Source organism: Saccharopolyspora sp. NPDC002376 (assembly GCF_053593195.1).
Genome location: NZ_JBSFBZ010000004.1, coordinates 56599 through 114269, shown reverse-complemented (window position 1 = coordinate 114269; position 57671 = coordinate 56599). Strand labels below are relative to the sequence as shown.

At 68.9% G+C, this 57671-nt stretch carries 52 protein-coding genes, 3 tRNA genes and 1 pseudogene (2 of these 56 only partly in view); 18 read left to right on the top strand and 38 right to left on the bottom strand.

Features of this window, described 5'->3' with window-relative positions; all coding sequences use genetic code 11:
* The 3 genes in view from kdpB to kdpF are tightly spaced (each overlapping or abutting the next) and all read right to left on the bottom strand, a layout consistent with a single transcriptional unit that may run on beyond the window.
* A protein-coding gene (kdpB, locus tag ACWCO2_RS04750; protein WP_450126347.1) for a potassium-transporting ATPase subunit KdpB crosses the window boundary here: on the bottom strand, positions 1-1701 show its 5' portion. Its footprint begins 369 nt before the window's first position; the window shows 1701 of its 2070 coding nt (coding positions 1-1701); its start codon is at positions 1699-1701; its stop codon lies off the left edge, out of view.
* A complete protein-coding gene (gene kdpA / locus ACWCO2_RS04745) occupies positions 1698-3359 on the bottom strand; it encodes a potassium-transporting ATPase subunit KdpA (protein ID WP_450126346.1) in 1662 nt (553 codons plus the stop codon). Before kdpA ends, kdpB begins: the two co-directional genes overlap by 4 nt.
* Positions 3359-3454, bottom strand: coding sequence for a K(+)-transporting ATPase subunit F (gene kdpF, locus ACWCO2_RS04740; protein ID WP_093146669.1), 96 nt, complete (start codon positions 3452-3454; stop codon positions 3359-3361). Before kdpF ends, kdpA begins: the two co-directional genes overlap by 1 nt.
* Positions 3455-3849: 395 nt before the next feature.
* On the opposite strand from kdpF, the gene asnB reads away from it, so the two are divergent.
* Positions 3850-5679: an asparagine synthase (glutamine-hydrolyzing) gene (asnB, locus tag ACWCO2_RS04735; protein WP_450126345.1), complete on the top strand. Its 1830-nt coding sequence runs from the start codon at positions 3850-3852 to the stop codon at positions 5677-5679.
* Positions 5680-5741: 62 nt separating this feature from the next.
* Here asnB and ACWCO2_RS04730 read toward each other — a convergent pair whose 3' ends face one another.
* From ACWCO2_RS04730 to rsmD, 9 genes are all read right to left on the bottom strand, one after another.
* Positions 5742-6248, bottom strand: a complete 507-nt coding sequence (locus ACWCO2_RS04730; RefSeq protein ID WP_450126344.1) for a glycosyltransferase — start codon at positions 6246-6248, stop codon at positions 5742-5744.
* A 216-nt stretch (positions 6249-6464) separates the two neighbouring features.
* Positions 6465-7352, bottom strand: coding sequence for a bifunctional DNA-formamidopyrimidine glycosylase/DNA-(apurinic or apyrimidinic site) lyase (gene mutM, locus ACWCO2_RS04725; RefSeq protein ID WP_450126343.1), 888 nt, complete (start codon positions 7350-7352; stop codon positions 6465-6467).
* A 100-nt stretch (positions 7353-7452) separates the two neighbouring features.
* Positions 7453-8196, bottom strand: coding sequence for a ribonuclease III (gene rnc, locus ACWCO2_RS04720; RefSeq protein WP_450126342.1), 744 nt, complete (start codon positions 8194-8196; stop codon positions 7453-7455).
* A 14-nt stretch (positions 8197-8210) separates the two neighbouring features.
* Positions 8211-8393: a 50S ribosomal protein L32 gene (rpmF, locus tag ACWCO2_RS04715; protein ID WP_270952592.1), complete on the bottom strand. Its 183-nt coding sequence runs from the start codon at positions 8391-8393 to the stop codon at positions 8211-8213.
* A gap of 2 nt (positions 8394-8395) precedes the next feature.
* Positions 8396-8968, bottom strand: coding sequence for a YceD family protein (locus tag ACWCO2_RS04710; protein ID WP_450126341.1), 573 nt, complete (start codon positions 8966-8968; stop codon positions 8396-8398).
* A 155-nt stretch (positions 8969-9123) separates the two neighbouring features.
* Positions 9124-9858 carry a DivIVA domain-containing protein gene (locus ACWCO2_RS04705; protein ID WP_450126340.1) on the bottom strand — a complete coding sequence of 245 codons (735 nt, stop codon included), beginning with the start codon at positions 9856-9858 and terminating at the stop codon, positions 9124-9126.
* 226 nt (positions 9859-10084) lie between these two features.
* Positions 10085-10507: a ribonuclease domain-containing protein gene (locus ACWCO2_RS04700; protein WP_450126339.1), complete on the bottom strand. Its 423-nt coding sequence runs from the start codon at positions 10505-10507 to the stop codon at positions 10085-10087.
* Positions 10508-10652: 145 nt separating this feature from the next.
* Positions 10653-11135, bottom strand: coding sequence for a pantetheine-phosphate adenylyltransferase (gene coaD / locus ACWCO2_RS04695; protein WP_450126338.1), 483 nt, complete (start codon positions 11133-11135; stop codon positions 10653-10655).
* 115 nt (positions 11136-11250) lie between these two features.
* Positions 11251-11811, bottom strand: coding sequence for a 16S rRNA (guanine(966)-N(2))-methyltransferase RsmD (gene rsmD, locus ACWCO2_RS04690; protein WP_450126337.1), 561 nt, complete (start codon positions 11809-11811; stop codon positions 11251-11253).
* Positions 11812-11980: 169 nt separating this feature from the next.
* On the opposite strand from rsmD, the gene ACWCO2_RS04685 reads away from it, so the two are divergent.
* From ACWCO2_RS04685 to ACWCO2_RS04675, 3 genes are all read left to right on the top strand, one after another.
* Positions 11981-14035, top strand: coding sequence for a HelD family protein (locus ACWCO2_RS04685; protein WP_450126336.1), 2055 nt, complete (start codon positions 11981-11983; stop codon positions 14033-14035).
* 160 nt (positions 14036-14195) lie between these two features.
* Entirely contained in the window at positions 14196-14435 is a 240-nt protein-coding gene (locus ACWCO2_RS04680; protein WP_450126335.1) for a DUF6364 family protein, read from the top strand.
* Positions 14432-14854 (top strand): PIN domain-containing protein, encoded by a 423-nt coding sequence (locus tag ACWCO2_RS04675; RefSeq protein WP_450126334.1) that lies wholly within the window; start codon positions 14432-14434, stop codon positions 14852-14854. Before ACWCO2_RS04680 ends, ACWCO2_RS04675 begins: the two co-directional genes overlap by 4 nt.
* A gap of 106 nt (positions 14855-14960) precedes the next feature.
* Here the strand turns inward: ACWCO2_RS04675 and ACWCO2_RS04670 are convergent, their stop codons facing one another.
* Entirely contained in the window at positions 14961-18338 is a 3378-nt protein-coding gene (locus tag ACWCO2_RS04670) for a pyruvate carboxylase (protein ID WP_450126333.1), read from the bottom strand.
* A gap of 257 nt (positions 18339-18595) precedes the next feature.
* Between ACWCO2_RS04670 and ACWCO2_RS04665 the strand changes: the two genes are divergently transcribed.
* The gene (locus tag ACWCO2_RS04665) at positions 18596-19303 is read left to right on the top strand and encodes a DUF3800 domain-containing protein (RefSeq protein WP_450126332.1); all 708 of its coding nucleotides are present in this window, start codon (positions 18596-18598) and stop codon (positions 19301-19303) included.
* Positions 19304-19400: 97 nt separating this feature from the next.
* Here the strand turns inward: ACWCO2_RS04665 and recG are convergent, their stop codons facing one another.
* The 5 genes from recG to ACWCO2_RS04640 all read right to left on the bottom strand — a co-directional run bounded on the left by recG (position 19401) and on the right by ACWCO2_RS04640 (position 25418).
* Complete coding sequence (gene recG, locus ACWCO2_RS04660) at positions 19401-21638, bottom strand: ATP-dependent DNA helicase RecG (protein WP_450126331.1); 2238 nt, start codon at positions 21636-21638, stop codon at positions 19401-19403.
* A gap of 273 nt (positions 21639-21911) precedes the next feature.
* The gene (locus ACWCO2_RS04655; protein WP_450126330.1) at positions 21912-22394 is read right to left on the bottom strand and encodes a hypothetical protein; all 483 of its coding nucleotides are present in this window, start codon (positions 22392-22394) and stop codon (positions 21912-21914) included.
* A 59-nt stretch (positions 22395-22453) separates the two neighbouring features.
* Entirely contained in the window at positions 22454-23407 is a 954-nt protein-coding gene (locus ACWCO2_RS04650) for a DUF1648 domain-containing protein (protein ID WP_450126329.1), read from the bottom strand.
* Positions 23404-23763 carry a GntR family transcriptional regulator gene (locus tag ACWCO2_RS04645; protein ID WP_450126328.1) on the bottom strand — a complete coding sequence of 120 codons (360 nt, stop codon included), beginning with the start codon at positions 23761-23763 and terminating at the stop codon, positions 23404-23406. Before ACWCO2_RS04645 ends, ACWCO2_RS04650 begins: the two co-directional genes overlap by 4 nt.
* A gap of 95 nt (positions 23764-23858) precedes the next feature.
* A complete protein-coding gene (locus tag ACWCO2_RS04640; protein ID WP_450126327.1) occupies positions 23859-25418 on the bottom strand; it encodes a DAK2 domain-containing protein in 1560 nt (519 codons plus the stop codon).
* Between the two features lie 249 nt (positions 25419-25667).
* Between ACWCO2_RS04640 and rpmB the strand changes: the two genes are divergently transcribed.
* Positions 25668-25859 carry a 50S ribosomal protein L28 gene (rpmB, locus tag ACWCO2_RS04635; RefSeq protein ID WP_270952571.1) on the top strand — a complete coding sequence of 64 codons (192 nt, stop codon included), beginning with the start codon at positions 25668-25670 and terminating at the stop codon, positions 25857-25859.
* A gap of 64 nt (positions 25860-25923) precedes the next feature.
* Here the strand turns inward: rpmB and ACWCO2_RS04630 are convergent, their stop codons facing one another.
* Both ACWCO2_RS04630 and ACWCO2_RS04625 read right to left on the bottom strand, forming a co-directional pair.
* A complete protein-coding gene (locus tag ACWCO2_RS04630) occupies positions 25924-26508 on the bottom strand; it encodes an Rv1733c family protein (protein ID WP_450126326.1) in 585 nt (194 codons plus the stop codon).
* Between the two features lie 98 nt (positions 26509-26606).
* On the bottom strand, positions 26607-27281 hold the full coding sequence (locus tag ACWCO2_RS04625; RefSeq protein ID WP_450126325.1) for a uracil-DNA glycosylase: 675 nt from the start codon (positions 27279-27281) through the stop codon (positions 26607-26609).
* A gap of 373 nt (positions 27282-27654) precedes the next feature.
* Here ACWCO2_RS04625 and ACWCO2_RS04620 point away from each other — a divergent pair, with 373 nt between their 5' ends.
* Positions 27655-28989 (top strand): MFS transporter, encoded by a 1335-nt coding sequence (locus ACWCO2_RS04620; protein ID WP_450126324.1) that lies wholly within the window; start codon positions 27655-27657, stop codon positions 28987-28989.
* Positions 28990-29046: 57 nt separating this feature from the next.
* Here ACWCO2_RS04620 and ACWCO2_RS04615 read toward each other — a convergent pair whose 3' ends face one another.
* Positions 29047-30036: a thiamine-phosphate kinase gene (locus ACWCO2_RS04615; protein ID WP_450126451.1), complete on the bottom strand. Its 990-nt coding sequence runs from the start codon at positions 30034-30036 to the stop codon at positions 29047-29049.
* A 73-nt stretch (positions 30037-30109) separates the two neighbouring features.
* On the opposite strand from ACWCO2_RS04615, the gene ACWCO2_RS04610 reads away from it, so the two are divergent.
* The 3 genes from ACWCO2_RS04610 to ACWCO2_RS04600 all read left to right on the top strand — a co-directional run bounded on the left by ACWCO2_RS04610 (position 30110) and on the right by ACWCO2_RS04600 (position 31418).
* Positions 30110-30343, top strand: a complete 234-nt coding sequence (locus ACWCO2_RS04610; RefSeq protein ID WP_450126323.1) for an Lrp/AsnC family transcriptional regulator — start codon at positions 30110-30112, stop codon at positions 30341-30343.
* 155 nt (positions 30344-30498) lie between these two features.
* On the top strand, positions 30499-31032 hold the full coding sequence (locus tag ACWCO2_RS04605; RefSeq protein ID WP_450126322.1) for a DUF3515 domain-containing protein: 534 nt from the start codon (positions 30499-30501) through the stop codon (positions 31030-31032).
* A gap of 182 nt (positions 31033-31214) precedes the next feature.
* Positions 31215-31418 carry a hypothetical protein gene (locus tag ACWCO2_RS04600; RefSeq protein WP_450126321.1) on the top strand — a complete coding sequence of 68 codons (204 nt, stop codon included), beginning with the start codon at positions 31215-31217 and terminating at the stop codon, positions 31416-31418.
* Positions 31419-31514: 96 nt separating this feature from the next.
* Here the strand turns inward: ACWCO2_RS04600 and ACWCO2_RS04595 are convergent, their stop codons facing one another.
* Together ACWCO2_RS04595 and pdxR are read right to left on the bottom strand one after the other, a co-directional pair.
* Positions 31515-32606, bottom strand: coding sequence for a D-alanine--D-alanine ligase family protein (locus ACWCO2_RS04595; protein WP_450126320.1), 1092 nt, complete (start codon positions 32604-32606; stop codon positions 31515-31517).
* A 254-nt stretch (positions 32607-32860) separates the two neighbouring features.
* Positions 32861-34267 (bottom strand): MocR-like pyridoxine biosynthesis transcription factor PdxR, encoded by a 1407-nt coding sequence (pdxR, locus tag ACWCO2_RS04590; RefSeq protein ID WP_450126319.1) that lies wholly within the window; start codon positions 34265-34267, stop codon positions 32861-32863.
* A gap of 45 nt (positions 34268-34312) precedes the next feature.
* Here pdxR and ACWCO2_RS04585 point away from each other — a divergent pair, with 45 nt between their 5' ends.
* The 3 genes and pseudogenes from ACWCO2_RS04585 to ACWCO2_RS04575 form a co-directional block, all read left to right on the top strand.
* Positions 34313-34981 carry a pyridoxamine 5'-phosphate oxidase family protein gene (locus ACWCO2_RS04585; protein ID WP_450126318.1) on the top strand — a complete coding sequence of 223 codons (669 nt, stop codon included), beginning with the start codon at positions 34313-34315 and terminating at the stop codon, positions 34979-34981.
* The gene (locus ACWCO2_RS04580; protein WP_450126317.1) at positions 34978-35400 is read left to right on the top strand and encodes a GNAT family N-acetyltransferase; all 423 of its coding nucleotides are present in this window, start codon (positions 34978-34980) and stop codon (positions 35398-35400) included. Before ACWCO2_RS04585 ends, ACWCO2_RS04580 begins: the two co-directional genes overlap by 4 nt.
* 67 nt (positions 35401-35467) lie before the next feature.
* A pseudogene (locus tag ACWCO2_RS04575) lies at positions 35468-36028 on the top strand (FMN-binding negative transcriptional regulator); the annotation flags it as partial.
* A gap of 28 nt (positions 36029-36056) precedes the next feature.
* On the opposite strand, the gene ACWCO2_RS04570 reads toward ACWCO2_RS04575, so the two are convergent.
* The 4 genes from ACWCO2_RS04570 to ACWCO2_RS04555 all read right to left on the bottom strand — a co-directional run bounded on the left by ACWCO2_RS04570 (position 36057) and on the right by ACWCO2_RS04555 (position 39845).
* Positions 36057-36539, bottom strand: a complete 483-nt coding sequence (locus tag ACWCO2_RS04570; protein WP_450126316.1) for a cysteine dioxygenase — start codon at positions 36537-36539, stop codon at positions 36057-36059.
* Between the two features lie 291 nt (positions 36540-36830).
* Positions 36831-37940, bottom strand: coding sequence for a cystathionine gamma-lyase (locus ACWCO2_RS04565; protein ID WP_450126315.1), 1110 nt, complete (start codon positions 37938-37940; stop codon positions 36831-36833).
* A 134-nt stretch (positions 37941-38074) separates the two neighbouring features.
* Positions 38075-39085: an NAD(P)H-dependent glycerol-3-phosphate dehydrogenase gene (locus tag ACWCO2_RS04560; RefSeq protein WP_450126314.1), complete on the bottom strand. Its 1011-nt coding sequence runs from the start codon at positions 39083-39085 to the stop codon at positions 38075-38077.
* Entirely contained in the window at positions 39069-39845 is a 777-nt protein-coding gene (locus ACWCO2_RS04555) for a lysophospholipid acyltransferase family protein (RefSeq protein WP_450126313.1), read from the bottom strand. Before ACWCO2_RS04555 ends, ACWCO2_RS04560 begins: the two co-directional genes overlap by 17 nt.
* Positions 39846-40014: 169 nt before the next feature.
* Between ACWCO2_RS04555 and cofC the strand changes: the two genes are divergently transcribed.
* The 3 genes from cofC (at position 40015) to ACWCO2_RS04540 (ending at position 44017) form a co-directional block, all read left to right on the top strand.
* Positions 40015-40623 (top strand): 2-phospho-L-lactate guanylyltransferase, encoded by a 609-nt coding sequence (gene cofC, locus ACWCO2_RS04550; RefSeq protein ID WP_450126450.1) that lies wholly within the window; start codon positions 40015-40017, stop codon positions 40621-40623.
* Positions 40624-40746: 123 nt separating this feature from the next.
* Positions 40747-42996: an RNA degradosome polyphosphate kinase gene (locus ACWCO2_RS04545; RefSeq protein ID WP_450126312.1), complete on the top strand. Its 2250-nt coding sequence runs from the start codon at positions 40747-40749 to the stop codon at positions 42994-42996.
* A 16-nt stretch (positions 42997-43012) separates the two neighbouring features.
* On the top strand, positions 43013-44017 hold the full coding sequence (locus ACWCO2_RS04540; RefSeq protein WP_450126311.1) for an NUDIX hydrolase: 1005 nt from the start codon (positions 43013-43015) through the stop codon (positions 44015-44017).
* Between the two features lie 573 nt (positions 44018-44590).
* Here ACWCO2_RS04540 and ACWCO2_RS04535 read toward each other — a convergent pair.
* The 3 genes from ACWCO2_RS04535 to leuC all read right to left on the bottom strand — a co-directional run bounded on the left by ACWCO2_RS04535 (position 44591) and on the right by leuC (position 47845).
* Positions 44591-45379: an HU family DNA-binding protein gene (locus ACWCO2_RS04535; RefSeq protein ID WP_450126310.1), complete on the bottom strand. Its 789-nt coding sequence runs from the start codon at positions 45377-45379 to the stop codon at positions 44591-44593.
* 233 nt (positions 45380-45612) lie between these two features.
* Complete coding sequence (gene leuD / locus ACWCO2_RS04530) at positions 45613-46215, bottom strand: 3-isopropylmalate dehydratase small subunit (RefSeq protein ID WP_450126309.1); 603 nt, start codon at positions 46213-46215, stop codon at positions 45613-45615.
* A gap of 226 nt (positions 46216-46441) precedes the next feature.
* Positions 46442-47845, bottom strand: coding sequence for a 3-isopropylmalate dehydratase large subunit (gene leuC, locus ACWCO2_RS04525; RefSeq protein WP_450126308.1), 1404 nt, complete (start codon positions 47843-47845; stop codon positions 46442-46444).
* An 88-nt stretch (positions 47846-47933) separates the two neighbouring features.
* Here leuC and ACWCO2_RS04520 point away from each other — a divergent pair, with 88 nt between their 5' ends.
* Positions 47934-48635 carry an IclR family transcriptional regulator gene (locus ACWCO2_RS04520; RefSeq protein WP_450126307.1) on the top strand — a complete coding sequence of 234 codons (702 nt, stop codon included), beginning with the start codon at positions 47934-47936 and terminating at the stop codon, positions 48633-48635.
* Between the two features lie 129 nt (positions 48636-48764).
* Here ACWCO2_RS04520 and ACWCO2_RS04515 read toward each other — a convergent pair.
* The 5 genes from ACWCO2_RS04515 to gltX form a co-directional block, all read right to left on the bottom strand.
* Positions 48765-48837, bottom strand: a tRNA-Glu gene (locus ACWCO2_RS04515).
* A 702-nt stretch (positions 48838-49539) separates the two neighbouring features.
* Positions 49540-49612: transfer RNA gene (locus ACWCO2_RS04510), tRNA-Glu, on the bottom strand.
* A 48-nt stretch (positions 49613-49660) separates the two neighbouring features.
* A tRNA-Gln gene (locus ACWCO2_RS04505) sits at positions 49661-49732 on the bottom strand.
* A 166-nt stretch (positions 49733-49898) separates the two neighbouring features.
* On the bottom strand, positions 49899-50645 hold the full coding sequence (locus ACWCO2_RS04500; protein ID WP_450126306.1) for an HAD family hydrolase: 747 nt from the start codon (positions 50643-50645) through the stop codon (positions 49899-49901).
* A gap of 196 nt (positions 50646-50841) precedes the next feature.
* Positions 50842-52338: a glutamate--tRNA ligase gene (gltX, locus tag ACWCO2_RS04495; protein ID WP_450126305.1), complete on the bottom strand. Its 1497-nt coding sequence runs from the start codon at positions 52336-52338 to the stop codon at positions 50842-50844.
* A 105-nt stretch (positions 52339-52443) separates the two neighbouring features.
* Between gltX and ACWCO2_RS04490 the strand changes: the two genes are divergently transcribed.
* Complete coding sequence (locus ACWCO2_RS04490; protein WP_450126304.1) at positions 52444-53673, top strand: FAD-dependent oxidoreductase; 1230 nt, start codon at positions 52444-52446, stop codon at positions 53671-53673.
* Positions 53674-53747: 74 nt separating this feature from the next.
* Here ACWCO2_RS04490 and ACWCO2_RS04485 read toward each other — a convergent pair whose 3' ends face one another.
* The 3 genes from ACWCO2_RS04485 to ACWCO2_RS04475 form a co-directional block, all read right to left on the bottom strand.
* The gene (locus ACWCO2_RS04485) at positions 53748-54530 is read right to left on the bottom strand and encodes a fumarylacetoacetate hydrolase family protein (RefSeq protein WP_450126303.1); all 783 of its coding nucleotides are present in this window, start codon (positions 54528-54530) and stop codon (positions 53748-53750) included.
* Positions 54531-54940: 410 nt separating this feature from the next.
* Positions 54941-56572, bottom strand: coding sequence for a citramalate synthase (cimA, locus tag ACWCO2_RS04480; protein ID WP_450126302.1), 1632 nt, complete (start codon positions 56570-56572; stop codon positions 54941-54943).
* A 260-nt stretch (positions 56573-56832) separates the two neighbouring features.
* Positions 56833-57671: the 3' portion of a 3-isopropylmalate dehydrogenase gene (locus ACWCO2_RS04475; protein ID WP_450126301.1), read on the bottom strand. It continues 205 nt past the right edge of the window; the window shows 839 of its 1044 coding nt (coding positions 206-1044); the start codon falls outside the window, past its right edge — the gene reads right to left on this strand; its stop codon occupies positions 56833-56835.

Here is a 57671-nt window from a genome sequence, read left to right as displayed (position 1 = left end):
GATCTCGATCAGCTTGGTCGGGTCGGAGTCCAGGTCGACCATGTTCCCGGCTTCCTTCGCCGCCGCCGTGCCGGTGTTCATCGCCACCCCGACATCGGCCTGCGCGAGCGCGGGTGCGTCGTTGGTGCCGTCACCGGTCATCGCGACCAGCCGCCCGTCCTCCTGCTCCGCCTTGATCAGCGCCATCTTGTCCTCGGGCTTGGCCTCCGCGAGATAGTCGTCGACGCCGGCTTCGGCGGCGATGGCCTTGGCGGTGAGCTCGTTGTCACCGGTCACCATCACGGTGCGGATCCCCATCGCGCGCAGCTCGGCGAACCGGTCCGCCATGCCGGGCTTGACCACATCGGACAGTCGGATCACCCCCACCACTCGGGTAGTTCCGCCGCTGCGCTCGGCAACCACCAGCGGAGTCCCGCCCTGCGACGCGATTTCGTCGGTCAGCGCTACCACTTCATCCGGAACACCCTCGGCCCAGGACCGAATCGCGCTGGTCGCACCCTTGCGGATCTCGCGGCCGTCGATGTCGATCCCGCTCATCCGGGTCTGCGCCGAGAACTCGACCTCCTCGGCCAACAGCTCTGCGCCGCTCGCCTGCTCCGGCAACGAGAACTGCTCGGCGCAGAACACCACGATGCTGGTGCCCTCGGGAGTCTTGTCGGCCAGGCTCGACAACCGCGCCACGTCGGCCAGTTCGCGCAGCGTCACGCCACCGACCGGGAGGAGTTCGGTGCACCGCCGGTTGCCGAAGGTGATCGTCCCGGTCTTGTCCAGCAGCAACGTGTCCACGTCCCCGGCCGCCTCCACCGCACGACCGGACTTGGCGAGCACGTTGCGCTGCACCAACCGGTCCATGCCCGCGATGCCGATCGCCGACAGCAGAGCGCCGATGGTGGTCGGGATCAGGCACACCAGCAGCGCGGTCAGCGTGATCACCGACAGCAGCGAACCGGAGTAACCGGCCATCGGCTGCAGCGCCACGACCGCGAGCAGGAAGATGATCGTCAACGTGGACAGCAGGATCGTCAGCGCGATCTCGTTCGGCGTCTTCTGCCGCTGCGCGCCTTCGACCAGCGCGATCATCCGGTCCACGAAGGTCTCGCCGGGTTTGGTGGTGATCCGCACGACGATCCGGTCCGACAGCACGGTGGTGCCGGCCGTCACGGCCGAGCGGTCGCCGCCGGATTCCCGGATGACCGGGGCGGATTCGCCGGTGATCGCCGATTCGTCGACGGTCGCGATGCCTCGCACCACGTCACCGTCACCGGGGATGGCCTCCCCCGCCTCGACCACCACTTCATCACCGATGCGCAGCGCAGTTCCGGGCACGCGCTCCTCTGCGCCGTCGACCAGCCGCCGTGCGACGGCCTCGGTCTTGGTGCGCCGCAACGATTCCGCCTGCGCCCGGCCGCGCCCTTCGGCAACGGCTTCGGCGAGGTTGGCGAACAGCACGGTGAACCACAGCCACGCGGCCACCGAGATGCCGAACACGTTGGGCTCGAGCACGGCGAGCACGGTGGTTAGCACCGAACCCACCCACACCACGAACATGACCGGGTTGGCCAGCTGGTGCTTCGGGTTCAGCTTGCGCAGCGCTTCCGGCAACGACGTCCACAGCTGCTGCGGGCTGAACGCTCCCGCCGCGAGCTTGCGCGGACCGGTTTCCTCTTGTGCGGTACGAGGTTCCGCCAAGGTCGTGGTCATGCGAGGGCCTCCGCGATCGGTCCGAGGGCGAGCGCGGGCAGGAAGGTCAGCGCCGCGACGAGGACAACGGTTCCGCCGAGCAGTCCGGCGAACAGCGGGCCGGTGGTGGGCAACGTGCCCGCCGTGGTCGGAACGCGCTGCTGCGCGGCCACCGAACCGGCCAGCATCAGCACCGCGAGGATCGGCACGAACCGGCCGAACAACATCGCCAACCCGAGCGCGACCTGGAAGAAGTCGCTGGTGGCGGTGAGTCCGGCGAAGGCGCTGCCGTTGTTGTTGCCGGTGGAGGCGAAGGCGTAGAGGACCTCCGAGAGCCCGTGCGCCCCGGTGTTGGTCATGGCGTCTGGAGTAGACGGAAGCGCCAGCGCGGTGCCGGTGCCGAGCAGCACCATCGTCGGCATGGCCAGGATCGAGATCGCCGCCGCGGTGACCTCCCGCCGCCCGAGCTTCTTGCCCAGGTACTCCGGGGTGCGCCCGACCATCAACCCGGCCAGGAACACCGCGATCACGGCCAGCACCAGGATCCCGTACAGCCCGGATCCGACACCGCCCGGCGCGACCTCGCCGAGCAGCATGTTCAGCATCGGAACCAGCCCGCCAAGACCGGTGAAGCTGTCGTGCGCGGCGTTGACCGCACCGGTGGAGGTACCGGTGGTGGCGACCGCGAACAATCCGGACAGGAACAGCCCGAACCGCTCCTCCTTGCCCTCCAGCGCGCCACCGGCGGCCAGCGTGGCCGGGCCGTTCGGGTGGCTCTCGGCCCACCAGACGAGGGCGGTCATCAGCGCCATGATCGAGACCATCACCGAGAGCAGCACGCGGCCCTGGCGGTGGTCCCCGACCATGGTGCCGAAAGTGCGGGTCAAGGCCAGCGGGATCACCAGCAGCAGGAAGATCTCCAGCAGGTTGCTGACGCCACTGGGGTTGGAGAACGGGTGCGCCGAGTTGGCGTTGAGCACCCCGCCGCCGTTGGTGCCGAGCTCCTTGATGACCTCCTGGCTGGCGATCGGCGCGGTGGCGATGGTGTGCGCCTGCCCGTCCAGCCCCACCACGTGGATCCCGGCCTCCAAGCTCATCGCCCCGCCGAGCGCGATCAGCAGCACGGCCGCGACCGCCGCGATCGGCAGCAGGACGCGGGTGCAGCCGCGGGTGATGTCCACCCAGATGTTGCCGATGCGCCCGGTGCCCGCTGCGGCGAAGCCGCGCACCAGCGCGATCGCCACCGCCATGCCTACCGCAGCCGACACGAAGTTCTGCACGGTCAGCCCAGCCATCTGCACCGCGTGCCCGAGCGTCTGCTCCGGCACGTAGGACTGCCAGTTGGTGTTGGTCACGAAGCTGACCGCGGTGTTGAACGCCACCGCGGGATCCACCGCGCCGCGCCCCAAGCTCAACGGCAGCCACGGCTGCAACCGCTGCAACAGGTACAGCAGCGCGACGGACATCGCGGAGAAGCCGAGAACGCCTGCGGCGTAAGTGGTCCAGCGCTGCTGGGCGTCGGGCTCGACGCGCACCAGGCGGTACACCGCCCGCTCCACGCGCCAGTGCTTCTCGCTGGTGTAGACGTGCGCCAGGTAGTCACCGAGAGGTCGGTAGACCACCCCGATGGCGAGGACCAGGAGGCCGACCTGCACCAGGCCGACCGTCAACGTACTCATCAGAACTTCTCCGGCCGAACGAGAGCGACGAACAGATAACCGATCAACAGCAGCGCCAACACGCCCCCGGCGACGTTGGCCAGCAACGCGCTCACAACCGCTCCAAACCGCGCAATGTCAGGACGAGCACGAGAAACCCGCCGATCAGCACCAGGGCGAAGGCCAGATCAGCCACCGCTGCGCACTCCCTCACTCGGATCCGGGTCGCCGGGGTTGGCGACCGCCCAGATCAAGCGAAGCCCTCCCCGCTGATCAGGTGAAGGCCTCCAGACGGCACCTTGACGCGGTGGATCAACGCGTTGACGCGTTCTTGACATCCCGGTTTCAGCCCTTCCGACCGGTGTGCACGGATCGTGAGTGGGTCACTTCACTCAGCCAGTTGGTTTCATCAATGCAACGATCTCGTTAGCCTGAGAAAAGAGTTCCGGCGCGTGTCTGGGAACTCCTGAACTGCCCGCACGAAATCCGAACACCGAGAGGAGAACGGGCCATGTGCGGAATCTCCGGCTGGATCGACTTCCAGCGAGACCTCACCCGCGAACAACCCGCGATCGACGCCATGTGCGACACCATGTCCTGCCGAGGCCCCGACGCCCGCGGCACCTGGGTGGCCCCGCACGCCGCGCTCGGCCACCGCCGACTGGCCATCATCGACCTGCCCGGCGGCGCGCAGCCGATGACCTCCCCCGACGGCGACGTGGTGATCGTCTACAGCGGCGAGGCTTACAACTTCACCGAACTGCGCGACGAACTGCGCCGCCGCGGCCACCGCTTCACCACCGACAGCGACACCGAGGTCGTCCTGCACGGCTACCTGGAGTGGGGCGCGAAGGTCGCCGAGCACCTCAACGGAATGTTCGCCTTCGCCGTCTGGGACAGCCGCACCGAGCAGCTGCTGCTGATCCGCGACCGGATGGGCATCAAGCCGCTGTACTACTACCCGACCGAGCAAGGCGTGTTGTTCGGCTCCGAGCCCAAGGCGATCCTGGCCAACCCGCTGGCCGAGAAGGTCGTCGACGCCGACGGGCTGCGCGAGCTGTTCACGCCGGTCAAGACCCCGCGGCAGGCCGTGTGGGCGGGCATGAGCGAGGTCGAGCCGGGCACCGTCCTCACCGTCGACCGCAATGGCCTGCGCGAGCACACCTACTGGCAGCTGAGCGCCGTCGAGCACACCGACGACCAGCAGGCCACCGTGCAGCACGTGCGGGAACTGCTGGACGACATCGTCGCGCGGCAGCTGATCTCCGACGTGCCGCGCTGCGTGCTGCTCTCCGGCGGCCTGGACTCCAGCGCCATCACCGCGTTGGCCGGCCTCGAACTGAGCCGCAGCGGCGAGCAGGTGCGCAGCTTCGCGGTCGATTTCCTCGGCCAGGCCGAGAACTTCGTGCCCGACGACCTGCGCGCCACCCCGGACACGCCCTACGTGCACGACGTGGCCCAGCACGTGGGCTCGCAGCACCAAGACATCGTGCTCGCCCCCGACGCCCTGGCCGCCCCGGCGGCGCGCCGGGCCACCGTGCAGGCCCGCGACCTGCCAATGGGCATGGGCGACATGGACCAGTCGCTGTACCTGCTGTTCAAGGCCATCCGCGAGCACTCCACGGTGGCGCTATCCGGCGAGTCCGCGGACGAGGTGTTCGGCGGCTACCAGTGGTTCCACGACCCCAAGGTGCGCGAGGCCGACACGTTCCCGTGGCTGGCAGCGGTGCGCGCCCACCACGACGGCCAGTCGCAGGTGCTGGACCCGCAAGTGCAGGACGTGCTGAGCCTGGAGTCCTACGTGGCCGACCGGTACCGCGAATCGCTCGCGGTGGTGCCGACGTTGGACGGGGAGAGCGCCTTCGAACGGCGGATGCGGGAGATCAGCTACCTGCACCTGACCCGGTTCGTGCGGATCCTGCTGGACCGCAAGGACCGGATGAGCATGGCGGTCGGCCTGGAGGTCCGGGTGCCGTTCTGCGACCACCGCCTGGTGGAGTACGTGTTCAACGCCCCGTGGTCGCTGAAGAACTTCGACGGCCGGGAGAAGAGCCTGCTGCGCCACGCCACCGCGGACGCGCTGCCGAAGTCGGTGGTGGAGCGGGTGAAGAGCCCGTATCCGTCCACACAGGACCCGAAGTACGCGGCGGCCCTGCAGGGCCAGGTGTCGGACCTGGTCGCGGCGGGCAGCGAAGCCCTGTCCCTGCTGAACGGCGAGCTGCTGCGCGACGCCCTCGCCCAGGACCCGGCCAACATCGACACCCCGACCCGCTACACCTTCGAAAGGGCCCTCGACCTGGCCACCTGGTTCGACATCCACAACCCGACGATCAAGCTCTGACCCCGTCCGGGTGGTTCCACATTTCCCTAAAATTGGGCAGGTCCTGCGGAGGGCTCCCAATTTTAGGGAAATGTGGGAAGCTCCCCGCTCAGGACAGGGGTAGTAGGAGGCGTAAAGTGCTGCCGCCTGCCGGATTCGTGCGGAGTTCCACGCGGCCGTTGTGGGCTTCCTCCAACGCCGCCATGATCGCCAGGCCAAGCCCTGTACCACCCGTCGCGGGTGGCCGTCGTCAGGTTCGTCAGCACCTGCCGCAGCCGCGGACCATCTCCCTTGTAACCCCACGCGGTGCGCAACGCCAACCCGCGGCCCTTGCGGTCCAGGTGCAGCACCCGAACCCGGTCCATTGCACCGGCCAGCTCGTGCGCGACGCTCAGCGTCGCGTCGCTGCTGGCGTTGTCGACGATCGTGATGATCCAGGAGAACGGGAAGCCCGCGGTCAGGTGCTTGCTGAGCACCTCCAGGCACCCCGGCAGTGAATGTTCCTCGTTGTAGACCGGGATCACGACGTCGACCGTCGCAGTCCGGCGCGATGCCCGGCTCCCGACATCGAGCTGCTGCACGGCGCTCATCTCCCACCACCTCTCTTCCGGCTTCAGAACCCATCAAGCCGGACAGAGGTGCGAGCACCCTCGACAAACCCCGGGAACTACCTGGGAACCCAGGAGCACCGGTCCCGCTGGTCCAGATCACAGTTTCAATTGAAACTGTGATCCGTCGTGCCTGGGTTTTACAGTTTCAATTGAAACTGTGGAATCCCCGCACGGAACCGCACGGAACCGGGGCGCTCAGACGTGGGCGTTCCTCGGCTTGGGTTGGCACACCGGGCAGGTGTAGGAGGAACGGTTCATGAAGGCATCGCGGCGGATCGACGCGCCGCAGCGCGGGCACGGGCGGTCGAGCTGGCCGTACACCGCCAGCGACCGGTCGAAGTAGCCGGACTCGCCGTTGACGTTGACGTACAGGGCGTCGAACGAGGTGCCACCGGCGTTCAACGCGTCCTGCATGACCTCGGTGACGCCGTCGACGAGCTCGCGGATCTTGGGCCGGGTCAGCGTCGCCGTGGGCCGCGCCCAGTGCAGCTTCGCGCGCCACAACGCCTCGTCCGCGTAGATGTTGCCGATGCCGGACACCAGGCTCTGGTCGAGCAGCGCCCGCTTGATCCCGGTGCGCCGCGCCCGCAACCGCTCCACCAGCCTGTCCAGGTCGAAGGTCGGCTCCAGCGGATCGGGCGCGATGTGCTCGACCGGTTCGGGCACCGCAACGCCGTCCACCTCGACCAGATCCGCGAGATGCACGCCGCCGAACGTGCGCTGGTCGACGAATCGCAGCTCCGAGCCACCGTCGGCGAACCGGAACCGCACGCGCAGGTGCTTCTCGTCCGGGACGTCGGCGGGCTGCACCAGCAGCTGACCGCTCATCCCCAGGTGCACCACCAGCGCCTCACCAGCGGCCGACTGCGCATCTCCGTCGCCGAGCTCCAGCCACAGGTACTTGCCGCGCCGCCGAGCCGCGCTCAGGACCCGACCGGCCAGGCGCCCGGCGAGATCTTCCGGACCCGGCACGTGGCGGCGCACCGCCCGCGGATGCAGGACCTCAACACTGGACACCGTCCGGCCGATCGCGTGTTCGGAGACACCACGCCGGACGACCTCGACCTCAGGCAACTCGGGCACGAAAACATCTTCGACCACGCCCACCGGACAAAAACAGGCGGCCCCGCAGAAAGCGGGGCCGCAGAGCCTGTCTTCAATCTTCGAAACGAGCTTCAGGAGCTCAGGCGGAGTTCTCCGTGCCTTCGTCCTCCGGCTCGGAGAGCTGGCGCCAGGCTGCCTCCGCGGCCTTCTGCTCAGCTTCCTTCTTGGTGCGGCCGTCGCCGCGACCGTAGGTCTGCCCGCCGACGGCGACGTAGGCGCTGAACTCCTTGCGGTGGTCCGGCCCCTGCTCCTCGACCCGGTACTCGGGCACGCCCAGGCTGGCCGACGCGGTCAGCTCCTGCAGGCTGGTCTTCCAGTCCAGGCCGGCTCCGCGCTGCGGCGCCTCGGCCAGCAGCGGCTCGAAAAGCCGGTGGACCACGTCGCGCGCGACGTCGATGCCCTTCGCCAGGTACACCGCGCCGAGCACGGCCTCGAGGCCGTCCGCGAGGATGCTCGCCTTGTCACGGCCCCCCGTGAGCTCCTCGCCCCTGCCCAGGAGCAAGTACTCGCCCAGACCGCCCTCACCGAGACCGCGTGCGACACCGGCCAGCGCGTGCATGTTGACGACACTGGCGCGCAGCTTCGCGAGCTGCCCCTCCGCGAGATCCGGGTGATCGTTGTACAGGCGATCGGTGATCACCAGTCCGAGGACCGCATCCCCCAGGAACTCGAGCCGCTCGTTCGGCGGCAGGCCACCGTTCTCGTACGCGTACGAGCGGTGGGTGAGAGCAAGGGTGAGCAGCTCGACGTCGAGCTCGACGTCGAGCGCTGCCAACAGCGAAGCCCGGTCGATGTTCCGGACCCGCGGCTGCTTTCCCCCCACTTCGCGACCGCCGATCAGGCGGGCTGGACGACCTGGCGGCCGTCGTACTGACCACAGGCCGGGCAGACCACGTGCGGCAGCTTCTGCTCGCGGCAGGCGCCGTTGGAGCACTGCACCAGCGTCGGCGCCGAGGTCTTCCACTGCGACCGGCGGTGACGGGTGTTGGCCCGGGACATCTTGCGCTTCGGGACGGCCACGACTAGTTCTCCTCCTCGGTCCCGCCAAACCGCTCTTGCAGCGCGGCCCAGCGAGGGTCAATGGTCTCATGCGTGTGATCGGGGGCGAGTTCGGCCCACTTCACGCCGCACCCGGAGCACAGCCCCTGGCAGTCCGGCGAGCACAACGGTGCCGAGGGCAGCGACAGCAGCATCGCGTCCCGCACCACCGGTTCGAGGTTGATCAGGTCGTCCACGACCCGCTCCACCTCGTCGTCATCGCTGGTGGCGTCCGTGGCGCTGTCCGGGTAGGCGAACAGCTCCCGCACCTCGACCTCGACCTCGTCGGAGATCGGATCCAGGCACCGGACGCACTCACCGGCCAGGTGGGCCACGGCGGTACCCGACACCAGCACGCCCTCGACCACCGACTCGGCCAGCAGGTCGAGTTCGACCGGCTCGCCCTCGGGCACCTTGATCATGTCCAGCCCGAACCCGGTCGGCGCCGGGGCGTTGCGCGTGTAGGCGCGGCTGCTACCAGCGCGATGGCCGATCTCCCGGGTGTCGAGCACCCACGGGCCGACCTGCGCGGCTCGCGCATTGTGGTTCTGAGACATCACAAAGTTTCGGTGGTAATTCGATCGGGCAGTTTCGCGGCATCGGCGAACGACGCGAGCACCGATCCCATCGGCGACCGGGACGCCGTCCAAAGCCAGCTTTCCAAGGGTACGCGACCCTTCCCCAGCGGCGACACCAGGCCCCGCAGCGGGGATCAGTTCGCGGTGGCTCCGTTGCCCGGGCCCCACTCCTCGTAGTCGAACGGGGCGCCGACCGGGCTGCGCAGCTGCTGGCGCCCCTTGCCGACCGTGCGGAGGGTTCGGCCGAGGAGGTCTTCGAAGTCGGCGAGGCGGGAGTCCACGTAGGCATCGCACTCGGTGCGCAGGCGCTCGCCGTCCTCGTTGGCCTCTTCGACGATGCGCTTGGCCTCGTAGTTGGCCGCCTGCACCACCTCGGTGTCAGCGACCATGCGAGCCTGCTCGGCCTTGCCCTCGTGCACCGACTGCTCGTAGGCGGCTCGACCGGCCTGCACCATCCGGTCGGCCTCCGACTGCGCCCTGCTGACGTAGTCCTCGTACTCGCGGCGGCCGGCGGTGACCGCCTGCTCGGCCTGGCCGCGCGCGTCGGCGAGCATCCCGTCGGCCTGCTCGCGCGCGTCGGCGAGCAGCTGCTCGGCTTCGGCCCGGGCGGCGGCGATGGTGCGCTCGGCTTCACCGCGGGCGTCGGTGACCGACTTGTCGGCCTTCGCCTCGGCGGTGGAGACCACCTCGTCGCGGTGGTCGAGCACGTCCTGGGCGTCGTCCAGTTCCTGCGGGATCGCGTCCCGGACGTCGTCGAGCAGCTCCAGCACATCGCCGCGGGGCACCACGCACCCCGAGGTCATGGGAACGCCGCGCGCCTCTTCCACGATCGTGACCAGCTCGTCGAGGGCCTCGAACACCCGGTACACCTTGATCTCCCTGCCGTCGTAGCCGCCGCAGCGGCAAGCATCTCAGAACTCCCCGGAACCGATGATCACGGGCCGCTCCGCTCCCAGTCTGCCCGCGCCGAGCACCGGGGCGCGGGAAATCCGACGTCCGCGTGTCAAGACCAGGCCCACCAGCCACCCGAACCAGTGAACGCGGAACGCCTCCCCAAGAGGCCCGGGGAGGCGTTCCGCGTGGATCAGGCGATTCTCAGGCGTCGACGTTGGTCAGTTTGAAGCTGTCGTAGTGGTCTTCGGTGTAGAAGTACTCGCCCTTCTCACCGACGACGAAGCGGCGGGCGCCTCGGTCGTCGCTGCCGGGGGTCACCACGGTGTACTCGTGGTAGTAGCCGCTCGCGCAGTCGGGCAGGATGCCCTCCCGGTTGCTGAACACCGTGCCGTCCTGCGGGTACGGGTACGGGCCGCCCTTCTTGATCAGGTCCACCGTGTCGGTGGCCTCGGGCGGCAGCTGGGACAGGTTGACCTTCTCGAACTGCGAGGTGTCACCGCACGGGGCGGCCTGCACGGCCACCACCGGCGCGGAGACCGCACTCGTCTGGACGCCGACCAGACCCGCCACGGCGAGCAGGCCGACCATCAGCAGCTGCGCTGTCTTCGACGTGATCCGCATCATGGTCGGCAACGCTAGATGGCGACCATGATCACCTGCTGAAACTGACGTGAAACCGAAGTAGCCGCACTTCCATCGTGCGACGCCGGCTAACCCCGACGGCCTAAAGAGCTGGCTTCAACTCGACTTGCGTGGAGCCGCAAGCACCTCAGCCTCGTTCGGCCAAGCGTTCGCGCAGGCGCTGCTCAATCTTCGGCGGCACCAGGTTGGAGACGTCGCCGCCGTAGGTGGCGACCTCCTTGACCAGGGAGCTGGCCAGGAAGCTGTACTGCGGGTTGGTGGACATGAACATCGTCTCGACCCCGGACAGCTGCTGGTTCATCTGCGCCATCTGCAGCTCGTAGTCGAAGTCGCTGACCGCACGCAAGCCCTTGACGATCGCACCGATGCCGTTGGCCTTGCAGTAGTCCACGAGCAGGCCGTGCCAGGCGTCGATGCGCACGTTCGGCCACGGCTCGGTGACCTCGCGCAGCATCTCGAGCCGTTCCTCGACGGTGAACAGGCTCTTCTTGCTCTTGTTGATGAGCACGGCGACGACGACCTCGTCGAACAGCTTGGACGCTCGCTCGATGATGTCCAAATGACCGTTGGTGACTGGGTCATAAGAGCCTGGACACACGGCACGTCTCATGGGCGAGGACGGTAGCAGCCACCAGCAGAACCGCTCACGACGAAGTGTCACGCCCCACAGGCACGAGAACGTGGCTTATTTGCGTGGCGGTGCCCCGAATCCTGGAGCGGAGGGGTCACTGGTCTTCGTGCTCTGCCCAGTAGACGGCGGTGTCTCCGTAGCGCTTGCTGCGCAACGGGTGCAGGTTCGGGGGCCAGTCTGGTTCTCCGCTGCGGAGGGCTCGTTCGACGATCACCAGGCTGCCCGGCGCCGCCCAGCCGTTGTCGACCAGCGCGGTGAGGACCTGCTGCAGCTTCTCCTGCGGCAGGTCGTAGGGCGGGTCGGCGAGGACCACGTCGAAGGGTTGATCGGTCGGGCTGCTCAAAAGCGTTTCGGCCTTGGCCTGCGCCACGTGGACGTCGCGGAAGCCCAGCGAGGTGGCGTTGCGGCGCAGCATCGCCGCGGCGCGGCGGTCGTGCTCGACGAAGGTGGCGTGCGCGGCTCCGCGCGAGAGGGCTTCCAGGCCGAGGGCACCCGAGCCGCCGTAGAGGTCGAGCACTCGCGCGCCGGAGAGTTCCATCGCCGATTCCAGCGCGCTGAACAGGGCTTCCCGCACGCGCTCCGAGGTGGGTCTGGTGCCTTTCGGGGGCACATCGATGCGCCGCCCGCCCACGCTTCCGGCCACGATCCGAGTCACCCGTCCATCGTGGCGCACAGTCCCCGGCGCACCGTCCAGCGGGGCTCATTTGCGGTCATTTTACGCCGAGGCCCGAGGCTTCCCCGCTGCCGGGAGCAAGCAACGTGACAGTGCCCCGGGCGTAGGCTATTTGGTCTGCCCACCGCGCCAGACGGGGAGAAAGACACAGGTGTCCGAAGCGTCCATCAAGCAGGCCGAGATCGCGGTCGAGCAGCAGCACGTCGACCGGGTCTACACCCGTCTCGACGAGCTGCGCACCGAAGCCGAGGCGATGCGTGACAAGAGCTACGAGTACGGCCGGGAGGCGACGCCCGAGGCTCTCAACGAGCGCGACGTGATGCTGCACCACGCCAACCGGACGCTGCAGGCGCTCAACGCCGAGTCCGAGGGCCTGGTGTTCGGCCGCCTGGACTTCGCCAGCGGCGACGCGGTGCACATCGGCCGGTTGGGCATCCGCGACCCGCAGTTCGAGAACCTGCTGGTGGACTGGCGCGCCCCGCTGGCGTCGGCCTTCTACCAGGCGACCCCGGAGCACCCGCAGGACGTGGTGCGCCGCCGGGTGATCCGCTCCTCCCGCGAGCAGGTCGTGGACGTCTCCGACGACCTGCTGGACCCGGAGCGCGCGCCGGAGGACATGCGGGTGATCGGTGATGGCGCGCTGATGGCCGCGCTGACCCGCTCCCGCGGCGACTCGATGCGCAACATCGTCGCGACCATCCAGAAGGAGCAGGACGACGCGATCCGCGCTCCCGAGGGCGGGGTCACCGAGATCACCGGTGGTCCGGGCACCGGCAAGACCGCGGTCGCCCTGCACCGCGCCGCCTACCTGCTCTACCGGGACCAGCGGCGGCTCGGCGGTCCGGGCGTGCTCGTGATCGGCCCGTCGCCGGTGTTCATGTCCTACATCTCGCGGGTGCTGCCGTCGATGGGCGAGCACAACGTGGAGCTGCGCGCGCTCGGCGAGGTGCTGGACGGCATCAGCACGGCCAAGATCGACGACCCGCGCACCGCGGAGATCAAGGGCTCGTCGCGGATGGTGAAGGTGCTGCGGCGCGCGCTGCGGCTGCCGCCGCCGGAGGCCCCCGAGCGGCTGCAGATGTTCTACCGCGGCACGGTGCTGAAGCTGGAGGCCGACGACCTCAAGCGGATCCGCCGCTCGCTGCACAACAAGGGCCACCAGCCCAACAAGAACCGCATGCGGGCGGCCGACGCGCTGCTGGAAGCCCTGTGGCAGAAGGCGAGGCAGGCCGCCGACGAGAAGTTCCAGCCGGACCGGGCCCAGTTGATCACCGAGATCGGCGACCGCATCGAGTTCCACCGGTTCCTGGTCGCCTGGTGGCCGCCGACGTACCCGATGCAGGTGCTGCGCTGGCTGTCCGATCCGACGCGGTTGTCGCAGGCGGCGCGCCGGTTGCTGTCGGCCGAGGAGGTCGACCTGCTGGCGAAGTCGTGGACCGAGGTGACCGAGTGGACGGTCGCCGACATCGCCCTGATCGACGAGCTGCGCGGACTGGCCGGCCCGCCGCCGAAGCGCCGCCGCGGCGAGGGCGAGCCCGAGCAGCCGAGGCGTGCGGTCAACTACGACGAGTACGCGCACGTGGTGATCGACGAGTCCCAGGACCTCTCGCCGATGCAGTGGCGAATGGTGGGTCGCCGCGGTCGCCACGCGAGCTGGACGATCGTGGGCGACCCGGTGCAGTCGTCCTGGCCGGACGCCGAAGAAGCGGCGACCGCGCGCCAGGAAGCGCTGAGCGCGCAGCGCACGCACCGCCGCTTCACGCTGCGCACCAACTACCGCAACTCGGCGGAGATCTTCGCGCTTGCCGCGGACGCGGTCCGCGACCTGGTGCGCGCCGACGACCTGCCGGAGGCGGTGCGCACCACCGGCATCGAGCCGACGGTGCGCGAGGTCCCGTCCGGGCAGCTGCCGGAGGCGGTGCGCAAGTCCGCGGCGGAGCTGGTGGCGGCCGCGGAGGGCACCATCGGCCTGATCACCACGATGGCCCGCCGCGACGAGGTCCGCGCCTGGCTGTCCACTGTGGACGCCGAGGAATCGGAACGGCTGCGCGTGGTCGGCAGCCTGGAGGCCAAGGGCATGGAGTACGACGCGGTGGTGGTCATCGACCCGGACGGCCTGGCAGCGGAGTCCAGCACCGGCCGCCGAGCCCTCTACGTCGCCCTCAGCCGAGCCACCCAACTCCTCACCGTCGTCCACCCCCGCTGACACCCCACACGAAGAGCGCCTTCCGCCACCCAACGGACGGCGCTCTTCGCGTGCTGCGGCCATGCACGACTCAGGATTCAGGCACAGAACACTCGTGCGAACAAAAGGTCGATCTACTTTCCACGCTAAAGTCACGTGGACCACGTGATAGCTTGTGGATATGGGTAGCAGAAACGTCACAGTCCAGCTGGACGAAGCTGTAATTCAGCGCGCGAAGATCGCAGCAGCGCGCAGGAACACGTCGCTAAGCGGACTTCTGGCCCAGCAGATCACCAAGATCGCCGATGCGGATGAACGCTACGAGCAGGCCAAACGCGATGCCTTCGAGCTCATGGACGAGGCGGCGCGGTCCGGCGAAGGCGCGCCATCCTGGACCCGTGAGGAGCTCTACGACAGGTGACTCCTGAATTCAAGTTCATCGACACGAACATCCTGGTCTACGCGCACGCCGTGCACGACGGCGATCTGCGCGCCGCACAAGCTCGCCAACTGCTCAAAGAGCTCTGGGCAACGGAGACCGGGGTGCTGAGCACCCAGGTTCTCCAGGAGTTCTACTCCGTCGCCACGAAGAAGACGAAGCTGCCTCGCGACACCGCTCGCAAGGTGGTGGCGAAGTACGCCGAGTGGGATCCGATCCGCGTCGACCCGCTGCTGATCGTCTCGGCCAGCAAGCTGGAAGAGGAGCACACGCTTGCGTTCTACGACGCGCTCATCGTCGAGGCCGCATTGCGCTCGGGCGCCGCGAAGCTCCTCACCGAAGACATGCAGCACGGGCGACGCTTCGGGAACCTCCTGATCGAGAACCCTTTCCACAGCTGAGGAACACCGGGCGACCACATCCTGACACGTCCGGTCACCGGCGCTGAAGGGGCCGAACAGCGGAGCGCGGGCCGCCCCGCAAGGACGACCCGCGCTCCGGTCCGGATCAGCCGAATTCGATGATCAGGTCTCCACCTTCGACCTGCTGCACGGCACCGATGGCCAGGCGCTTGACCTGACCAGTGGTCGGAGCGGTGATCGCCGCCTCCATCTTCATCGCTTCGATGGTGGCGATGGTCTGCCCCGCCTCCACGGCGTCGCCCTCACCGACCGCGAGGGTCACCACGCCGGCGAACGGAGCCGGGACGTGTCCAGGGTTCGAGCGGTCCGCCTTCTCCGCGATCGGGAGGTTGGTGGCCACCGAGCGGTCGCGGACCTGGATCGGTCGCAGCTGACCGTTCAGCGTCGCCATCACCGTGCGGAGGCCGCGGTCGTCCGGCTCGCTGATCGCTTCGAGACCGATGAGCAGTCGCACACCCGGTTCGAGGTCGACCGGGAACTCCTCCCCCGGCCGCAGGCCGTAGAAGAAGTCCTTGCTGCGCAGCAGCGAAGTGTCGCCGTAGGCCTCGCGGTGCTCGGTGAACTCCTTGGTGGGCTTGGCGAACAGCAGCCGGTTCAGCGTGGTGCGACGGTCCGAGGCCAGGCCCGAACGGTCCTCTTCGGACAGTTCCGCGAGGCGCCGGACCGCGGTGCGGCCCTCCAGCGCGCGGGTGCGGAACGGCTCCGGCCAGCCCGCCGGCGGCTCGCCGAGCTCACCCTGCAGGAAGCCGATCACCGAGTCCGGGATGTCGAACTTGCGCGGGTCCGCCTCGAAGTCGGACGGGTCAACCCCGGCGCCGACCAGGTGCAGCGCGAGGTCACCGACCACCTTCGACGACGGGGTCACCTTGACCAGCCGGCCGAGGATCCGGTCGGCCGCGGCGTACATCGCCTCGATCTCCTCGAACTTGTCGCCGAGGCCGAGCGCCACCGCCTGGGTGCGCAGGTTGGACAGCTGACCGCCGGGGATCTCGTGGCGGTAGACCCGGCCGGTCGGCGAGGCCAGCCCGGCCTCGAACGGCTGGTAGATCTTGCGCACCGACTCCCAGTACGGCTCCAGGTCGCACACCGCCTGCAGGTCCAGCCCGGTGGCGTGCTCGGTGTGGTCGGTCGCGGCCACCACCGAGGACAGCGCGGGCTGCGAGGTGGTGCCGGACATCGAGGCCGTCGCGGCGTCCACCGCGTCCGCCCCGGCCTGCACGGCCGCCAGGTAGGTGGCCAGCTGGCCGCCCGGCGTGTCATGGGTGTGCAGGTGCACCGGCAGGTCGAATTCCTCGCGCAGCGCGGATACCAGCTTCGCCGCGGCCGGCGGACGCAGCAGACCGGCCATGTCCTTGATGGCCAGCACGTGCGCCCCGGCATCGACGATCTGCTCGGCCAGACGCAGGTAGTAGTCCAGCGTGTACAGCTGCTCGTTCGGGTTGGACAGGTCGGCGGTGTAGCACAGCGCGACCTCGGCGACCGACTTCCCGGTGGCCCGAACCGCTTCGATGGCCGGGCGCATCTGCTCGACGTCGTTGAGCGCGTCGAAGATGCGGAAGATGTCGATGCCGGTGTCGGTGGCCTCCTGCACGAAGTGCTCGGTCACCTCGGTCGGGTAAGGCGTGTAGCCGACGGTGTTCCGGCCGCGCAGCAGCATCTGCAGGCAGATGTTGGGCACCGCGTCGCGCAGCTTGGCCAGCCGCTCCCACGGGTCCTCGGCGAGGAACCGCAGCGCCACGTCGTAGGTCGCGCCGCCCCAGCACTCCAGGGACAGCAGCTCCGGCGTCATCCGCGCCACGTGCGGCGCGACGGCGAGCAGGTCCTTGCTGCGCACCCGGGTCGCGAGCAGCGACTGGTGGGCGTCGCGGAACGTGGTGTCGGTGACGCCCACACCCTTCGACTCGCGCAGCCAGCGCGCGAAGCCCTCCGGCCCGAGCTCGACCAGCTTCTGCTTGGAACCGGCCGGCGGCTCCACCGACAGGTCGGCCGCGGGGAGCTTGAACACCGGGTCCGGGGTGGTCGGGCGCTCGCCGTTGGGGCGGTTGACGGTGACGTCGGCGAGGTAGTTGAGCAGCCGGGTGCCGCGGTCGGCGGAGTGCCGGGCGGTCAGCAGGTGCGGACGCTCACCGATGAACGAGGTGGTGACCCGACCCGCCGCGAAGTCCGGGTCGTCCAGAACCGCTTGCAGGAACGGGATGTTCGTGGACACGCCGCGGATGCGGAACTCGGCGACGGCTCGCCGTGCCCGCGCCACCGCGGTCCCGAAGTCCCGGCCGCGGCAGGAAAGTTTGACCAGCATCGAGTCGAAGTGCGCGCTGACGCTGGTGCCGGCGAACGCGGTGCCGCCGTCCAGGCGGATGCCCGCGCCGCCCGGCGAGCGGTAGGCGCTGATCATGCCGGTGTCCGGGCGGAACCCGTTGGCCGGGTCCTCGGTGGTGATGCGGCACTGCAGGGCGGCGCCGCGCAGCCGGATCGAGTCCTGGGTCATGCCGAGGTCGTCCAGCGTCTCCCCGGCGGCGATGCGCAGCTGCGACTGCACCAGGTCGGCGTCGGTGACCTCCTCGGTGACCGTGTGCTCGACCTGGATTCGCGGGTTCATCTCGATGAACACGTGGCGGCCCTGCTCGTCGACCAGGAACTCCACGGTGCCCGCGTTGACGTAGCCGATCTTGCGGGCGAAGGCGACCGCGTCGGCGCAGATCCGCTCCCGCAGCTGCGGGTCGAGGTTGGGGGCCGGGGCGATCTCGATGACCTTCTGGTGGCGGCGCTGCACCGAGCAGTCCCGCTCGTAGAGGTGGATCACGTTGCCCGCGCCGTCGGCGAGGATCTGCACCTCGATGTGGCGCGGGTTGACGACCGCCTGCTCCAAGAAGACGGTGGGGTCGCCGAAGGCCGACTCCGCCTCGCGCATCGCCGCTTCCAGCGCTTCGCGCAGCGCCGACGGCTGGTCGACGCGCCGCATGCCGCGTCCGCCACCGCCGGCGACGGCCTTGACGAACACCGGGAACGTCATGTCCTCGGAAGCCGCCAGCAGCTCGTCGATGTCGCGGGACGGCGCGGAGGAGTCCAACACCGGTACGCCGGCCTCGCGGGCGGCGGCGACGGCGGTCGCCTTGTTGCCGGTCATCTGCAGGATCTCGTGGCTGGGGCCGACGAAGGTGATCCCGGCTTCCTGGCAGGCCCGGGCCAGATCGGGGTTCTCGGACAGGAACCCGTAACCGGGGTAGACGGCGTCAGCACCCGCCTGCCGCGCGGCCTTGATGATCTCCTCGACGGAGAGGTAGGCGCGGACCGGATGGCCGGGTTCGCCGATCTCGTAGGATTCATCGGCTTTCAGGCGGTGCAGCGAGTTGCGGTCTTCGTGCGGGAACACGGCCACGGTGCCCGCACCCAGCTCGTAGGCGGCACGGAAGGCGCGAATCGCAATCTCACCGCGGTTGGCGACGAGAACCTTGCGGAACATACCGGCTCCTCGGTTGGCGGGTGTCGGTCAGTGCCAGCACGATACCGCGAAAATTCCCCCTTCCGGGAGAAGATCCCGAGTGATGGACACCTCCATGTCCCCATGACCTGCTCAAACAACACTTCCGAGCAAGGTTTGGACCAAAAGAAATTTCTATTGATTTTCTATAATCTCAATTATTGATCTCATATTTCCGGCCAGCTATGGCGCCTGCCGGGATCACCACCGAACGCCGACACCACTTGAAGTAGTTGTCAATGACCCACAGTAACCTGCGCGTCGTGGCAACGCGGGTGATCTACATCGACGATTCCGGCTCAGAAGCAGCCAGGCTCAACGTGTTCGGCTGGGTCGAGGTCGCCATCGAGTCCTGGAAGGAGGCACTGCAGGACTGGCTGGACTGGCGCCGCGAGCTCTACCGCTCGATTGGCATCCCGACTGACTACGAACTGCACGCCACGAAGTTCGCGGGCGGACGCGGCCGACCGACCGGCACTGCTTGGGACACGATCAAGTCTCAGCGGGCTCCCGTCATCACCGACGCGCTGCGCACTCTCGTCGAGCTCCCCGGTCTGTCCGCAGGAGCGGCGTTCCAGCGGACAGACCGAGGAACCAAGCACCACCTCGCCAAGGCCGACACCTACGCCCGCCTGGTCCGGCACCTCGATGCCCGGTTAACCGCCAACGACGACTTCGGCCTGGTTGTCATGGATGGTGAAGGCACGGACCCCAGCTATCGCGCCGCTCATCGAGAGCTCAAGCTCGACGCGCGCTCCTTGATCGAGGACCCCTTCTTCCTGCATTCCCACCACAGCCAGTGGGTGCAAATGGCCGACCTCGTCGCCTACGCCGCGTACATGCGCCTGGAGCGAATTCCCGCCAAGTCCCACACCTGGCAGTGGTACGACATCATCGCAGCCAGCGCCTGCACCGGTCACGGACCGCTCGACCTGAAAGCGCCCTGAAAAAAGCTAGACCCGTGATCCCATGTACATGGGGACGGGTCCGCGTCGGCAACAGTACACATCGAGCGCACCGGAAGCAACGACGCCCCCAGACCGGTCAGGTTTTTTCGAGGTATTCCGCTCGGTCGGCGTCGACTACTTCGGCGACCATCCGGGCCAGGCCCGGTTGGTTTCGGAGGGTGGGGTCCTGTTCGACGATGTGGGCCGCTTCGTCACGGGCCGCCGCGATCACGTCCTCGTCGCGGAGCAGGGACAGCATCTTCAGACCCGACTTGCGGCCGGACTGGGCCGCGCCGAGAACGTCGCCTTCGCGGCGCAGTTCCAGGTCCAGGTGGGCGAGTTCGAAACCGTCGGTGGTCGAGGCGACCGCATCCAGCCGCTCGCGCGTGGTGGTGCCGCCCACGGCCTCGGTGACCAGCAGGCACAGGCCTGGCGCGCTGCCTCGGCCGACGCGACCGCGCAGCTGGTGCAGCTGGCTCACGCCGAACCGGTCCGCGTCCATGATCACCATCACCGTGGCGTTCGGGACGTTCACACCGACCTCGACCACGGTGGTCGCCACCAGCACGTCGACCTCGCCGTCGGCGAAGGCTCGCATCACCGCATCCTTGTCATCGGCGGCCAGCCGTCCGTGCAGGATGCCGATCCGCAGGCCGGCCAGCGGTCCCGCCGCGAGCTGTTCGGCCACGTCGAGCACCGCCAGCGGCGGACGACGCTCCTCGCCGTCCTCGGGCGGCGGTTCCTCGCCGCCCCCGTCGCTGTCGTCCACGGCGGCCTTGCGGGTCTTCTTCTTGCCCTTGTCCGCGGTCTCCTCGTCATCGCCGATCCGCGGGCACACCACGTAGACCTGGTGCCCGGCCGCGACTTCCTCGTGGATGCGCGTCCACGCCCGCTCCAGCCAGTTCGGCTTCTCCGCCACCGGCACCACGCTGGTGCTGATCGGCGAGCGCCCCTGCGGAAGTTCGCGCAGCGCCGAGGTTTCCAGGTCTCCGTAGACCGTCATCGCCACTGTGCGCGGGATGGGCGTCGCGGTCATCACCAGCACGTGCGGCGACGTCTCCTCGCCGCCGCGGGCCCGCAGCGCGTCGCGCTGCTCCACACCGAACCGGTGCTGCTCGTCGACCACCACCAGGCCCAGATCGGCGAAGGACACCCGGTCCTGGATCAGCGCATGCGTGCCGACCACGATCCCGGCTTCACCGGAAGCCGCCTCCAGCAACGCCTTCTTGCGCTGCGCGGCACTGAGCGAACCGGTCAGCAGCGTGACCCGCGTGGCTTCTTCGGCGCCGCCGAGCTCGCCCGCCATGGCCAGGTCACCGAGCAGTTCCCGCAGCGAGCGGGCGTGCTGCGCGGCCAGCACCTCGGTCGGGGCGAGCATCGCCGCCTGCCGACCGGCGTCGACCACCTGCAGCATCGCGCGCAGCGCCACGACCGTCTTGCCGCTGCCGACCTCGCCCTGCACCAGGCGGTTCATCGGGTGCTCGACGGTCAGGTCCTCGGCGACCTGCTCGCCGATCTCGCGCTGCCCCTTGGTCAGCTCGAACGGCATCCGCTGGTCGAACGCAGCCAGCACACCGTCGTCGCGACGCGGGCAGACCGGCGCCGGGTGCGACTGGTTCGAACCGCGCAGCTGCGCCAGCACCAGCTGCACCGACAGCGCCTCGTCCCACTTCAGCCGGTCCTGGGCGGCTGCCACGTCGGCGAAGCTGTGCGGCCGGTGGATCTTGCGCAGCGCTGACTCCAGGTCGGCCAGCCCCAGCCGGTCGCGCATCTCCGGGGGCAGCTGGTCGTCGGTGCCGTCCCAGACGTCGAGCACCTGCCCCACGCAGCGCGCGATGGACCACGACGGCAGGCCCTGCGCCGACGGGTAGACCGGGATCAGCGCGGAGGCGAACTCCTCGGCAGCCGAACCGATGTCGGTGGCTTCGTCGTCGAACAGCTGGTACTCGGGGTGGGCGAGCTGCAGCTGCCGGCGGTAGGAGGTGACCTTGCCCGCGAACATCCCGCGCCGGCCCACCACCAGCTCCCGCTCCCGCCAGGCCTGGTTGAAGAAGGTGCAGCTCAGCGACCGGTGCCCGTCGGTGATGCGGGCTTCGACGATGGTGCCGCGGCGGGACTTCATGGTGCGCTTGGTGACCCGCTCGACCTTCGCCAGCACGGTGGCGTGCTCGTCGATCTCCAGACCGGCGATCGCGGTCAGCTCACCGCGCTCGGCGTAGCGGCGCGGGTAGTGGCGCAGCAGGTCGCCGACGGTCACCAGGCCCAGCGCCGTCTCGAGCGCCTTGCCGGACTTGGCGCCGAGCACCCGGTCGAGCTTCGCGTCCAATGTGGTCACAGCTGGTCCTCCGCCACGCGCGTCGTCACCGGTCAGGCACCCAGCAAATTAGTGCCTGTCTTCGATCCTGGTATTTGGTCTTCGTCTTTGAAACGCCGAAGGCGTTTAACCCACCCTCGGCGCTTGCACCGCCGCGGGTTCTCAGCGTTCGCCTGGCGAGGACGGCCCAACTGCCGTGTATTGGCATACATCAAGTTGGGCACCCGCAGACCAGGCGGGCGCTGAGGTTCCGCTACCCACACCGCCACGCAAAACGAGTTCGCCAAACAAGTTCTAGCGGACCGCACCGACGTCCCGATCAGTCGGTGGCGCCTCCGCGGTACGGCTGCCCAGCCGCCAGCCCAGCCAACCCGCGAGCGCGCCGCCGAGCAGCAGCCAACCCGAACCGGGCGGATCGATGGCGTCCCGGAAGCTCGGCGCGTCCAGGTTGGCCACCGTGGTCAGCACCACCGTGCCGAGCATCGTCGAACCGAACACGCCCAGCGCCGCCGAGGCCCAAGCCCGGCCGCGGCGCTGCAGCACACCGCCGAAGCCGAGCGCGCACCAGACCGCGGCGACGACCAGCCACCAGACGAGCTGCTCGAACAGGAAGTCGCGCAGCGGGCTGGAGTCCTCCGGAGCCCCGGAGAACGTCCACTCGACGGTGATCGGCTCGGGCAGCCTGGAGTGCAGCGCCATCGGGACCAGCAGCATCAGCAGCGCGACGAGCAGCGTCCAGCCACCCACGAACCAGAGGTACCGCCTCCGGACATCCACGCCGCTCTCCGCTCACCTCGACGACCGGTGATGACAGTACCGGCTACCCAGGTCATCCCTCACAGCGCAGAGCGTTCGGTGACCAATGCGTTGACCAGCTGCGCGCCGCGTTCCGGGTGGTCGACGCTGATGTAGAAGTTGCGGCCCGAGGTCAGCCGCAGCGCCAGGCACTCCCCGCTTCGGAGCATGATCGCCGTGCGGCTGGGCAGCATCCGGTAGCCCCAACCGCCGATCTCCATCGCGCGCCGGGTCTCCACCCCCGCGCTCTCGATCTGCTCGAGCCGGATCAGCCGAACCGGCCAGCGCAGCAGGCCGAACGAGGTGCGCACCCCGCGCTCATCGACCTGCACCCGCGCCGAGGCGACGACGAGGACGACCACCCCGGCCATCAGGAACGGCAGCGCGGGGAGCCAGAGCTGCAACGCCAGCTGCACGACCCCGGCCAGCGTCAAGATCCCGCCGATGACCTGCAACGTTCGACTCCGCACCGAGGACACCCACACCGCGCGCTCGCTCGGCTTCAGCTCGAGTTCGGCGACCTCGCCGGCCTCCCCGGTCGGTGCATCCAGGCCGCGGTTTCCCAGCCACCAGCCGAGCCAGCCGCCCAGCCCGGCGACGACGAGCATCGGCAGCACCTGCCAGACCGGCATCGGCCTGGCCTGCTGCCACTCGGCGACGTCGAGGTTCGCCCCCGTGGTCAGCAACGACATGCCCATGACGAACACCGCACCGGCGCCGAGGATCGCTGCCGCATTGCCCCGAGCGGCCCGTCGCTCCCAGCCGCGCACCGCGACGGCGACGGCGACCACCACGACGACCAGCCAGCTGACCAGGTCGATCATCAGCATTCCGGTCAACGACATCGAGTCGTTCGGCGCCCCGGAGATGCCCCAGCGTGAAGCCATCGGATCCGGCAGCCGGTCCCGCACGGCGAACGTTCCGACGAGCAGCGCCGCGGTCACGGCAGCCACCCACAGACCCGTCGCGACGGAGAATCGGGTGCGGTAGGTCATCTCGCCTCCTGCTTATCGGCTTCTATCCACTCGACGACGTCGTCCGGCCGGTAACCGTGCCGCGCGGCCTCGGCCAGCAGCTCCTGGAGCTTCTGCCGCAGCGCCGCTTCCGGATCCGGACGGTTCAGCACGGTCACCCCGCGCCCGCGTCGGAACTCCAGCAGCCCTTCTTCCCGCAGCTGCCGCAGCGCGCGGAGCACGGTGTTGGCGTTGATCCGCATCGCGACCGCGAGGTCCCTAGCGGGCGGCAACCGGTCCCCCGGCTCGACCTCACCTGCCGCGATGGCACGCCGGATGGCGTCCGCGGCCTGCTCGTGCAGCGGACGCTCGTCGTTCAGATCCAACGAGAGCAACATGATGCTATTAACACTAGCACCATTAATTTCTTACACGTCGCCGATGTGTTCAGATGACCGTGAAGGGCCTTGCTGACCAGCGAAGATAGTGCTGGCTACTCCACGCCGAGGAGGAGCAGTGCGCCGAGCTCTCCTGCCGGGTAGCCGGCGAGCTCGACCTCCGGGTGGGAGCGGCGGAGGTGATCGGCCAGGACGTCGGCCAGGCTGGGCGGGGCGTCGGCGTGGATCAGCGCGGTGACCAGCTCGCCCCCGGTGCTGAGCATGCGCGCCGCGAGATCCCGGGCAGCCGTCGGCACGTCGTCGCCGATCAGCACCACATCACCGTCGATCAACCCGAGCACGTCGCCCGGACGACAGCGACCGACCCAGGTCAGCGCCTCGGCGTCGGCGATGCGCAGCTCCCCGCGCCGGGTCGCCGCCGCGGCTTCAGCCATCGCGACCTGGTCGTCGGCCCGACGCCGCGTCACGTCGTGCACCGCCAACGCGGCAAGCCCCTGCACCGGGGACGCCGTGGGCACCACGACGACATCCGCACCTTCAGCACTCGTTCCGGCAGCAGCCCGCTCCACCAGCACCGCGGTGCCTGGATCGTTGGGCAGCACTACGACGTGCGCCGCCCCGGTCGCCTCGACCGCCTCGCCGAGCCGTTCGGGCGTCGGCTCCGGACCGACGACGAGCACGTCAGCGCCTTCTGCGGCGAACAGCTCCCCCAGCTCTTCGCTGGGCACGCAGGCCAGCACCGCTGCCTCGCGCGCGAACGCGGCCTGCTGGTCGGCGAACCGGGTCACCTTGATGTTGCGCACCCGGCCGCTGTCGATGCCCGATTCGATCACCGCGCCGATCTCGTCGCAGTGCACGTGGACGGCCCACGAACCCACGCCGTCACCGACCACCGACACGCAGTCGCCCAGACCGCACAGCACCTCGCGCAGCGCCGCCGCGCGCTCCTCGTCGGTGTCGCCGAGCAGGTACATGACCTCGTACTCGTACTGCGATTCGTGTTCCAGAACACCCGATTCGCCAGGCTGTGGAGCAGCCGGGGCGAGCTGCTCGCCGTCCCTGACGACCGCGTGCAGTGCGTCGAGGACCACCAGGAAACCGCGCCCACCAGCATCGATGACCCCGGCGTCCGAGAGCGCGGAAAGCTGCGCCGGCGTCGCGGCCAAAGCGTCGATGGCAGCCCGAGTCGCACGGTACACCGCGACATCCACCTGATCCGCCCCAGCCGCACCGCGAGCCGCAGCCCGCAGGACCGACAGCGCAGTGCCTTCGACGGGCTCGGCGAGCGCCTCGCGGGCGAGCTCGTCAGCCCGGGTCAACGCGGCGTGCAGATCGCGCCCGTCAGCGGCCGCCACGTCCCGGAGTTGCTCAGCCACACCGCGCATGGCCTGCGAGAGCAGCACTCCCGAGTTCCCGCAGGCGCCGCCGAGCGCTCCCTTGGCGAGGGCGCCGAGGACTCCGCCGAGGGTGTCGGGCGCGGCCGCGTCCAGCTCGTCCACCGCGGCTCGCATCGTCTGCAGCAGGTTGGTGCCGGTGTCCCCGTCGGCGACCGGGTAGACGTTGATCCGGTCGATCGCGGCGCGCTCCGCGACGAGCGCAGCCAGGGCCAAGTCCGCCCAGCGCCGGGCCGCCGCCGCATCCAGCGTCCGCAACAACCGGACCTCCTCCTACGATCGGATTCGCCTGACCCTAGTCCCGTCCGGGGCGACGCGCCCCCACCGCCGGAGGAGTGGTCAACGGTGGGATACACTCATCCGGTCCCAGGGTGGCGATGACCCAGGGCGTCCGGATTTCCGGGCTCAGGTCGCCGCCAACGGCGGTGAACAGCAAGCTCTCACGCAAGTGGGAGTCGCTTGCGTGGCTCTCATCGCTGTAACCGTCAAGCAAAGTAAGGGGTGTCTGACGTGGCTGCCGTCTGCGACGTCTGCAAGAAGGGACCTGGCTTCGGCAACTCGGTCTCGCACTCCCACCGGAAGACTCGGCGCCGGTGGAACCCGAACATTCAGACCGTGCACGCCAAGATCGGCCTGTCGCAGCGCAAGCGCATGAACGTGTGCACCTCCTGCCTGCGAGCTGGCAAGGTCGCGCGCGGCTGAAGCACAGCGCGTTAAACCCCGAGGTCGTTCAAGGACCTCGGGGTTTTTGCTGTCCCTGGAACCACTAAGAAGCGTGGTTGCGCCACTGGGGCTCCACCTTCTCCCACTCGGCCGCCCAGGCCGCGAGCCGCCGGTGGGTGACCCAGGCGCGCGCGCCGAGCAGGCCCAAAGTGGTCACCAGCGCAGCTCCGAACAGGACTCCCGCTCCGGCCAAACCCGCAGCTTGCGTCGCTTCGGCACTGGTGAGCGGCGGGGCGACCAGCTGATCCTGGTCGTCCACCCAGATCGGAAGCGTGCCGGCGGCTGGCGCCCGAGACGGCAGGTCCACCACCCCGAACCGATCACCGGGCGGCTGACCCCAATGCACCGCGACCGGCCGATGCCCCGTCGCGCTGCTGGGCAGATCGGCCACCACCGACGCCACCACCTGATGCCTGGTGGCCTGCTCCTGCTCGACCACGGCGAGGCGGTTGTTCAGCTCCTCACGCGCCACCAGCAGCGCCACCACCGTGGCTGCCGCCACGATCAGCACGACGAGCAGCAGTGCGATCGGTTCGAAGAGATCAGTGCGCCGACGCAGCGGGTTTGCACCCGGGAACAGCCTGCGGACCAGGCATCGCAGGCAGCTGGTGTTCCGGTCGGCTCCCATGACGAGCCTTCTTCCGCCCAGAGCGCAACTTCCGGCAAGGGCAAATGTACGACGGGGCGGAAACGAAATCCAGACTGGATGACCAGCGGAAACGCGAGTTACGGGAGCTTCCAGTCGATGGGTTCGACACCCTTGGCGGCCAGCAGCTCGTTGACCCGGCTGAACGGCCGCGAACCGAAGAAGCCGCGGTCGGCCGACATCGGGCTCGGGTGCGGTGACTCGACGCAGTCCACGCCCGGCATCAGCGGGCGGAGGTCGCGCGCGTCACGGCCCCACAAGATCGCCACCAGCGGCTTCTCGCGGGCGGCGAGCGCGGTGATGGCCTGCGCGGTGACTTGCTCCCAGCCCTTGCCACGGTGCGAGCCGGGCTTGCGTGGTTCGACCGTCAGGCTCCTGTTGAGCAGCAGTACGCCGCGCTCGGTCCAGGGCGTCAGGTCGCCGCTGGTCGGCTTCGGGTGGCCCAGGTCCTCGGTGTACTCGCGGTAGATGTTGACCAGGCTCCGCGGCGGTGCGACGCCGGGAGCGACCGAGAAGCTCAGGCCCACCGCGTGGCCTGGCGTCGGGTACGGGTCCTGGCCGACGATCAGCACCCGGACCTCGTTGAAGGGCTGCTGGAACGCGCGCAGCACGTGCTCGGGCGCCGGCAGGTACTGGCGTCCCGCGGCGACCTCGGCGCGCAGGAACTCGCCCGCCTCCTTGACCTTCTCGGCCACCGGGGCAAGGGCCTCAGCCCACCCGGCCTCGACGAGTTCGTGCAGTGGACGCGCGGTCATGCAGAGCACCCTAACGAGCCGCCGAGATCGACCAGCGGCACCCCCGAGATCCATCGATCAATCCATTTATGTGACACACATCACACACGATCGATGTAACGATTAATGCGATATTGCCCACGCCCGTGACCAGTCATCACCCGATGGTTGCATTTTCGCTAGTCATCCAGCGAATTCAGCTGTCAAATCCGCAACCCGCCGGAGCGCCGTTCCGAGCGCCAGAACGGCGTCCCTTTGCATAAAGGAAATACCATCGGAATGCGTCAATCATGGCCATTTGGTGGCCTCCCAGTGGCCACTCGGCTAGGTTCTGGCGAAGTTGTCGATCGACCACGGCCGTGGACGGCATGACCCGGAGGTGGGCCGCAAAACCATGACTTCGCAGGAGAAAGCCGAAACACCCGAGCAGCGCGCACTGCTGCGCCGCGCGGTCGGCGCCGCCGCAATCGGAAACTGCACAGAGTGGTACGACTTCGGTGTATACGCCTACATCGCGGCCTACGTCGGTCACCAGTTCTTTCCCGGCCCGCTGGAGACGGTCTCCGCCTTCGGTGTCTTCGCCATCTCGTTCCTGTTCAGGCCGCTGGGCAGCCTGTTCTTCGGGCCGCTGGGCGACCGAATCGGGCGGCAGAAGGTACTCGCACTGACGATCTTGTTGATGTCGGGATCCACATTCGTCATCGGATTGTTGCCCACCTACGACACCATCGGAATCTTCGCGCCGATGCTGTTGCTCCTGTGCCGCTTGTTGCAGGGCTTCTCCACCGGCGGTGAATACGGTGGCGCCGCCACCTACATCGCGGAGTTCGCGCCCGACCGCAAGCGCGGATTCTGGGGCAGCTGGCTGGAATTCGGAACCCTGGTCGGATTCGGGCTCGGCGCGCTGGTGCCGACAATCCTGATCTTGAACATCGGCACCGAGGGAATGGAGGCCGGGGGCTGGCGCATTCCATTCCTGATCGCCGGTCCGCTCGGCGCCATCGGGCTCTACCTCCGGAGCAGGCTGGAGGACACCCCGGCGTTCAAGCAGCTGGAGGCCACCCACCAGGTCGCCAAATCGCCGCTGAAGGACCTGCTCAAGGAGTGGTGGCGCCAGCTGCTGATCCTGATGGGCATCGTGGTCCTGATCAACATCGCGAACTACACGATCCTGACCTACATGGAGACGTACCTGAAGGACACGCTCCACGTCGAGAGCGGTCAGGAGTACGCGGTCCTGGTGCCGCTGCTGCTCACCGTGCTGTTCATGATGGTGATCATCACGCCGGTCGGCGCGCTGTCGGACCGGATCGGCCGCAAGCCGCTGTTCCTGTCCGCGGCGATCTGCTTCATTGTCCTGCCCATCCCGGCGTTCATGCTGATCTCCCAGGGCACCGTGCTGACCACGGTCTGCGGTCTGGGGTTGCTGGCGATCGGGCACGTGCAACTGATCGGCCCGCTGGCCTCGACACTGCCCGCGATGTTCCCGACCAAGGTCCGCTACGCGGCCTTCTGCATCGGCTACAACATCTCCACCGCAGCCTTCGGCGGCACCGCGCCGCTGATCAACGACGCGGTCGTCAAGAGCACCGGCAACACCATGTTCCCGGCGTACTACTTGATGGGTGCGGCGTTGGTGGCCCTGGTGCCGATCCTGCTGATGAAGGAGACCGCGGGCAAGCCGCTCATGCAGGACTCGCCTTCCTCAGCGCGGTCCTCCACGAGCTGACCGAGTCACGAAGAAGGGCCCCGGCGCGCTTCGGCGCACTGGGGCCCTTTCGCATCTCTACCGCCAGTGCTCCCAGCCGCTCGGGCCGACGTACTCGCCGCCGTCCACGGTCACGCCCGAGCCTTCGGCGACCACGCCGATCTCCCGCCAGCCCTCCGGCAGCTCCTGCTCCGCCGGGAACGTCGCGATCAGCGCCTGGTCCTCGCCACCGGTGAGCACCCAGTGCCGGGCGTCGGCGCCGAGCGCGGAAGCGACCTCGGTCAGCCGCTGCGACACGTCCACTTGCTCGGTGCGGACGTCGATGGCGACCTGCGAAGCCGTCGCGATGTGGCCGAGGTCGGCCAGCAGGCCATCGGAGGTGTCCATCATCGACGTCGCGCCGGCCAACGCCGCCTGCGGACCGGCCGCGTACGGCGGTTCCGGGACGCGGTGCGCGCCGACGACCGCGACCGGCGAGCGGAAGCCCCGGCCGAGCACGGCCAACCCGGCCGCCGACCAGCCCAGCCGCCCGGCCACCGCCACCACGTCGCCGGGCCGCGCGCCGGAGCGGGTCACCGGCTCCCTGCCCTGCAGGTCACCGAGGGCCGTGACGGAGATCGTCAGTGAACTCGACGACACCATGTCGCCGCCGACGATGCCGATACCGACCCGCTGCGCTTCTTCCCACATGCCGTCGAGCAGCTCATCGGCGACACTCGTGGGCAGGTCCGGGGCGCAGGCCAGTCCGACCAGCACTCCGGTGGGCACCGCACCCATCGCGGCGATGTCGGAGAGGTTCACCGCGACGGCCTTGCGGCCCACTTGGTGCGGGGTGGACCAGTCGAAACGGAAGTGCACTCCTTCGACCAGCATGTCGGTGGAAGCCGCCACCCGCCCATCGGGAGCTGCCAGGACCGCGGCGTCGTCCCCCGGACCGAGCAAGGTACCGGGTGGCTGCGGCCGCCCCGCTGTCACCCGGTCGATAAGACCGAACTCACCCAACTGGGAAACGGTCTGTGCGTCCTGCGACGAATCAGGACCCAACTGGGACCTTCCTTCCTTGAGCATCTGCTCGGTCAAATGGGGTAGCTTTCTGCCAGTTTCCTACCCCGAGCACATCGGCAAGACGAAGGGGCACGCCGTGGTTCAGGCATACATCCTCATCCAGACCGAAGTCGGCAAGGCCGCCGCTGTGGCCGGTGAGATCAAGGGCTTCGAAGGCGTCATCAGCGCCGAGGACGTCACCGGTCCGTATGACGTGATCGTGCGCGCCGAAGCGGAGAACGTCGACCAGCTCGGCAAGATGGTAGTCGCCAAGATCCAGAACGTGGAAGGCATCACCCGGACCCTCACCTGCCCGGTGGTGCACCTCTGACGAAACGGTGATGATGGGCGCCCCTCCACCGCGGAGAGCGCCCATCATTGCAGCAGTGCGCGGCCAGGCCGGTGTCCAGCGACAACGGCGGCCGTGCTGTAGTGGACGACGTGGTTAACCAATCAGCGACCGGAGTGCCCCGACCGGTGTTGATCGTGGCGATCACGCTCGGAGCGCTCCTCGCCCTGGCGGTCGCCGGCATCGGCACGTACGGCTGGTACACCGCCCGTCAGGAGCAGCAGGCGGCGGAAGCCGCCCTGAAGGAGCGCCGCGAAGGCCCGCTGCCGCTCGCCCCGATCCCCGCGCCGAAGGCGGAAACGCCGGAGTGCAAGTCGGTGATCGACGCGCTGCCGCGCGAGCTGGCGGTGGAAGGCAAGCAGGTCCCACGCCGCGAGCTGGCGGCCCCGGCGCCCCAAGCAACGGTGGCGTGGGGCGACGCGGACCACGACCCGATCACGGCGCGCTGCGGCATCGACGCCCCCGCGGAGCTGACGCCGACCGCGCAGCTGGTGGACGTCTCCGGCGTGAGCTGGCTGAAGATCGACCAGGGCGGCGACACCTCGTGGCTGGCGGTCGACCGCCCGGTCTACGTCGCGCTGAGCCTCCCCGGCGACACCGGAACCGGCCCGCTCCAGGACCTCTCGGCGATCCTGCGCGACAAGCTCCCCAAGCAGCCGGTCTTCCCCTGACGAATCAGCGGTGGCGTGCGGCCGCGGTTGCCGCACGCCACCGCGCACCGCGGCGCTCGGCAGCTCCGAAGCTTCCCGGCCGGCGTTAGCGTGGCGCTCATGAGTGCCGCCCTGCTCCACGTCAGCGACCCGCACCTGACCGACGACCCCGCCTCCGCGGAGCGGCGCAAGGCGCGCACCAGGTGGTGTTGGCGCTGCACCAACCGCCGGTCGAGATCGGGCTTTCCTTCGTCGACGCGATCCCGCTGACCAATCCCGAAGCTCTGGTCGAACTCCTCCAGCCGTCGCGTCCGAACTCGGCGTCGACCCGGATCGCCGACCGCTCATGCTGGACAGCAGTGCACCCGGAATGGCCCTGCACCACATCGACGACGACGGCACCGTGACCACGACATTCCATCGCAGTGCTTGAGCTGACCGCCCCGGCCCCAGACGTGAAACGGCCCCGGTCTCGTTGCGGAGACCGGGGCCGTTTGCAGAGGTCAGCGCAGGCCGGTGCCTCGGTTGATGGCCGTGTCGATGAGGATGCTCAGCAGGGACGCGTAGTCCACGCCGCTGTGCGCCCACATCCGCGGGTACAGCGAGATCGACGTGAAGCCCGGCATGGTGTTGACCTCGTTGACGATCAGCTCGCCGTCCTCGGACAGGAAGAAGTCGACCCGGGCCAGGCCCTGGCACTCCAGCGCGCGGAAGGCGGTCACCGCGTCCGAACGCAGCTTCTCGATCGCGTCGTCGCCGATCTTCGCCGGAATGTCGAACTCGGTGACGTCGTCGAGGTACTTGGACTCGTAGTCGTACCAGTCGGATTCGCCGGTCACGCGCAGCTCGGCGGGCTGCGAGGCCTCGATCCGGCCGTCCGGGAACTCCAGCACGCCGCACTCGATCTCGCGCCCGACCACCGCGGCCTCGATGATCACCTTGGGGTCGGTGCGCCGCGCCTCGGCGATCGCCGCGTCCAGGTCGGCCCAGTCGGTGACCTTGCTGATGCCCAGCGACGACCCGGCGCGCGCGGGCTTGACGAACACCGGCAGCCCGAGCCGCTCGCGCTGCGCTTCGTCCAGTGTGGACTGGTCGCGGCGCAGCACCTCGTAGGTGCCGACCGACAGGCCCTCCGCGGCGAGCAGCTTCTTGGTGTACTCCTTGTCCATCGACACCGCGCTGGACAGCACGCCCGGCCCCACGTAGGGCACGTCGGCCATCTCGAGCAGACCCTGGATGGTGCCGTCCTCGCCGAACGCGCCGTGCAGCACCGGGAACACCACGTCCACCGACGACAGCACCTCGCCGCCCCGCTCCGGCTCCAGCAGCACCAGGTCGCGCCGCGTGGGGTCGCCGGGCAGCGCGATGGCGGTGCCGGACTCGACCGCGGGCTCCTTGCGGTCCCGGATCTCCAGCTGCTTCGGATCGTCGGTGCCCAGCACCCAGGCACCCTCGCGGGTGATGCCGACCGGCACGATCTCGAAGCGGTCCTGGTCCAGGTGCGCGAGCACGCTACCGCCGGACACGCAGGAAATGCCGTGTTCGGTGCTGCGGCCGCCGAAGACGACCGCCACCCGGGTCTTGCGCTGTGTCATGCGCCGGACCCTACCCGGCCAGCCGCATCCCCTTTCCACAACCTGCGCCCGAACGGGGCGCCCGGACCAACGCCCCAACACCTACCGCAACCAGCCGCATCCCATCCGTGCGCGAAACTCCGACCCGCCTCCGTCCGCGCGATGGTCCACAGTTTCAATTGAAACTGTAATCTCCACCCACGGCACACCACAGTTTCAATTGAAACTGTGTTCAGTCGCGACTGAAACCTACAGTTGCAATTGAAGCTGTGGATTCACGGATGGCACAGTCGGGCGATGGTCGGCAGGGCTCGGATCAGGTCCTCGCGGGAGCAGGCGGCGTAGCCGAGCGCCAAGCCGAACCACTGCTGCGGGCCGCAGTGGTGGCGGCGGAGACCGTCGAGGACCAGTCCTCGCTCCCCCGCCTCGGCGACCACTCGCTGCTCGGTTTCGGCGTCCGGCAGGGGCAGGACGACGTGGGCGCCGGCGCGGTCGCCGAACACCTCCACTCCTTCGGCACCCAGGCCATCGACGACCAGGGTCCGGCGTTGCGAGAGCTCACGTCGCAGTCGGCGCAGGTGGCGTCCGAGGTCGCCGTTGCGTGCGAACTCCGCCAGGACCCGCTGGCCGGCGGCGGCCGGGCTCGTGCCGGTGAGCGCGCGACGCTCCACCACCGCCTCGGAAACCCAGTCCGGGGCGAGCATCCAGCCCACGCCCAGCGTCGGTGAGATGATCTTGCTCGTGGTGCCCAGGTGGACCACGACGTCCGGCGCCATCGACGCGAGCACCGGCAGCGGCGCGACGTCGTAGCGCAGCTCCCCGTCGTAGTCGTCCTCGATGATCAGCCAGCCCTCGGCCCGCGCCCGCTCCACGAGCGCGATCCGGCGCTCCGCGGGCAGCCGCCCGCCGATCGGGTACTGGTGCGCCGGGGAGCAGTAGACCGCGCGCACGCCCTTCGGGATGGCGTCGACCACGATTCCGGCGTGGTCCACCCGCGCCGGGACCACCCGCGCCCCGATGGCCGTCAGAGCGCCGACCGCTCGTTGGTAACCGGGCTCTTCCACCGCGATCGCGTCACCCGGCTTCAGCACGCTCGACGCCAGCTCGATGACCGCGGCGGTGGTGCCCCCGGTGGCGAGGACGTTGTCGACCGTCAGCCCGCCGAGGACGAGCCCGCGGTGCCGCAGCAGGTGCTCGACGACGGCTTCGCGGTAGGCGAGCACCCCGGCCCGGTGCGGTGTCGAGTCCGGCTCCACATCGGCCGCCGCTCGCCAAGCCCGCCGCCACGCCGCGCGGTCGATGCCTTCGGCCCAGGGCACGCCGGGGGTCAGCACCACGGTCGGTTCCTGCGGGCCCCGCTCGTTCCGGAACGCGCCGTTCGGCGTTCCGGTCTGCGCGCCGGGCGGACTGGTCGTGACGTAGGTTCCGGAGCCGTGCCGACCGGCGATCCAGCCCTCGGCGTGCAGCTGTTCGTAGGCGGCAGCGGTCACCGTGCGACTGACCTCGAGGTGGCGCGCGAGCGCGCGGGTCGACGGCAGGCGGTCGCCGCCGCGCAGCTGGCCGATGGTCGCAGCGTGCCGGAGGGCGTCCGCGAGCTGGACCGCGAGCGGGCGCGGGTCGTCGCGGCGCAGGTCGATGGCCAGCTCCAGCAGCGGCGAACTCGCGGGCACGGCATGTGGCATTTCGAAATTCTCCCTGATTGGCACTTCGATAATGCCACTTACCGGATGATCCTGTTCTCCGTGACCCAACAGCTCTCGCCCACGGAACGGTCCACCATCCGCCGCGGCAGCGCACGCGCCCGCACCGAGCGCAGCGACCTGCACGCGGTGCTCGACGCCAGCCTGATCTGCCACCTCGGCGTGCTGGTCGATGGCGCGCCACGCGTGCTGCCCACCGGCTACGGCCGCATCGGCGACATGCTCTACGTGCACGGATCCACCGGCGCGCGGAGCCTGCGCGAGGCGGCCGAGGTCTGCGTGACGGTGACCAACGTCGACGGGATCGTCTACGCGCGCTCGGCGTTCCACTTCTCCGTGAACTACCGGTCGGCAGTGATCCACGGCCGGGCTCGCCGGGTCACCGCCCCGGACGAGAGGTGGCAGGCGCTGCAGGTGATCACCGAGCACCTGGCCCCTGGATCCTGGGAGCACGCGCGGCAGCCGAACAAGCGGGAGCTGGCCGCCACCGCCGTCCTCGCGCTTGACCTGACCGAAGCAGCGGTGAAGATCCGCACCGGCGGTCCGGTCGACGAAGTCGAAGACGTCGAGGCGGGCAAGGCGTGGGCCGGGGTGCTGCCGCTGGAAACCCGCTGGGGCGCACCGGAACCATCCGACGACCTGGCGACGGACTTCGAAGTCCCAGAGCACGTGCGGGACCGGAGGTACTCGGCATGATCGTCCAGGAACTGACCGACTTCACCCCGGCGTACCCGGTTCTGCTCGAACTGCGCCCAAACCTGGGTTCGTTGGAGGACTTCCTGGCCCAGGTCGAGCAGCAGCAGGCGCACGGGTACCGGATGATCGCCGCGTACGACGACGGCGAGGTCGCGGCGGTGGCCGGGTTCCGCGCCGGGCTGTGCTTCGTCTGGGGCCACTACGTCTACATCGACGACCTGGTGACCGCGTCGAGCGCGCGGCGGAAGGGGCATGCGGCGACGCTGCTGGAGTGGATCGACGCGGAGGCCCAGCGGCTCGGCGTGAGCCAGGTCCACCTGGACTCCGGCACGCACCGGCACGACGCGCACCGCCGCTACCTGGCGTCCGGTTTCGCCATCTCGTCCTTCCACTTCGACAAGAAGACACCGGAGGTGTGAGTTGCTGGTGCGCCCCTGGGACGCCGCCCGCGACGACGAGGAGTGGCGGAACTGACTCTCCGAGCACGACTTCGGCCACCTCGTGGCCGTCGACCCGGACCGCCGGCCGATCGTGCAGCCGACGCACTTCGTCCTCGACGGCGACCGCGTCCTGCTGCACCTCGCGCGGCCGAACCCTACCTGGCGCGCGCTGGAGCACGATCCGCACTGCGTTCTGTCCGTTGTGGACGATTACGCCTTCATCCCCGGCCCGTGGCGGGCGGTGGACGTACCGCCGAGCTCGGGCGTGCCGACCAGCCACTACGCGAGCGTGCAGCTCTCGGGCACCGCGGAACTGGTGGACGACCTCGAAGCCAAGGCCGCGCTGCTGCGTCAGCAGGTCGAGCACTTCCAGCCCGACGGCGGAACCGCCGAAGTGCGCGCGCAGGACGGCCCGTTCTACCGGATGCTCAAGAGAATCCGCGGAGTCGTGGTGCACGTCGAATCTGTGACGGCGAAGTTCAAGTACGACGACCACAAACTGGTCGAACTCCAGGACTCAGTGTCCCAGCACCTGATCGAGCGCGACGCCCCGCGCGACCGCGCCGCAGCAGCGCAACAACGCCGCCGCAGGAACCACCGCACCTGAAATCGCCGTTCCTCCGAGTGCGCCCGGCTCAGGTGAGGCGGGCGCCCGTGGGGCGGAGGCCGGTGATCGGGTCGTGGACGTAGGTGGTCATCGGGGTCCGGACCGGGCGGTAGACGTGGATGCTCACCGCCGGGTCCGGCCCGGTGTTGGACACCTGGTGCACGTAGTCCGGGCCGAAGACGCGGGACTGGCCGGCGGTCAACGAGTTCAGCACGTCGGTCGTCCCGCCGCGCACGACGCGCTCGGTGAGGTTGCCGGAGATGATGGTGAAAGCGCCGGTGGCGCCGCCGTGGTCGTGCAGTTCGGTGTGCTGACCGGGCAGCCAGCTCAGCAGCCAGGCCTCGTAGTGCTCGGTGCGGGCGAGCAGGCCGAACCAGCGCTGGTCCGGGTCGTAGCGCAGCAGGTGCGTCCACGAACTGCGGTCGGCGGCGAGCTCTCGGGCGATGCGAACCGGGTGCGCGATGGTCAGATCGGCAGCAGCGGCAAGGGTATTCGGCGGAACGGCGAACACGTGTGGAAGTCCTTCGGGATCGTACGTGGATTCCGGGCGCAGGCGTGCGGGCACGCGCGGAAAAACCCGGGGATTACCGGAAATCGATCAACACGAAGGACACGAACAGAGCGCGCTGGCAACGCGGTGGAGGTCGATGTGACCCCGCCGACCGTTCATGGCGCGCAACAACATGCCGAGAACTCAACCAGCCCTGACCCCACCCCGTCAACTGACCAGCGACATCTCACCCCACGGAGTGTGTCCCACCCCATAGGACCCCGGCGCCGTCACCCGGGCGACGGCGCCGGGTCAGGAGAGGGCTTGGAGGACGTCGGCGACTAGGTCTTCGGGGTTCTCGCAGCCTGCTGAGAAGCGGAGGAAGCCTTCCGGCACCGGGTCGCCCCACTGGGCTCGGCGGTCGACCGTGCTGTGCAGGCCGCCGAAGCTGGTCGCCGCGACCACCAGTTCGCTGCGCCGGACGAACTCGTCCACCGCCGCCGCGTCGGCCAGCTCGAACCGGAACACCCCGCCCCAGCGGCGCATCTGGCGCTGTGCAAGATCGTGCGACGGGTCGTCGGGCGAACCGGGCCAGCGCAGGTCCGAGATCTTCGGGTGCCCGCGCAACGCCTCGACGAGCGCAGCCGCGTTCTCTGCCTGCCGCGCCAGGCGGACGTCGAGGGTCCCCATGCTGCGGTGCACCAACCACGTCTCGAACGGTCCGGGGATCGAGCCGGACAGCGTCCGCGCCCGCAGCAACCGCTCGGCCAGCTCGGGGTCGCGCACCGACACGTGGCCCATCAGCAGGTCGCTGTGCCCGGACAACGCCTTGGTGTCGCTGGCGATCACGATGTCCGCGCCCAGCTCCAGCGGACGCTGCCCCAGCGGCGTCGCCGTGGTGTTGTCCACCGCCAGCAGGGCTCCCGCCCGGTGCGCGCGCTCGGCGAGCTCGGCGATGTCGCACACGTCGAGACCGGGGTTCGACGGAGTTTCCAGCAGCACCAAGCGGACTCCGGCGAACACGTCGTCGGTCCACGGCCCGAGGGTGCTGATCTCCCGGACGTCCAGGTCCAGCTCGGTCAGCTCGTCGCGCACGAAGTTCCGGGTGGCGTAGTAGCCGTCGTTGGGCACGACCAGCTTGTCGCCGTGGCGCAGGACCGCGCGCAGCACCGTGCTGATCGCGGCCATGCCCGAGGGAAGCAGCAGGCAGTGCCCGCCGTCGAGGTCACCGATCGCCGATTCCAGCGCCCGCCAGGTCGGATTGCTCGCCCGGCCGTAGAAGTCACCGCCGCCCTGGTAGTCCTCGCCGAGATGGAACGGGGCGGCGAACACCGGCCCCGGCAGCATCGGGGTTCCGCTGACCGGTTCCGAGTGGCCGCCTCGCACGCAGCGCGTGCCGTCGCCAAGTTCCGAAGTGCTCACAACCCACCTGCCACATCACTCTGCTCAACCATCCCCGCGAACGACGGTGGTCGCAGGTCCAACGGTCGCGCGAAAGCCTCCGAGGTTCCGCTACCTGAACCGCTGCGCAAAACGAGCCTGGAACTCCTTGGGAGTCACTCGGCCTTGCGTTCGCGGCCGAGCAGTTCCGCCGCTGCCGGGCCCGGTTGCAGGTCTTCGTGGCAGACGCGGTGCACCACGTCGGTGATCGGCATCTCCACGCCGTGGCGGGCCGCCAGCTGGCGGATCGACGAGCAGGACTTCACGCCTTCGGACACCTGGCCGTGCGCCGCTTCCTGCGCCTGCGCCAGGGTCTCGCCGCGACCGAGCCGCTCGCCGAAGGTCCGGTTGCGCGACAGCGGCGACATGCAGGTGGCCACCAGGTCACCGAGCCCGGCCAGGCCCGCGAACGTCATCGGGTCCGCGCCCAGCGCCGCGCCCAGCCGAGTCGTCTCGGCCAGACCGCGGGTGATCAGCGAGGACATCGTGTTGTCCCCGAAGCCGAGCCCGACCGCCATGCCGCAGGCCAGCGCGATGACGTTCTTGCACGCGCCGGCGATCTCGATGCCGATCAGGTCGGTGTTGGTGTAGGGCCGGAAGTACGGCGTCGAGCAGGCGTGCTGCAGCGCGACGGCGCGGTCGTGGTCGGCGCAGGCCACCACGGTCGCGGTCGGCTGCTCGGCGGCGATCTCCTTGGCCAGGTTCGGGCCGGACACCACCGCGACCTGCTCCATCGGAACGTCGGCGACCTCGGCGATGACCTCGCTCATCCGCTTCAGGGTGCTCAGTTCGACGCCCTTGGCCAGGCTCACCAGCGTCGCGTCCGCCGGCAGCAGCGGCTGCCACCCGGCGAGGTTCTCGCGCAGCGTCTGGCTGGGCACCGCAAGCACCACCACGTCGGCGTCGTGCACCGCCGCGGCCGCGTCATCGGTGGCGTGCAGCGACTCCGGAAGCCGAACGTCCGGCAGGTAGCCGGAGTTGCAGCGGGATTCGTTGATCGCCTCGGCGACCTCCGCGCGGCGCGCCCACAGGGCGACGTCGTTGCCCGCGTCGGCCAGGACCTTCGCGAAGGTGGTGCCCCAGGATCCGGCACCGAGCACCGCGATGCGCTCAGGCCGCGCCATCATCGCCCCGCTTCTTGCGCGCGGGGCTGTAGAACTCGTCCGGCCGCTGCTCGCCGCGGATCTCGCCGAGCAGGTCCCCCACCCGGCGCATCGCCAGGTTCGTGACCTCGCGCAGCGCCTGCCCGTCGTGCTCCATGCCACGGTAGGCCGACAGGTCCAGCGGCTCGCCGAAGGCGTACTTCACGGTCTTGCGCGGGAACGGGCGGAAGCGCTTCTTGTAGTGGTCGTAGATGTCGCGGGTTCCCCAGCGGGCGGCCGGGATCACCGGGATGTCGTGGGCGAGCGCCAGCCGCGCCACCCCGACCTTCGGCGTCATCGGCCAGCCGTCGGGGTCCTTGGTGATGGTGCCGTCCGGGTAGATCAGGATCGCCTTGCCGCGCTCCAGCGCTTCGTGCGCTTCCCGCAGGCTCTTCTGCGCGTCGGCGGTGCCGCGGTAGACCGGGATCTGGTCCGCGCCGACCAGCACGCTCTTCAACACCGGGACGTTCCACAGCGTGTTCTTGGCCAGGAAGCGCGGCACCCGCGCGGCACGGTGCACGGTCACCGCGTCGAACACCGGGTCCAGGTGGGAGACGTGGTTGAGCACCAGCAGCACCGGACCGTCCGCCGGGATGTTGTGCAGTCCGCGCACCTCGGTGTGGGCCAGCGCACCGGTCAGCGGGTAGAAAACAACGCGCGCCAGGCCGATCCAGAACTTGCCCATGCCCCGCGCCTTCTCGCTGGTCTTCCTCCGCTGGCGCCGGAGGCTCTTCAGTTCCGCCACGGCAACTCCTCACTTGTCCTCGCGAGCGTCCGCAAAGTTACCCCGAGCGTCTCCGAACGTCGGCAACCAGTCGGCTCCGCGTCCGTGTCGCCCGGGCCGGGAAGATGGGAGCGTGAGCGCTGACGATGACCAGCCGAACCGCCGGTTCCCGCAGCAGGACTGCCCTGCGGTGCACCTCATCGTGCCGATCAAACCCCTGCACCTGGCCAAGTCCCGACTGCTCGGCGCCGCCGACGGAGGCGCGCGCCGCCCCGCCGCGCACGCCGAGCTGGTGACCGCCGTGGCGTTGGACACAGTGGCCGCAGCACGCCGCGCCGAGGGCGTCGCCGGGGTCGTCGTGATCACCTCCGATCCGACGCTGACCGCCGAGTTCACCGCCGCGGGCGTGGAAGTGATCGCGGACTCCCCCGCTGCCGGGCTCAACGCGGCGTTGCGGCACGGCGACGCCGAGCTGCAGGTGGCCCGGATCGGGGCGCTGCAAGCGGATCTGCCCGCGCTGCAGCCGGACGACCTCGCCGCCGCCATCCGCGCCGCCGGGGCGGACCGGTCGTTCTGCCCGGACCGGCACGGCACCGGCACCACGCTGCTGCTGGCCGAACCGGGACGCCCGCTCGCTCCGCGCTTCGGCCCCGGTTCGGCCGACGCGCACGCCGAATCCGGGGCGAAGCCGCTGCTGGGACCGTGGGACTCACTGCGCTGTGACGTCGACACCGAGGCCGATCTGCGCGCCGCCCGCTCCCTCGGACTCGGTCCGCGAACCGCTGCCGCCACCGCGTGAATCACCGATTCCACGCGAATCCGGCGGCGGATTCACATCCAGGGGCACAACGGCAACGCGAAACGACCATGAACTCTTTTCACAGACATCGGTTGAACCGGTTTGATGAGCGACAATGGAGGAGTGAGCACCGACAGCACCGGCCGGGCCGAGCAGCCCGCCAAACGAAGCACCAGTGGCCGGTCCACTCACCGCGCATCGAGCCCGGCGCTAGGTGATGCGATCCCGGCGGCGTTCGAGGGCGCCCGCGTCCCGTCCGCGCCGCCCGCGGTGACGCGCGCGGCGGCGACCACGGACCTGCCCGAGGACCGCTACCTCAACCGCGAGCTGTCCTGGCTCGACTTCAACGCCCGGGTGCTGGCCATCGCCGAGGACAAGTCGCAGCCGGTGCTCGAGCGCGCGAAGTTCCTCGCGATCTTCGCGTCCAACCTGGACGAGTTCTACATGGTGCGCGTCGCCGGGCTGAAGCGGCGCGAGGAGACCGGGCTGGCGGTGCGCAGCGCCGACGGGCTCACCCCGCACGAGCAGCTGACCCGCATCGCGGCCCGAAACCAGGACCTGATGGAGAAGCTGAGCCGGGTCTTCCTCGACGAGCTGGTGCCCGAGCTGGAGGCGCACGGCGTCCGGATCCTGAGCTGGTCGGAGCTGGAGACCGTCGACCAGGAGAAGCTGACCCGCTACTTCGAGGACCACATCTTCCCGGTGCTCACCCCGCTGGCGGTGGACCCGGCGCACCCGTTCCCCTACATCTCCGGGCTGTCGCTGAACCTCGCTGTCACCGTCGCCGACCCGGACGCCGGGATGCGGCGCTTCGCCCGGGTCAAGGTGCCGGACAACGTGCCGCGGCTGATCCGCATCGAATCCGACCGGGAGACCGAACGCGCCACCTTCCTGCCGCTGGAGGAGCTCATCGCCGCTCGCCTGGGGAAGTTGTTCCCCGGCATGCGGGTCGCCGAGCACCACATCTTCCGGGTCACCCGCAACGCCGACCTGGAGGTCGAGGAGGACCGCGACGAGGACCTGCTCCAGGCCATGGAGCGGGAGCTGGCGCGGCGCCGCTTCGGGCCGCCGGTGCGGCTCGAGGTCACCGACACGATGAGCGAGAACATGCTCGAACTCCTGCTGCGCGAGCTGGAGGTCGACCAGCACGACGTGGTGGAGGTCAAGGGCCTGCTGGATCTGTCGTGCCTGTTCCAGCTGGAGCGGTTGCACCGGCCGGACCTCAAGGAACCGCCGTTCGTGCCCGCGACGCACCCGGCGTTCGCCGAAGGCCAGACGCCCAAGAGCATCTTCTCCACGCTGCGCGAGGGCGACGTGCTGGTGCACCACCCCTACGACTCGTTCTCCACGTCGGTGCAGCGGTTCATCGAGCAGGCCGCGGCCGACCCGCACGTGCTGGCCATCAAGCAGACGCTGTACCGGACCTCCGGTGACTCGCCGATCGTCAACGCCCTCATCGACGCCGCCGAAGCCGGCAAGCAGGTGGTGGCGCTGGTGGAGCTCAAGGCCCGGTTCGACGAGCAGGCGAACATCGGGTGGGCCCGCACCCTGGAGCGCGCCGGGGTGCACGTGGTCTACGGCCTGGTCGGGTTGAAGACGCACTGCAAGACCGCGCTGGTGGTGCGCCAGGAGAGCTCCACGATCCGCCGCTACTGCCACCTGGGCACCGGCAACTACAACCCGAAGACAGCGCGCATCTACGAGGACCTGGGGCTGCTGACCGCTTCCCCGGAGATCGGCGCCGACCTCACCGACCTGTTCAACGTGCTCACCGGTTACGCCCGGCACGGCGAGTACCGCCGAATCCTGGTGTCCCCGCAGGGCATCCGCAACGGCATCGTGGAGCGCGTGGAGGCCGAGATCGAGCGGGCCCGGCAGGGCCTGTCGTGCGGCATCCGGATGAAGGTGAACTCGCTGGTCGACGAGCAGATCATCGATGCGCTGTACCAGGCTTCGCTGGCCGGTGTGCCGGTCAAGGTCGTGGTGCGCGGCATCTGCTCGCTCAAGGCGGGCGTCGAAGGCCTCAGCGAGAACGTCGAGGTGCGCTCGATCCTGGGCCGCTTCCTGGAGCACTCCCGCGTGTTCCACTTCGTCGGCATCGACGAGCGCTGGATCGGCAGCGCCGACATGATGCACCGCAACCTGGACCGCCGGATCGAAACCCAGGTGCGGGTCACCGATCCCAAGCTCACCGCCCAGCTGGACGCGCTGCTCGACTCGGCGATGCACCCGGCGACGCGCTGCTGGGTGCTCAACGCCAAGGGCGACTGGGAAGCTTCGCCGCGCAGCGGGGAGCAGGTCCGCGACCACCAGGTGGAGATGCTGCGCCAGCACGGGGCGCGCGAAGGTTCCGTAGGCCGGACCGACCGCTGAGACTGCTTTGAGGACGATGAGCGTGACCGAGAACCAGCCGGGTACCGAGAAGATCGACGGCGAACCGACTGATGTCCCCGGCCGAACCGTGCGGGCCGCCGGAGCGGTGCTGTGGCGCGACGGCAGCGACGGCCCCGAAGTCGCGGTGGTGCACCGCCCGCGCTACGACGACTGGTCGTTGCCGAAGGGAAAGCTCGACCCCGGCGAGCTGCCCGCGCACGCAGCGGCCCGCGAGGTCGCCGAGGAGACCGGGTTTTCCTGCGTGCTGTCCCGTTTCCTCACCCAGGTGAACTACGCAGTGCCCGCTGCGGGCGGGACCGCGCCGAAGGTCGTGGACTACTTCGTCGCCCGCGCCGGCGGCGGATCTTTCGAGCCGAACAGCGAAGTCGACGAACTGCGCTGGCTTCCCGTCGCCCAAGCGCAGGAACTGGTCAGCTATCCGCACGACGGTCGCGTGCTCGACGCCTTCGAGCAGCTGCCGACCGAGCTGGTGACGGTTCTGCTGGTCCGCCACGCGAAAGCGGGCAAGCGATCCGACTGGGACGGCGACGACGTTCTGCGCCCGCTCACCGAAGCGGGACAACAGCAGCGGGACGCATTGCACTCCCTGCTGCCGTTGTTCGGCCCGACGCGCGTCCATTCCGCACCGCGACTGCGCTGCGAGCAAACGGTGGCGCCGATCGCGGCGGACTTGGGCGTCGACATCGAGCCCGAACCGCTGTTCTCCGAAGAGGGATTCGTCACCGATCCGGCCGCGGCGGTCGAGCGGATGCTGCGCGTGGCGGCCGGAAACGGGCCTGCGCTGGTGTGCAGCCAGGGCGGCGCGATTCCGGACCTCGTGGCACGGCTGGCGGATTCCGGCGCGCTGAGCGGCCGCCCCGGGCTGCGACCCGGCGAGGTCGCCAGCCGCAAGGGCAGCGTTTGGATCCTCAGCTTCCGCCGGGACTCGGCGACCAGCAACGGCAACGGCCCATCACTGCACCTCGCCGCGGCCGACTACCTCGAAGACCCAATCCCCTGATCGGCCTTTAAAGACAATTCGACGGTGGGATTGTCAGCAATCACGGCCCGTGAGTGCTTTGTGGCGTTATAGCGCCATTAAGCACTCACGGGCTTCTGCTGGGCGAAACGATGTTGAGACCCAGGCATCGTCCAGCCGTCTCGACGACAGCGGGATGCGGCTTCGTCTCGTGCCTGATGAAGGCTGATTCGCGAACTCCGCTCACCGGCGATTCGCCTGGTGTCCGAGTCGGACGCGTCGGCAGAGAAGTGCCGACGTCCCGGCTCCGGAATTCAGCGGCCTGACACCGCTGTTGGGCGCTGATCGCGCCGTGAGGGCGTTGCGAACGCCCGGCCGGGCATCGGTAGCATCCAGCCGGTGTTCCGGCGGCTGCGGACCGCTCAGGCCCGTTTTCGCCGCGAGCGGCCGTCCTGTGCGCAGTGTCGCACCTGGACGCCGCACAGCTGCTGGCCGGAGCCTCCCCTCCGAGCGGATCGGAGGCTTCCAGCCGAGAGCGGGCGGCACCTCATCCCGATGGTCGGGTTCAGGTGGCCGCCCGCTCGGTCCACTGTTGCTCGCTGCAGTGGCGAGCACTCACTTCTTGGTGGACTTGCGAGTCGTCGTCGCCTTCTTGGTCGCCGGACGGGTCGTCGTGGCAGCGGCGGCCTTGGTGGTGCTGGCCTTCGCAGTGCTGGCCCGCTTGGCGGTGCTGGCCTTGGCGGTGGTCGCCTTGGCGGTGGTGGCCTTCGGCGCGGCGGCCTTGGTGGTCCGCTTCGGCGCTGCCTTGGTGGCGGTCGCCTTGGTGGCAGCGGCCTTCGGCGCAGCCTTGGTGGCGGCGGCCTTGGCGGCGGTCGCCTTGGCGGCGGTCGCCTTGGCGGCGGTCGCCTTGGCGGCGGTCGCCTTGGCGGCCCTGGTCGCAGTCGCCTTGGCGGCAGCGGCGGCCTTGGTGGTCGCGCGACCGGTGGTCTTGGTCGCGGCGGCACGCGTGGTGGTCGCCTTCGCCTTGGTGCCGGCCGGAGCCTTGGCGGCGGTCTTGGCGGCGGTCGCGGTCCGGGTGGTGGCACCGCGGGTGGTGGCCGCCTTGACCGAAGACTGGCGCGGCAGTTTCCGCTGTCCGCCCACGACTTCCTTGAACTGGGTGCCGGCGCGGAAGGCGGGAACGCTGGTCTTCTTGACCTTCACGGACTCACCGGTGCGCGGGTTGCGGGCGGTACGCGCGGCACGGGCCCGCTTCTCGAAAACGCCGAAGCCGGTGATGTTGACCTTCTCGCCCTTGTTGACGTTGCGAACGATGATGTCCACGACGTTTTCCACGGCCTGGCTGGCGGTCTTCTTGTCTCCGAGGCGTTCTGCCAGAGCCTCGATGAGTTGGGCCTTGTTCACTTCAGTCCCTCCCAGGACACAACAACGGCCCCGTTGGGCCGACTCAATGTCAACGGTAAAGCCCCGGATAAACAAATGCCAATCGCCACGCCCCATTTTTTTCGTTGGGGGCGCGGGCATTCGTGTCCGGGCAACGGGGCCGCAGTGCTTGTGGAGCAACTGTTCAGTTGTGCGCCGGGTGGCGGATTTTTCCTTGCACAGCAGAAAGAATCCGCCACCCGGTCAAGCCGCGATCACTCCGCGGGGGCGGGCAGCGTGGCCGGCTTGAAGCTCGGTCGCTGCTGCTCAAAAGTGTCGATCGTCTCGGCGTGCCGGAGCGTCAAACCGATGTCGTCGAGCCCTTCCAGCAACCGCCAGCGGGTGTAGTCGTCGATGCTGAACGACACGGTGAGGTCCTTGGCGTGCACGGTCCGTTGCTCCAGATCCACCGTCACGGCGGTACCGGGCTCGTTCTCCAAGACCTTCCACAGCAGTTCCACATCGGACTGCTCGCACTCGGCCGCCAGCAGGCCCTGCTTGCCCGAGTTGCCGCGGAAGATATCGGCGAAGCGGCTGGAGATGACCGCCCGGAAGCCGTAGTCCTTCAGCGCCCACACGGCGTGCTCGCGCGAAGATCCGGTGCCGAAGTCCGGTCCGGCGACCAGCACGCTGCCGGCGCGGAACGGTTCCTGGTTGAGGATGAAGTCCTCGTCACCCCGCCAGGCGGCGAACAGCGCGTCCTCGAATCCGGTCCGGGAGACCCGCTTGAGGTAGACCGCCGGGATGATCTGGTCGGTGTCCACGTTGGACCGGCGCAGCGGGACGCCGACCCCGGTGTGCGTCTTGAACGGTTCCATCGTCACTGCTCCTTATGGGCTGCATTACGAGCGGCTGTCTTTGAAGCGGCGAAGCCGCTTGGCCCACCTACGCAGATCGACCACCCGCGGGTTCTCAGAAGTCGCCTCGCGAGGACAGCCCCGACATGGCGTATCGGACATACGTGAGTCGGGGATCCCGCAGTCGAGGCGGCCTCTGAGGTTCCGCCAGGTGACCACCTGCGCAAAGTGAGTCCAACGTCAGCTTTCAGTCGAGGTCTTCGGGCGAGGAGAGGGTGCCGCGCACCGCGGTGGCGGCGGCCACGAGCGGCGAGACCAGGTGGGTGCGGCCGCCCTTGCCTTGCCTGCCCTCGAAGTTGCGGTTGGAGGTCGACGCGCTGCGCTCGCCCGGGGCGAGCTGATCCGGGTTCATGCCCAGGCACATCGAACAACCGGCCGAACGCCATTCCGCGCCAGCAGCGGTGAAAACCTCGTGCAGCCCTTCGGACTCCGCCTGCTTGCGGACCTTCATCGAGCCCGGCACGACCAGCATCCGCACGTCCTGCGCGACCTTGCGGCCCTTCAGGACGTCAGCGGCGGCGCGCAGGTCCTCGATGCGGCCGTTGGTGCACGAACCCAGGAACACCGTGTCGACCGACACCTCGCGCAGCGGCGTACCCGCCGTCAAGCCCATGTAGGACAACGCCTTCTCAGCGGCGAAGCGCTCACCTTCGTCGACGATCTGCTCCGGGTCCGGCACCCGCTCGCCCAGCGGCAGGCCCTGGCCCGGGTTGGTTCCCCAAGTGACGAAAGGCGTGAGTTCGTCGGCGTTCAGAGTGACTTCTGCGTCGAAAGTGGCGTCGTCGTCGGTGCGCAGCGTCTTCCAGTACTCGACCGCGGCGTCCCACTCGGCACCCTCGGGTGCGTGCGAACGCCCCTTCAGATACTCGAAAGTCGTTTCGTCCGGCGCGATCATGCCCGCGCGGGCACCCGCTTCGATCGACATGTTGCAGATCGTCATGCGAGCTTCCATGGACAGCTGGCGGACCGCTTCGCCGCGGTACTCGAGCACGTAGCCCTGCCCGCCGCCGGTGCCGATCTTGGCGATCACGGCCAGGATCACGTCCTTGCTGGTCACTCCCGGACGCAAGGTTCCCTCGACGTTGATGGCCATGGTCTTGAACGGCTTCAGCGGCAGCGTCTGGGTGGCCAGCACGTGCTCGACCTCGGAAGTGCCGATGCCGAAGGCCAGCGCGCCGAACGCGCCGTGCGTGGAGGTGTGGCTGTCGCCGCAGACCACGGTGGTGCCGGGCTGCGTCAGCCCGAGCTGCGGACCGACGACGTGCACGATGCCCTGCTCGGCGTCGCCCATCGGGTGCAGCCGGACGCCGAATTCCGCGCAGTTCTTCCGCAAGGTGTCGACCTGCGTGCGCGAGACCGGGTCGGCGATCGGCAGGTCGATCCCGGTGGTGGGCACGTTGTGGTCCTCGGTGGCCAGCGTCAGGTCGGGGCGGCGCACCGGCCGGCCCGCCAGCCGGAGCCCTTCGAAGGCCTGCGGGCTGGTCACCTCGTGCACCAGGTGGAGATCGATGTAGAGCAGGTCTGGCTCGTGGCCTTCACCGCGGCGCACGATGTGCGCTTCCCAAACCTTCTCCGCGAGCGTTTTTCCCATCGCTGCTCCCAGTCGAGCCTGCCGAGACCCCGTAACGGGTCTTCCCACAGAGTGGACTTCCCAGATGTCGGGAAGCTAGTATCGGTACGTGGGACAGCATAGCGGCATCGGAGTACTGGACAAGGCAGTGGCCGTTCTGCAGGTCGTTGCCAACGAACCGTGCGGCCTCGCAGAACTGTGCAGCCGCACGGGTCTGCCGAGGGCAACGGCGCATCGCCTGGCGGTGGGCCTGGAGGTACACCGCCTCCTGCGCAGAGATTCGGACGGGCGCTGGCGCCCGGGAGCAGCCCTCGCAGAACTCTCGGGCGGAGCAGTGGACCCGCTGCTGGAAGCAGCTACCACGGTACTGCCCAAACTCCGGGACATCACGGGCGAAAGCGTCCAGCTCTACCGCCGGGACGGCATGCAACGCCTGTGCATCGCCACCGCGGAACCCCCGAGCGGCCTCCGGGACACCGTCCCAGTGGGCACAGCCCTCTCGATGTCAGCAGGCTCCGGAGCCAAGGTCCTTGCGGCCTGGTCGGACCCAGCAACCCAGAGAGCGGTCCTCGCAGAAGCGGTCTACGGCGAGCGAACCCTCATGGAAGTTCGCAGAAGGGGCTGGGCCCAAAGCGTAGCGGAACGCGAATCGGGCGTGGCCAGCGTGAGCGCCCCGGTGAAGGACGCCCAAGGCCAGGTAGTCGCGGCGATCTCGGTCTCAGGCCCCATCGACCGCATGGGCCGCCGCCCAGGAGCCCGCTGGGCAGCAGACCTGCTAGCAGCAGCAGAAGCCCTGCAAAACCGTCTGTAACCAAACAAGACCAAGGCAAGCGGTGCGGGCCCGAAAAGCCCGCACCGCCAACAACCCCGGCCCAGCCAAGCTGGACCAAACGCACAAAGAAGCCCCCACTCGCAAAGTCACGAGTGGGGGCTTCCGTAGTAGTCCCGACGGGATTTGAACCCGCGCTACCGCCTTGAGAGGGCGGCGTCCTAGGCCGCTAGACGACGGGACCGCGCTACGGGAAGAACTCTACAACACCCCAAGAACCCCCAGAACACCCACCCCCAAACCCGCCCCAACTCCACCAACGACCAGCAAAAACCCAACCCCAACCAACCCCACCACGAGCCCCGGACTCCAACCCCTGGAAAAAGCGAGCCCCCACCACAAACCCACCAACCACCAAGCTCTTCCAAAGAACCAACCACGCGCCCTGGGAGGAAACCCGCTAAAGAGGCGCCCCCGCCGACCTACAGGAGCGACGAACATCACAACCCTGCAAACAGCGGCGATACCGCGCGAATGACCGAACGCAAGCTGCGGTTGAGAACGGAGTGCGTTCGAGTTCAAAGCGGCAGGTGGTCACCTTGGCAGGCGAGGCGATTTTGCCGGAAATTGGCAGCGTTCTCGACGAAGCGCTGCGGCCGGGAAGGAAGCCAATTTCCAGCAAAATCGACGGACGTCACCACCACAAGAACAGCAGAGATACAGAACTCACCCAGGGCAGCCGCCAGGCAACCGATCCCACAGAACCGGATGAAGATCAGCCTGCATGGGTGCTAGTCACTGAGCAGGCCGGGAACGCCACCCCCCGCAAGGAGCAGATAAAAAAGCAACCCCCGCACCGTGGGGGGCATGGGGGGCTCGGCCCCCCAATACAAAAACGGAAAGGGCCACGTCTGCGTTCTCCGCAGACATGACCCTCCCACCCTTGTAGTCCCGACGGGATTTGAACCCGCGCTACCGCCTTGAGAGGGCGGCGTCCTAGGCCGCTAGACGACGGGACCGCGCTTGAGAGATCATCTTCTCGGCGTACCGAGCTTCCGACCTTCTCGCTGGGGTACCAGGACTCGAACCTAGACTAACTGAACCAGAATCAGTCGTGCTGCCAATTACACCATACCCCATGGTGTCACCCCGGCCAGTTGTCCTTTTCCGATCTCCCCGAGGGGTTTTCGGCTTTCGGACTGCTGTCCGCGGCGTTGATAAATACTTTAGACCATGCCTTCAAGGCCGTTTTCAGGGGGGTCCGCTTTAGGCATCTCCGCAGGTCACGACTGCTGTAGCGGGCTTTCAGCGGATCAGCTCGGGAACGGCCGGGATGGCGGGCAGATCGGCGACGAGCAACTCGGGGAGTTCGTGGAGGCTCGTGATGGTCGGGACGTCGGCGGCCGCGGGTGCGCCGTCGCGGTTGAGCCAGATGCCGTGGAGGCCGGCGCGAGCGGCTCCGCGGGCGTCGGTGTCGAGCCGGTCGCCGACGTGGGCGACTTCCCCCGGGCTCAGGCCGAGCGCTTCGCACGCGGTGTGGAAGATGCGCGGGTCCGGTTTCGCGACGCCGACCTCACCGGAGATGACGAGCACGTCGAAGACGTCGGCCAACCCAACCGCAGCGATCTTCTTGCGTTGGTAGGCGCTGGGAGCGTTGGTGATGACGGCGAGCCGCAAGCCGCTGTCGCGCAGCCAGTCCAGGCAGGGGCGGGCGTCGTCGAAGAGGCCCCAGCCGCGCTGCATCGCGGCCATGCGGAGGCTTTCGCGGCGGGCGGCCTCGGTGTAGTCGATCTGCTCGCCGAAGGCCGCGAAGAAGGCTTTGGTGCGCTCGACGCACATCACGTCGAAGCGGAGCTCGTTGTTGACGTACCGCCCGTAGTAGTCGTCGGTGACCCGCTCCCACACCGGCCAGGCCCGATCGGTGCCGAGGAGCTCCCGCAGAGCTCGCCGCGACGCACGCGGACCGTCCATCAGGGTGTCGTCCACGTCGAGGCAAACAGCCTTGAGCTGTCCGAGTTCGTGGGTCAAGGAGCGGAGGGGAGCGGATGTCACCCCGAGAGGCTAGGCGCTCACCCACTGCGTCCGATTCGGCCAACCCAGTGATCCTGTCGGCCTATTTGCCTTTGGGCGCGAGATGACTTCACTCCCCGTGTTCTGCCCAATCCCTGAAGATGCACCGCACCCCGTGTCGGGGCCGTCCTTGGGACAGCCGCGGCGCGGGGTGCGGTGTGACTCGTCACTCGAGGGGTCAGCCCAGGGCCTTGCGGAGGCGGGCGAGGGAGATGTCGCGGCCCAGGAGTTCCATCGACTCGTACAGCGGCGGCGACACCGTGCGACCGGTGACGGCGACGCGGACCGGCGCGAAGGCCTTGCGGGGCTTGATGCCCAGGCCGTCGACGACCGCGTCCTTCAGTGCCTGCTCGATGGCCTCCGTGGTCCACTCCGGCAGCGCTTCGAGGGCGCTGATGGCCGCTTCCAGCACCGGCTTGGCGTCCTCGCCGAGGGCCTTGTCCGCGGAGGCCTGCTCCGGGGTGAACTCGTCACCGGCGAACAGGAATCCCATCATGCCGACCGCGTCGGAGAGCACGATGAGCCGCTCCTGCACCAGCGGCGCCGCGGCGCGCACGATGGCCAGCTGCTGCTCGGTCGGCTCGCTGGGCAGCACGCCGCCCTTGATGAGGTACGGCACGATCCGCTCGACGAATTCGTCCGGCGCGAGGGCGCGCAGGTGCGCGGAGTTGATCGCGTCGGCCTTCTTCTGGTCGAAGCGCGCCGGGTTGCCGCTGACCCGGCCGATGTCGAAGGCCTCGACCATCTCGTCCAGGCTGAACACGTCGCGGTCCTCGGAAATCGACCAGCCGAGCAGCGCCAGGTAGTTCAGCAGACCCTCGGGCAGGAAACCCCGGTCGCGGTGGTGGAACAGGTTGGACTGCGGGTCGCGCTTGGAGAGCTTCTTGTTGCCCTCCCCCATGACGAACGGCAGGTGACCGAAATCGGGCGTGAAGTCGGTGACTCCGATGCGCTGCAGCGCCTCGTAGAGGGCGATCTGCCGCGGCGTCGAGGACAGCAGGTCCTCACCGCGCAGCACGTGGGTGATCCGCTGCAGGGCGTCGTCTACCGGGTTGGTCAGGGTGTAGAGCGGATCTCCGCTGCCGCGCACCAGAACCGGGTCCGGGACGCTGCCCGCGGGGAAGGTGATCTCGCCGCGCACCAGGTCGGTGAAGGTGATGTCGCGGTCGGGCATCCGCAGCCGCAGCACGGGCTTGCGGCCCTCGGCGCGGAACGCGGCGATCTGGTCTTCGGTGAGGTCGCGGTCGTAGTTGTCGTAGCCGAGCTTGGGGTCGCGGCCGGCTGCCTTGTGCCGGGCCTCGACCTCCTCGGGCGCGGAGAAGGACTCGTAGAGCTCCCCGGCGGCCAGCAGGCGCTGCGCGACGTCGTCGTAGATGTCGCGGCGCTCGCTCTGCCGGTAGGGACCGTAGGGTCCGCCGACCTCGGGGCCTTCGTCCCAGTCCAGCCCCAACCAGCGCAGCGCATCCAGCAGCGCCTGGTAGGACTCTTCGCTGTCCCTGGCTGCGTCGGTGTCCTCGATGCGGAACACCAGGGTGCCCTTGTTGTGCCGGGCGAACGCCCAGTTGTAAAGGGCGGTGCGGATGAGGCCGACGTGCGGAGTGCCGGTCGGCGAGGGGCAGAACCGGGCCCGGAGGGGCCTGGCGTCGGCTGTTGCTGCTGCTTCTGGCGTGCTCATAACACATCCAGCGTAGCCACCGGTCGGCGGCGCTTGACGAGCGCGTCCCAGCGAGGCATCCTAAGCTTATTCAACAACCGTTGAAATACACCGGGAGGGATCGCAATGGAGCGAACCACCTGCTGCATCGTGGGCGGCGGACCGGCAGGCATGGTCCTGGGGCTGCTGTTGGCTCGTTCGGGCGTCAAGGTGACCGTGCTGGAGAAGCACGGCGACTTCCTGCGCGACTTCCGCGGCGACACGGTGCACCCCACGACCCTGCACCTGCTCGACGACCTCGGTCTGGCCGAGCGCTTCGCCGAACTCCCCCAGCGCCGCCTGAACCGGGTGTCGGTGCCGATCGGCCAGAACGACGAGCTGTTCACCTTCGGCGACTTCAGCCAGCTGCGGATGAAGTACAACTACGTCGCGATGGTCCCGCAGTGGGACTTCCTGGACCTGCTCGCCGACGTCGGCAAGCAGGAGCCCTGCTTCGAACTGCGGATGAACACCGAGGCGACCGAGCTGATCCGCGAAGGCGGTCGCGTCAACGGCGTGCACTACCGCACTTCCGACGGCAGCACCGGCGAGATCCGCGCAACCATCACGGTTGCCTGCGACGGCCGGAAGTCCTTCGTGCGCACCATGCCCGAACTGGGCCTGCAGGACTTCCCGACGCCCATGGACGTCCGGTGGTTCCGGGTGCCGCGCCACCCCGACGACCCGGTGGGCGCGATCGGGCTGATCCGGGACCGCACGTTCATGGCGATGCTGGACCGCGGCGACTACTTCCAGGTGGCCTCCATCATCGCCAAGGGCACCGACCCGCAGGGCCGCAACCGGCCCATCGAGGAGTTCAACGCCGACCTGGTGCACAAGCTCCCCTGGCTCGCCGGACGGGACCTGGTGGCCGACTGGGACGACGTGAAGCTGTTGCACGTCACCCTGGACCGCCTGCGCAAGTGGCACGTCCCGGGCCTGCTGTGCATCGGCGACGCCGCGCACGCGATGTCGCCGGTCGGCGGAATCGGAATCAACCTCGCAGTCCAGGACGCGGTAGCAGCGGCCCGCTACTTGGCCGACCCGCTGCGCGAAGGCCGTCTGGAGCGAAAGCACGTCGCTGCGGTCCAACGCCGCAGGTGGCCGACGACCGTCCTGCTCCAGCGTCTCCAGCGCGTGATCCACGACAACGTGATCACGCCGGCCCTGCACGGCGAAATCGACTTCGGCAACACCGCACGCCTGCCGCTCCCCCTGCGGGCATCGTCGAAACTCCCCTGGCTCCGCAAGATCCCGCCGTACTTCCTCGCCTACGGAGCAGTCCGCGAACGCCCGCCGGAAGCGGCGCTCCGCTGACTGCGGTGAAGGGCACCTCCGACCGACTGTGCCGGTCGGAGGTGCCCTTCACTCGTGCCCTGATAGGTGGTGGGTCAGCCTTGCTGGACCGGGTTGGTGAGGGTGCCGAGGCCGTCGATGGAGACCGAGACCTTCTGGCCCGCCTGCATCGGGCCGACGCCCGCCGGGGTGCCGGTGAGGATCACGTCACCGGGCAGCAGGGTCATCACGCGCGAGATCCACGACACCAGCGCGCCGACGTCGTGCAGCAGCAGCGAGGTGCGCGAGTTCTGCTTGAGCTCGCCGTCCAGTTCGGTGCGGATCGCCAGGTCGGCCGGGTTGGCGCTGGTGTCGATCCACGGGCCCAGCGGGCAGAACGTGTCGTAGCCCTTGGCGCGGGTCCACTGGCCGTCGGCCTGCTGCTGGTCGCGCGCGGTGACGTCGTTGGCGATCGTGTAGCCGAGCAGCACGTCGGTGCCGCGCGCCTCCGGCACGTCCTTGCACGGCTGGCCGACCACCGCGGCCAGCTCGCCCTCGAAGTCCACCCGCTCGGAGCTCGGCGGCAGCTTGATGGGCATGTTCGGGCCGATCACCGAGGTGGACGGCTTCATGAAGATCACCGGGTGCGCCGGCGCCTCACCGCCCATCTCCGCGGCGTGCTCGGCGTAGTTCTTGCCGACGCAGATGACCTTCGTGGGCAGGATCGGCGCGAGCAGCCGGACATCGCCCATCGGCCACTTGCGCCCGGTGAAGGTGGGGTCACCGAAGGGGTGCTGGTCGATCTCGACCGCGAGCACCTTCTCCTGCGGCGCAGCCGGATCCGGCTCCAGTGCCACGAAGGACACCCCGTCGGAGTGGGCGACACGTGCCAAGCGCAAGACGAACCTCCGCGATCAACTGTGGACTGTCAGGTCGAACAGCCTATCCCCGAACCCCACCAGCAGCTCCAGTGGCGGAACCAGGCACCCCGACCCACGCGATTTCCATCGAGCCCTTTTCATCCTGTCCGGCTGGTGACCGCGAAGCACGACCGACACCGCGCGACGAAGGTCGCATGCGCCGCAGGCGCATAGCCCACCCCCGCAACCGTCACCGCCGCGGGTTCTCAGACTGTGCCCGCCCGACTTGGGCTCTTGGCGAGGACAGCCCGTTTGCCGTGTATTGGCCAGGCGGCGTCTGAGGTTCCGCCACCCGCACCGCCACGCACAACGAGCCTGGAAAAACCTCAATGAAATCGGACGTCTGATTTCAATGGAAATTGCGGTGCACCTCACACCGGGTCGAACCATCAGCGTGCGGCGGTGGCCGAGCGGGACGCCTTGTAGACCAGGGCGTCGCAGAGGGCCAGCCAGCTGGCTTCGACGATGTTGGCGTGGACGCCGACGGTGGTCCACTCCTCCTCGCCGTCGCGGGATTCCACCAGCACCCGGGTCACCGCGTCGGTGCCGCGATCGTCGGTGAGGATGCGGACCTTGTAGTCGGCCAGCTCCACCGATTCCAGCCACGACAGGTGCGGGACTAGCGCTTCGCGCAGCGCCGCGTCCAGCGCGTTGACCGGGCCGTTGCCCTCCGCGGTCGCGATGACCCGCTCCCCCGCCACGTGCACCTTCACGGTCGCCTCCGCGATCACCTCGCCGTCGGAGCGGTGGTCGAGCATCACGCGGTAGGACTCCAGCTCGAACGGCGCTTCCACCGGATCGGTGCCAGCCGCGGTCACCATCTCGCGCCGCAGCAGCAGTTCCAGCGAGGCGTCCGCAGCTTCGAAGGACCAGCCGCGCGCTTCGAGCTCCTTGACCCGGCGAACCGCACCGGTGACCGCGTCCGGCTCAGAGGACAGGTCGAGACCGAGTTCGGCGCCCTTGAGCTCCAAGCTGGCCCGCCCGGCCATCTCGGTGACCAGCACCCGCATCCCGTTGCCCACCACGGCCGGATCGATGTGGTTGTACAGCTCGGGGTCCACTTTGATCGCGCTCGCGTGCAGGCCCGCCTTGTGCGCGAAGGTCGACTGCCCCACGTACGCCTGGTGCGTGTCCGGTGCCAGGTTGGCGATTTCGGCGAGCGCGTGGGAAGTCCTGGTGAGCTCGCGCAGCTTTCCCTCCGGCAACACCGGCATCTCCAGTTTCACGCCCAGATTTCCCAGCACCGCGAACAAATCCGCGTTGCCCGCGCGCTCGCCATAGCCGTTGGCGGTGCACTGCACGTGCGTGGCACCGGCCTGCACCGCGGCGATGCTGTTGGCGACCGCGCACCCGGTGTCGTCCTGGCAGTGGATCCCGAGGCGGAATCCCGTGCGTGCAGCGACTTCCCCGACGGTCTCAGCGAGCTGCAGCGGCAGCTGACCGCCGTTGGTGTCGCACAGCACCACGACGTCCGCGCCGGCCTCCACAGCGGATTCCAGCACGCGCAGCGAAGTGTCCGGATCGAACGCGTAACCGTCGAAGAAGTGCTCGGCGTCGAGGAACACCCGACGCCCCTCGCCGACGAGGTAGCGCACCGTGTCGGCCACCATCGCGCAGTTCTCGGCCACATCGGTGCGCAGAGCCCGTTCGATGTGGCGGCGGTCCGATTTGGCCACCAAGGTCACCACCGGAGCGCGGGAATCCAGCAGTGCCCGAACCTGCGGATCTTCGTCCACTTTGGCCCCGGCGCGGCGGGTGGAACCGAAGGCGACCAGCGCGGCGTGCCGGAGTTCGAGTTCGCCTTCGGCAGCGCGGTGGAAGAACTCGGTGTCCTTGGGAAGTGCGCCCGGCCAACCGCCTTCGACGAAGCCGACGCCGAGCGAGTCCAGCAGCCGCGCGACGGCGAGCTTGTCGGTCACCGAGTAGGAAATGCCCTCGCGCTGCGCGCCGTCCCGCAAGGTCGTGTCGTAAACGTGGAATTCGTCGCCCAGAGGGGTTCCGGCCGGAGTCGTGCGGGTCACTGGATCTTCTCCCTATGGCGTCGGAGGTGGGTGCGGCGGGCGCAGGCAACAAAAAAGACCCCCCGCAGGATGCGAGAGGTCAGCGCGCCGGGGTGCGGAGTCGTCTACCCGGCGCGCTCGCCAATAATGATCACACTGCGGAAAGCCACGTGCCCATGCTGCCACAACCCGGCACGCCACCACCAGACGGCACAACTTCCCGCACTGATCGCGAAACGAAGAAGGCGCCCCCGAAGGGACGCCTTCTTCACTGCGATCGATCAGGCCTGCGGCGCGACCTCTCGCGAGGAGACCAGAGCCGCGAGGCGGTCGCCGATGGCGAAGGTCGCCCCCGGCGCCGAGTGGTCGCGGGTCGCCAGGTCGAACGCGACCGACGCCTCGACGCGCCTGGCGGCCTCGGACATCCCCACGTGGTCGAGGAGCATGGCCACCGACAGCACCGCTGCCGTCGGGTCCGCCACGCCCTGCCCGGCGATGTCCGGAGCGCTGCCGTGCACCGGCTCGAACATGCTCGGGTTGCGGCGGGTGGCGTCGATGTTGCCGCTGGCGGCGAGCCCGATGCCACCGGTGACCGCACCGGCCAGGTCGGTGATGATGTCGCCGAACAGGTTGTCGGTGACGATCACGTCGAACCGGCCCGGGTCGGTGACCATGTGGATGGTCGTGGCGTCCACGTGCTGGTAGGCGACGGTGACGTCCGGGTACTGCAGCGAGACCTCTTCCACCACGCGCGACCACAGCGAGCCGGCGTGGGTGAGCACGTTGGTCTTGTGCACCAGCGTCAGGTGCTTGCGCGGCCGGGAGGCCGCACGAGCGAACGCGTCGCGCACCACGCGCTCCACGCCGAACGCGGTGTTGATGCTGACCTCGGTGGCGATCTCGTGCGTGGTGTCCTTGCGCAGCAGGCCACCGTTGCCCGCGTACGGGCCCTCGGTGCCTTCGCGCACGACGACCATGTCGATCTCACCGGGGGCGGCCACCGGGCTCTTCACGCCCGGGTACAACCGCGCCGGACGCAGGTTCACGTGGTGGTCGAGCTCGAAGCGCAACCGCAGCAGCAGACCGCGCTCCAGGATTCCGCTGGGCACCGAGGGGTCGC

Coding starts and splice junctions, on each gene's coding strand:
- ACWCO2_RS04670 (WP_450126333.1), bottom strand. CDS start 18,338: ATGTTCCGCAAGGTTCTCGTCGCCAACCGCGGTGAGATTGCGATTCGC.
- ACWCO2_RS04560 (WP_450126314.1), bottom strand. CDS start 39,085: ATGATGGCGCGGCCTGAGCGCATCGCGGTGCTCGGTGCCGGATCCTGG.
- ACWCO2_RS04580 (WP_450126317.1), top strand. CDS start 34,978: ATGATCGTCCAGGAACTGACCGACTTCACCCCGGCGTACCCGGTTCTG.
- coaD (WP_450126338.1), bottom strand. CDS start 11,135: ATGAGACGTGCCGTGTGTCCAGGCTCTTATGACCCAGTCACCAACGGT.
- gltX (WP_450126305.1), bottom strand. CDS start 52,338: ATGAGCACGCCAGAAGCAGCAGCAACAGCCGACGCCAGGCCCCTCCGG.
- ACWCO2_RS04630 (WP_450126326.1), bottom strand. CDS start 26,508: ATGGGAGCCGACCGGAACACCAGCTGCCTGCGATGCCTGGTCCGCAGG.
- kdpA (WP_450126346.1), bottom strand. CDS start 3,359: ATGAGTACGTTGACGGTCGGCCTGGTGCAGGTCGGCCTCCTGGTCCTC.
- asnB (WP_450126345.1), top strand. CDS start 3,850: ATGTGCGGAATCTCCGGCTGGATCGACTTCCAGCGAGACCTCACCCGC.
- ACWCO2_RS04615 (WP_450126451.1), bottom strand. CDS start 30,036: ATGCTCAAGGAAGGAAGGTCCCAGTTGGGTCCTGATTCGTCGCAGGAC.
- leuD (WP_450126309.1), bottom strand. CDS start 46,215: ATGGAACCGTTCAAGACGCACACCGGGGTCGGCGTCCCGCTGCGCCGG.
- leuC (WP_450126308.1), bottom strand. CDS start 47,845: ATGGGAAAAACGCTCGCGGAGAAGGTTTGGGAAGCGCACATCGTGCGC.
- ACWCO2_RS04700 (WP_450126339.1), bottom strand. CDS start 10,507: ATGATGCGGATCACGTCGAAGACAGCGCAGCTGCTGATGGTCGGCCTG.
- ACWCO2_RS04595 (WP_450126320.1), bottom strand. CDS start 32,606: ATGACACAGCGCAAGACCCGGGTGGCGGTCGTCTTCGGCGGCCGCAGC.
- ACWCO2_RS04710 (WP_450126341.1), bottom strand. CDS start 8,968: ATGTCTCAGAACCACAATGCGCGAGCCGCGCAGGTCGGCCCGTGGGTG.
- ACWCO2_RS04650 (WP_450126329.1), bottom strand. CDS start 23,407: ATGACCTACCGCACCCGATTCTCCGTCGCGACGGGTCTGTGGGTGGCT.
- ACWCO2_RS04490 (WP_450126304.1), top strand. CDS start 52,444: ATGGAGCGAACCACCTGCTGCATCGTGGGCGGCGGACCGGCAGGCATG.
- pdxR (WP_450126319.1), bottom strand. CDS start 34,267: ATGCCACATGCCGTGCCCGCGAGTTCGCCGCTGCTGGAGCTGGCCATC.
- ACWCO2_RS04680 (WP_450126335.1), top strand. CDS start 14,196: ATGGGTAGCAGAAACGTCACAGTCCAGCTGGACGAAGCTGTAATTCAG.
- ACWCO2_RS04645 (WP_450126328.1), bottom strand. CDS start 23,763: ATGTTGCTCTCGTTGGATCTGAACGACGAGCGTCCGCTGCACGAGCAG.
- ACWCO2_RS04585 (WP_450126318.1), top strand. CDS start 34,313: ATGATCCTGTTCTCCGTGACCCAACAGCTCTCGCCCACGGAACGGTCC.
- ACWCO2_RS04730 (WP_450126344.1), bottom strand. CDS start 6,248: ATGAGCGCCGTGCAGCAGCTCGATGTCGGGAGCCGGGCATCGCGCCGG.
- ACWCO2_RS04540 (WP_450126311.1), top strand. CDS start 43,013: ATGAGCGTGACCGAGAACCAGCCGGGTACCGAGAAGATCGACGGCGAA.
- ACWCO2_RS04625 (WP_450126325.1), bottom strand. CDS start 27,281: ATGACCGCGCGTCCACTGCACGAACTCGTCGAGGCCGGGTGGGCTGAG.
- ACWCO2_RS04620 (WP_450126324.1), top strand. CDS start 27,655: ATGACTTCGCAGGAGAAAGCCGAAACACCCGAGCAGCGCGCACTGCTG.
- ACWCO2_RS04665 (WP_450126332.1), top strand. CDS start 18,596: ATGACCCACAGTAACCTGCGCGTCGTGGCAACGCGGGTGATCTACATC.